Below are 56,863 nucleotides of genomic sequence, written 5' to 3' on the forward strand. Positions count from 1 at the left end.
TTGTTACTGTCAGGAGAAAGCTCGTACGACTCGGCTCTATCGGGGAAGGAAAGTCTTTGGTCGCGGGGTACAACCCGCTCGTACGACTCGATTCTATCGGGGATGGCGCTGTCAGGAGACAGCTTGTACGATTCTGATTTAAGGCAAAAGCAAAGCTATCGAGCTGCAATCAGGATGATTGCTTGAGCGAAATGGGGCCATGGATGGCCCGTTTGAGCGGCGAGATAGCTGCTTTTGCCTGAGAGATGCTGAGTTGCTTTAAGCCTTACTTGTCTCAGTCTCTTCTTCGTCGTCTTCAGGGTCTACCGGTACACTGCGACCAGCAAATAGACCTAATTCAAACAGCAACCACATTGGGATCGCCAATAGTGTCTGAGAGAAGATATCTGGTGGTGTGATCAACATACCCACCACGAAACAGCCTAGGAACACGTAAGGGCGTTTCTTAGACAGGCTGGAAACGGTGGTGACACCCGCTTTGATCAGTAGGTAAGTCGCTACCGGGATCTCAAATGTCACACCAAAGGCAAAGAACAGCTTAAGCACGAAATCCAAGTAGTTGTTAATGTCGGTCATGACTGCGACCTCACCAGGACCTACTGAGGTGAAGAAGCCAAAGATCAATGGCAGCACCACAAAGTAAGCAAAGGCGATACCGCAGTAAAACAGAATCACGCTGGAAATCAGCAATGGAATGGCAATGCGCTTTTCTTCTTTATACAGCGCTGGGGCGATAAACGACCAAGCTTGATAAAGGATGTAAGGCACGGCCACCAAGACTGCTAGAGCAAAGGTTAGCTTTAGCGGTGCCATAAAGGGCGAAGCAACTTCTGTGGCGATCAGTGAGCTACCAGGTGGTAGTAGGGCCCGTAGTGGCTCAGAAATGAATAGGTACAATTCATTGGCCAATGAATACAGGCCGCCGAACAGTACTAATACAATAAGAACAGATTTTAGCAGTCGGTTACGCAGCTCAACGAGGTGTGTCACCAACGGGGCTTGAGAGGATTCTTCTTGACTCATGTTGGGGATTCCCAATGCAGGTTAAGCTCGAGATTGCGTTTCTTCGCTTGCTTTGTTGACAGTTGGCTGAGCAACAGCTGGCTCAGCGGTTTGCTGAGTTGCAGGTTGTTCGCTAGCGCTCTCCGCTTGTGGCTTGGCTGGCGCAGCTTCGGCATTCTGCTCAAATTTCGCCGTCTCGCGCATGATGCGGTCGTTGGTTTCTTTGATGGAGCGCTGTAGCTCTTCTTGGTCAAGCTGAGCGTTGATCTCACGCTGAACAGACTGGATGCTGCGACGAATTTTACGAATCCATAAACCTGCTGTTTTCGCTGCCACAGGTAGGCGCTCAGGGCCTAGGATGAGTAGGCCAACAACGAAAACAACAAGTAGTTCTGAAAAGCCGATGTCGAACACGGTTTAAGCGCTCTTGTCGTCTTTCTTCTGATCGTCTTGGATCGCCTTAGTTTGAGTTTGGCCATCCTTTTTCTCTTCTTCGTCGTTGTTCACGGCTTCTTTAAAGCCCTTCACAGCGCCGCCTAGATCAGAACCCAGACTCTTTAGTTTTTTGGTACCAAAGATCAAGATTAGGATTGCTAGGACGATTAATAATTGCCAAATACTGATGCCACCCATGTGTGGTACTCCTACTTATTACGGTTGGCTTTTTCTTCTAAGCCAGACAAATTAAAACGGCGTGCTAACTCATCAAGGATGTCCTGTGGACCTAGATCTAGATGAGACAGCATCACAAGTGTATGGAACCAAAGATCTGCGGTTTCGTAGATAACGTCTTGTTTGTCGCCAGATACCACGGCGTCTTTTGCCGCAATAATGGTTTCGACGCTTTCTTCGCCCACTTTCTCTAGGATTTTGTTTAGGCCTTTCGCATGTAGGCTTGCTACATAAGAGGAGTCAGCGGAAGCAGCTTTGCGTTCTTCTAACGTAGTGGCAAGTTGTGCCAAAACATCAATATTCATTATAGTCTCTCAAATGTTACGGTTTTAATACTAGCAGGTAAATGCCGCCTAGAAACAGAGCTAAGCTCAACATATCCGCTTCGGCAAGATGCGCTAGGGCAATGTTATCGGTAGTAATCCAAGCTGCGCCCATGGCCAACAAACCAAGTAATTTGAATGGCATATTGCGGCGTGAGCGGCGCATCTCTTTGCGTAGGTTTTCCAGTGCCTCGGTTTGCTCTTTCATGCGCGTTTCCTGGTGTGACAGGTGCGTCATGGTAGAAAACACGAGATTAGGGATTTGTGGCAAGTGGGCGGCCCACTCAGGGGCTTGTTTCTTTACTTCATCCAATAGGCGACGCGGACCGACTTGTTCATTCATCCAGCGTTCTAGGAATGGCTTAGCCGTGACCCAAAGATCCAAATCAGGGTACAGCTGGCGACCAAGGCCTTCAATGTTTAGAAGCGTTTTCTCTAGTAACACCAGCTGTGGTTGAACTTCCATATTAAAGCGGCGCGCTGTTTGGAACAGTCCCAACAGTACTTGGCCAAAGGAAATTTCTTTTAATGGTTTGGCAAACATCGGCTCACAGACACTGCGGATCGCGGATTCAAAAGCATGTACGGGCGTGCCTTTGGGAACCCAGCCACTTTCCACGTGCAGCTCTGCCACCATACGGTAGTCACGCTTGAAGAAAGCCAATAGGTTGCGAGCGAGGTAGTTCTTATCGGCTTCATCTAGGCTGCCCATAATAGCGCAGTCGATAGCGATGTATTTCGGGCGCTCAGGGTTAGATGGGTCAACAAAAATATTGCCAGGGTGCATGTCCGCATGGAAGAAACTGTGGGAGAACACCTGGGTAAAAAAGATCTCTACGCCACGTTCTGCCAGCACCTTCATATTCACGTTTTTATCGCGCAACGCGGGGATGTCAGCCACTGGAATACCAGAAATGCGTTCCATCACCATCACATTACGACGACTGTAATCCCAGTAAATCTGCGGTACATACAAGAGATCGGAGTTAGTAAAATTGCGTTGCAAAAGACCGGTGTTAGCGGCTTCTTTAGCCAGATCAAGCTCGTCGAGAATGGTGTATTCGTAATCCTGTACCACTTCCACAGGACGTAGGCGGCGGCCATCTTTGCTGGTTTTCGCTACGAAGTGCGCCAGCATGTACAGCAGCTTGATGTCTTGGCGAATGGTCTTTTCAATATTGGGACGAATCACTTTCACCACCACACTTTCACCGCTTTTTAGGGTGGCTGTGTGGACCTGAGCGATCGATGCTGAGGCTAACGGCGTACGGTCAAACTCGGCAAAGATGTCGTCGACGCTGGCGCCTAGGTCTTTCTCGATGATTTTGCTGGCTAGATCACCAGAAAACGGCGGCACGCGGTCTTGCAGACGCGCCAATTCATCGGCGATATCATCCGGTAGTAGGTCGCGACGGGTCGAAAGAATTTGGCCAAATTTGACGAAAATAGGGCCTAGCGATTCCAGTGCTAAGCGTAAGCGTTCACCACGATTGCGCTCGGCGCCTTTTCTACCGATTGAAAGCAGCGCGCCTAGGGTGTATTTCAGGTACCAAGGTAGCAGGTGAATCGGAATAAAGGTGTCTAGACGGTATCGCAACACAGTGGTTGCGATACGCAAAAAACGAGTGGCGCTTTTAAACATGACTAAAACTTAAATCCCTTGTGTAGTGCGACAATGCCGCCTGTCATATTTTGGTAAGTGACACGTTCAAAGCCCACTTCTTCCATCATGCCTTTCAGTGTTTCTTGGTCTGGGTGCATGCGGATGGACTCGGCTAGGTAGCGGTAACTTTCCGCGTCGTTAGCAATGACTTTGCCCATAAAAGGTAATAGGCGGAAAGAGTAATGATCGTAGATCGTACTCAGGCACTCGGTCTCTGGTTTAGAGAATTCCAATACCAGCAAACGGCCGCCAGGTTTTAAAACACGCTGCATAGAGGCTAGCGCTTTGGATTTATCAGTAACGTTACGTAGACCAAAGGCAATGGTAATGCAGTCAAAAGTATTGTCTGGGAAGGGTAGTTCTTCGGCGTTGGCTTGAACGTATTGAACGTTGCCTACCACGCCAAGGTTAGCCAGCTTATCACGGCCTACTTTCAGCATAGAGTCGTTGATGTCAGCCAGAATCACTTGGCCAGACTGACCCACAAGGCGCGAGAATTTCGCCGTTAAGTCACCCGTACCACCCGCAATGTCTAACACCTTTTGTCCAGCACGCACGCCAGATTGACTAATGGTGTGACGTTTCCAAAGACGGTGAATACCGCCAGACATCAGGTCGTTCATGATGTCGTATTTCGCTGCCACAGAGTGGAATACTTGCGCTACCGCGTCCACTTTCTGATCGGTTGGAATTTGTTTAAAACCAAAATGGGTGGTGTTCTCTTTGTCTTGCATAAAATCTCGTTCCTAATACACCTTTAGGGAGGCGAATAATAAAAATCGGCAATGAGGCTATTGTAACCGTGTCTATGTATCGGTTGCACGATAAAGCATGTTAATTGTCGCGAATTACTTTATTCCGACCTTGTTGTTTGGCCTGATAGAGGTTTTTGTCTGCGCGGCTAAAGAGATCATCGTGGTCTTCTTTACCGTTAAAGAGGCTGACACCAATAGAAATGGTGACGGAAATAGGTTCGCCGTTCATATTGAAGGGGGCGTTCTCGACGGCGCGACGAATGTTCTGACAATGTTCATAAGCTTGCTCTAGAGAAGTCAGGGGGAAGACGACCACAAATTCTTCACCGCCATAGCGGAACATTAAATGCTCTTTCTTAAGCACGCTTTGGACCTGACGGGGTACCAAGCGCAGCACCTTGTCACCGGCAAGGTGTCCCCAGGTGTCGTTGATCTTTTTGAAATGGTCTACGTCACAGACCGCAATACAGAGCTGTTGCTTGTTCTGAGCCGCTGAGGTGAGCAACGGGAAAATCGTCTCTTGGTAAGCAGCGCGATTGGGCAGGCCAGTCAATGCATCCGACAGTGCTTGGGCGATCTTCTCTTGCATATTAGAACGCAAAGTTGTGGCGTCTTGCTCCATGCGACTGACTTTGTTTTTTAGCTGCGTGATGGATTGAGCCGCCTGTTTCTCTTGCTCCTGCATGCTGGTTTGAAACAAGGTCATGGCTTCGGTAATGGTGTGCATGCGATCGTTGATCAGCTTTTTCAATGAGTTCAGGTCAGTAGCGTTGTGCACATCGCTTTTGGTGTTATTGACGTGGTCTTGAAAGGTTTCACCCAATTGTTTGCGATGGTTGGTAATGGATTTTTGTGCTTTGTAGTTCGCCACCAACGAGGCATTAATGCTGGCTAATTGTTGGTTTAACTGATTCAGGTAGAGGGTCAGGTCTTCCTGGGTTTTACCCACCGCGATCATAATTAAGGTGATCACTTCATCCAGCAAAGCAGGCAGGTGGTTAATATCATTGCTGCCAGTTAGCGCATTCTTAATATCTAGCAGTTGATCACGATAGATATCGGGTAAGGTGATATTGGTTAGTAACGCGGCCAGTGTATGACTGACATGAGTCATGATCTCGGCGTTGTTTTCTGGTGCTGGACTATGATCCGTTTTACGACGGAAGAATCGGCCGAGCAACGAGCTATTTTTGTTACTCGGTTGCTGCTTTAGGGTGTCGCTGACCAGTTGAATGGTTTTGCTGAGTAATTCAGGCCACTTTGACGCTGTCTGCCAATGCTTGCGGATCTCGACTTCCAATGATTTTTTATCTTGTGGAAGCATCTGCGTAGTGGGTAAATCGTCCACCAAGTCGAGCAGTTCGAGCAGTTTACCACGGAAGGACTGTGCCCGAGCTAGACGCTCTTCATCGTATTTAAGTACAAGGGGTTCTAGCGTCTGTAGGCTGGCTTGCACAACCTCAGCGTTTTGCGAACGACTGAGGTTGCCGCGGATGGACTGTAGGGTGGCGTCCAGTTCTGGGTCATTGCCTTCGGCCAGCATGCTGATGCGTGAGATGGCCTTGAGTAAGCTTTCAATTACTTTGTCCTGAACCGGATCCATTCATACGTCCTATATCATAGTTATTTACTCGCTTGGCGTTCTTGTTCGATCAAGTAATCCACCACCGAGTAAATATTGTTGTTGCCGCCAGCGGTGGCAGCGGTAACAAGGTATTTACCATTCACAATCAAACCAGGTACACCGCGTGCACCGTAGGCTCTTATTTTAGCATCTGCTTGTGATAGTCGGCTATTTACCGCGAAAGAGTTGTATTGTTTTGTAAATTCGTCTTCAGACACGCCGTAGTGAGTGAAAAACTCCGCCAACTCGTCTTCGTCAGTCATGCGTTTACGTTCTTGGTGGATCGCATTAAACATGTCTGAGTGCAGTTTATCTTCCACACCTAAGATGTCTGCCACATGGAAGGCTTTCGCGTGCGCTAACCAATTGCGACCAAATACCGCTGGCATGTATTTAAAATCTACATCTTGCGCAAGGTTCTTCTTCCATGCTTGAGTGAATGGCTCTAATGCGTAACAGTGAGGGCAACCGTACCAAAAGATTTCAACCACTTCGATTTTGCTTGGGTCTGCTGTACGAACAGGGTTTTTAATAGTGGTGTAACCGTTACCGTCACTGTAATCCTGTGCCCAAGCACTGGTGATCGGTAGTAATAAGGCAACGAAGAATGCCGTCAACAGCTTTTTCATGTAATGCTCCTAGAATGGTGATTCAATGACATCCGGTGAGGATTATTCCTTTAGGATGTCTAAACTTACAAAAAGTTCGTGTCATCGAGCAAGTTTACATTGCCTATACAGCAAAAATCCTCCAAGAAGGAGGATTTTTGCTTCAAGATTAAGCAAGCCTAGGCTTAGTACAAACCTTGGATGTAGCTAGAAACGGCTTGAATCTCGCGTTCGTTCATTTTGAAAGCGATGTTTTGCATGATCTTAGCTGCATCATTATTACGTTCACCGGCTTGGAATAGCTTTAGCTGAGACGCAGTGTAGCTGGCGTGTTGACCGCTTAGTTGTGGGAAACCCGCTGAGTTCAAGCCTTTACCTGCTGGGCCGTGACAGGCCATACATGCTGGCACACCAGTGGCTGGGTTGCCATCGCGATAGAGGTTTTTACCCGCTTCAACCAAGTCGGCATCCGCTTGACCGACCACCACATTTTGGCTGGCGAAGTAAGCTGCCACGTCGGCAAGGTTCTGCTCAGATAAACCATCTAATAAACCGGTCATCTGTGCCACGGAACGTGCGCCCGACTTAATGTCAGTCATTTGCTTTAACAGGTAGGACTCGTTCTGACCAGCAAGCTTAGGGAAGGTTGGAGCTAGGCTGTTGCCGTCGGCACCGTGACAGGCGCTACATACTGCGGTGAACGGCTTGCCTGCGTCAGGGTTGCCTTCAGCGATCGCAACGGAGGTTGCTCCGACTGTTACTAACAAACCGATAAGAACTTTTTTCATTCGCTGCCTCTGATGTGCTTGAGCCGAAGATAATGAACATCTTAATTCTGGCATAAAGATGTTTCGTTTTCTGTTATGCTTACCAGTATGAATTAGGGCACAGCCACATTGAGCCAGTAAGCAGAATGGCTCGCATTATATACAACTGTGCAAAAACTTATAACGCGATACAATTTCTCATTGACTGATATCAATCTATGACGCCATTCGACCCGATCTTTCAATCAGCTTACTTTATCAAAAGTGCTGAAAAACTTTCCCAATGTCCGCTTGACCAAGGTCTTGAAGTGGCCTTTGCGGGACGTTCTAACGCAGGTAAATCTACCTCGTTAAACACCCTTGCCAACCAACGTAAGTTGGCACGTACCTCAAAAACACCTGGCCGTACCCAGTTAATCAACTGCTTTGGTCTAAATGTAGACGATCGTCGTCTAGTTGACTTGCCTGGTTACGGTTTTGCTAAAGTGCCCGTTGCTATGAAAGAGAACTGGCAAGCGCATATGCAAGACTACCTAATGAACCGTCGTTCTTTAGTGGGCGTGGTTTTGGTGATGGACATCCGCCACCCGCTAAAAGAGTTCGACGAAATGATGTTGGCATGGGCCGCAGCCAATAAGGTTAAAGTACATGCGTTGCTGACTAAGTCAGACAAGCTAAAACGCGGTCCGGCGCAAGCTACCATGTTGAAAGTGAAGAAAGAGATGAAAGCCCGTGGCGTGGAAGCGTCCGCGCAAACCTTCTCTGGTTTGAACGGCGATGGTGTGGACGAGCTGCGCATTAAGCTAGCAGGCTGGTTGGAGTTAGAAAATCCAAATGAGATTCCAGTGAATCTGTAAGGTTTAAGCTGTGATACGAAAAGGGCTTCTTGATAGAAGCCCTTTTTTATGCAAAAAACGCGTCGCTTATTGCGGCTGCATGTAATGCTTTAAGAAGGTATCAAAGTCCATTTCATCGCTGGCCTCAATGTCAGCTTGCTGAGCGATTGATTGCTCTGCCCAAGCTTGGTATTGCTGCTCAAGCTCTGGGGTGACTTCTTGTGCCAACCAAGCTTGTTGTTGTGCTTTACCAATCGCCAACATAGCTTCTTGGTAGCTGCCATATTGTTCACATTGCTTAATCACTTGTGCCGCCGGTAGCGTGTCTAGGTTTTCAAGCTTGCCTTTTTGCAGTGCCAAACTATCAGTGTAGGCGAAGTTGCCCGTATGATCCGTTAAGAACTGAGCGATTTCTTGCATATGGGTTAATAGTTCGTTGGCCTTGTCGCGCAGTGGCATTGGACCAAAACCAAAATCGAAGCTGTCGTCTAGTTCGCGACCATGGGTGGCGATTTCCTGCTGTGTTTTACGTAGCTGTTGGCATTCATCCGCACCTAGGCGGTCATCGCCGTGCAGCATACAGCACATCAAGAAGGTATCTAGGAAGTACAGGGTTTCTGGCTTCATACCAATTGGCGAAGTGGGATCTAGATCCATGATGCGCACTTCGATGTATTCTACGCCGCGTTTTTGTAGCGCAGCACTTGGGTGCTCACCCGATTGTGTCACGCGTTTTGGACGGATGTCGCTGTAGTATTCGTTCTCGATCTGCAGAATATTATGGCTTAACTGTTTGTAAGCACCCTCTACTTTGACACCAATCTTCTCGTAAGCTGGGTATGGCGTACGCAACGCGCCCTTGATGGTATTAATGTAGGTATCGACTTCGTTGTAGCACACGAACAAACCGTCTTGGGCTTTGTTCTGATAGCCGATGTCACTCATACGTAGTGAAGTCGCGCTTGGACCAAACCAAGTACGCTCGCCAAATTCTTCTAGCTTTTCTGGCTTGTTTGGCAAGAAACTGATATCGATTGCTGGTGACGCGCCGAAGAGCAAGGACAGTACCCAAGACTTACGACGGAAATTACGAATCAAAGCAAAGTATTGCTGTGATTTAAACTCTTGTAGTGCTTCAGGTGTGCTCACATCGACACCGCGGAACTCGGCTAAGAAGGTCCAGAAACTATCGCTAAAAGAGAAGTTGTAATGCATGCCCGCGATGCATTGCATGATACGACCGTAACGGTTTGATAAACCCTCGCGGTAAACGCGTTTCAGCTTGCCGGAATTCGATTCACCGTAGTACGCAATCGGCACTTCGGCATTGTCCTTAAGAGCGCAAGGCATGCTGCCTGGCCATAGGCATTCATCCATGCCATCTAACACGCGGTTAGTCATTAAGTGAATGTCGCGTAGCTCTTGGATAACACCTTCCACTGAATCATGTACGCCGGTGATAAATTCCATCAAGGCTTCGGAATAGTCAGTAGTAATTGATGGATGTGTCAGCGCTGAGCCCAAGGCTTTTGGGTGAGGTGCTTGTGAAATTTTTCCATCCGTCCGTGAAACACGTAGCGCTTCGCGTTCTACACCACGATGAAAGGTAACAGCGGACAGGTCACCGCTTTGATTCATGCACTGATCAAGCTTTGTCAGAGCGTCATGTATATTGCGCAACAAGGAGTCATCCTAAATCAGGAAAATAAAGATGCCTGAATTGTACAAGGCATGTTGGAAGCACGGCAAGAAAAGCGCAAAGCAGTTGCGCAAAGATTACAGATTTAGCCAACTGTGGCATCATAGCCGCTTATTTTTGTTGCCTAGGAATTGAACATGAAATTAAAACCAGTTGTATTGTTGGCCATGCTGGTGATTTTAGCCGTAGTAGGCACCTTGCTCGCCTTGCAAAAAACCGAAGGCTCTAACGCGACGCCAGGCAAAGTGGGCGGTGATTTCACCCTGTCTAGTGCCGAAGGGGCGGTGGCGTTAAGTGACTTTGAAGGTAAGGCCAAGCTGCTGTTCTTTGGCTACACCCACTGTCCAGATGTGTGCCCATTGACCTTAGCGAATGTCAAAGTAGGCTTAAAACAACTGCCGGACGAATTGCGCAATCAGGTGCAAACCATTTTTGTTAGTGTTGATCCTAAGCGCGATACCTTCGATCATCTAAGTGAATATGTTCGCTTCTTTGATCCAAGCTTTGTTGGTTTGACAGGTACGAAGGAAGAAATCGATCGTGTGGTCCGTCAATACGGTGCGTTTTACCGCATTGAAGAGGGTGACGGCAAAAACTACACCGTGAGTCATAGCGCGCGTCTTTATGTGATCGGTAAAGACAACGAGATCAAGCAGTACCTTTACCACGACTCGTCGTCTGAAGAGATTGCTGAGGCGATTAAAAAGCTACTGGCCGCCAACTAATTCTGGCTCATTAAAAAGGCCGCTGTTCAATGAACGGCGGCCTTTTTTGTGTTTGTGAGCGAGCAAATTGCGCTCATAGGCGCATTTCAATGCCTGCGGCTTGCATGGTTTCTTTTGCTTCTTGGATTGAGTATTCACCGAAGTGGAAGATACTCGCTGCCAAGACGGCGTCGGCTTTACCTTCGGTTACGCCGTCAACCAAGTGCTGTAGATTACCCACACCACCGGATGCAATCACAGGTACATGAACCGCTTCACTGATGGCGCGAGTCACGCCAAGATCGAAGCCATTCTTCATACCGTCACGGTCCATACTGGTTAGCAGGATTTCACCAGCGCCCAGATCCACCATCTTCACCGCCCATTCCACTGCGTCGATACCGGTTGGTTTACGGCCACCGTGAGTGAAAATTTCCCAACGATCAGGTTCACCTTCGCCACTGACTTTTTTCGCATCGATGGCTACCACGATACATTGAGAGCCAAAGCGCTCTGCCGCTTCGCGTACGAAATCAGGGTTAAAGATGGCAGCTGTGTTGATACTCACTTTATCAGCGCCTGCGTTTAGCATGCGACGAATGTCTTCACAGGTACGGATACCGCCACCCACGGTTAGTGGGATAAACACCTCAGCGGCGATGGCTTCTACCATGTGAACCGTGGTTTCGCGGTCATCAGAACTTGCAGTGATGTCCAAGAAAGTGATCTCGTCAGCACCTTGTTCGTTGTAGCGCTTAGCGACTTCAACCGGGTCACCGGCATCACGGATATCAACGAATTGAACACCTTTTACAACGCGGCCATTGTCCACGTCTAGGCACGGAATAATACGTTTAGCTAATCCCATTGTTATTTCCTATTCAGTGGACTAAGGCTTGCCATCCCAGTGGATGAAGTTCTTGTACAGTTGCAAACCGTCTTTGTGGCTCTTCTCTGGGTGGAATTGCACTGCAAATACGTTATCGCGTGCTAGGGCAACACAGAAGTCGTGGCCATAGTTACAAGTGCCGGCTACTTCGTCTTTGTTGGTCGCAACAATGTAGTAGCTATGCACAAAGTAGAAACGAGCGCCGTCTTCGATGCCTTCCCAAAGTGGGTGCTTCATAGTTTGTTTCACTTGGTTCCAACCCATGTGTGGCACTTTCAATTTAGTGCCGTCCACATCTTTGTGGTTGTTGCCAAAGAATAGGGCGTTGCCTTCAAAGTGGTTCAAGCAATCCACGCCGCCGTTTTCTTCACTGTGGGCCATCAACGACTGAATACCAACACAAATCGCCAAGAATGGCTTTTCCGCCATGGCTTTTTGAATCACAGGAATCAGACCTTGTGCTCTCATTTCCGCGATACAATCACGGATAGCGCCAACGCCAGGTAATAGCACACGATCCGCCGCGTCAATCACGGCCGGGTCGCTGGTCACAACAATTTCAGTATTCTCATCTGCTACGTGCTCAAGGGCTTTGGCAACAGAGTGAAGGTTACCCATGCCATAGTCGATCACGGCAACGGTAGACTTAGTTTGTGTACTCATGAGTGAGGTCGATCCTATTACAAGCAGCCTTTAGTCGATGGCATTTGTCCTGCCATACGCTCATCCAGTTCCAATGCCATACGCAACGCGCGGCCGAACGCTTTAAAGATGGTTTCTGCTTGGTGGTGAGTGTTTTTCCCGCGCAGGTTATCCAAGTGTAAAGTTACCTTTGCATGGTTAATGAAACCGTGGAAAAACTCTGAAAATAGATCAACGTCAAAACCGCCGACAGAGGCACGCGTGAACGGCACGTGCATCTCTAAACCAGGACGGCCTGAGAAGTCGATTACGACACGTGAAAGGGCTTCATCTAGAGGGACGTAAGCATGGCCGTAACGACGGATACCTTTCTTATCGCCAACCGCTTTATCAAATGCTTGACCTAGCGTGATACCCAAGTCTTCAACCGTATGGTGCGCGTCGATGTGAAGGTCGCCAACAGCATGAATATCAAGGTCTATAAGGCCATGACGGGCTACTTGATCCAACATGTGATCAAGAAAAGGAACGCCAGTTTCGCAGTTAAATTTACCTGTGCCATCTAGGTTCACAGTCACTTTAATTTGCGTTTCAAGCGTGTTGCGCTCGACGGTTGCAATCCGGTTGGACATGTAAGGGGCTCTCCGCTTTTAAATCAGGTTTTCAACCCAGTGAATAAGTTTTATGAACTCTATTATAAAACGTGCAGGGCTTTGCATCTATGCTTTTCATGCCTATTAGCGTGATCGAAAAAACTAATTAAGGTGCTATGATTTGATAAGTGATCAAATCCTCTTATTTCAAGGTAGGAAATTAATATGGTTTGGGTAAAGCGTTTAGGTTTGTTGCTTGCGGCACTCGTTGTACTGATCGTTGCCGCCATTATTTATGTGGTTGTGTTTGTCGACCCTAATCAATTCAAGGGTGAGCTACAGAAAATTGCCAAGGAAAAAGCCAATGTTACTTTGCGTATGGATGGCGACATTGCTTGGTCGATCTATCCGCAAATTGGTTTGAGCTTAGAAAACTTTGGTGTGGCGCTGGGCTCTGATCCAGAGCTAATGAGCTTTTCTAAGGCGGAATTTGGTGTGCAGCTGATGCCGCTGTTCCAACAGCGTATTGCCGTAGACACGGTACGCTTGGTGGATCTAACAGCCAACTTGAAAGTCGATAAAAACGGTAAGCCAAACTGGCAAGTACAAACCGCTGGTACAGCGCCTCAGACACCTACTACGGATATTCCAGCAGAAAATGGTGGTGATAATAGCTTTACCATTCCAGACATTGCCCTAGATGAATTGGCGCTGGTCAATGCGCATATTATTTACGAGGATGCCCGTACTGGCATGCGTTCCGATGTGGTGTCGAATGTGACCTTCAATGATGTTCGCCTAGACGAAGCCTGGCCGATGAAACTGGATGCCAAGATTACCCAGTCGAATCTAGATGGATCTAACCCACTGACCGCGAATGTGGATTTTGGCGCAGACTTTACTTTGTTTGCTGAGCGTCAAAGTGCGTCCTTAGCCAATTTGGCGCTTAATGCTTCGGTAAGTGGCGCGTCGCTACCAGCATCGCCTTTAAGTATGAAGATGAATGTGGCGCAGTTGGAATTCGACTTGCCACAAGAGAATGCCATGTTAGAGGGCTTAACCATCAATACCTTGGGCATGAATATCAAAGGCCAAGTGAATGCTTTTCAAGTATTGAGTGCGCCTGAGTTTACGGCGGTGTTAGATGTAGCGGAGTTTTCACCGAAAAAAGTGTTGTCACAGCTAAACATTGCTCTGCCTGAAATGGCGGATAAGTCAGCACTGGAAAAAGCCAGCTTAAGTATTGCGGCAGAAGGCTCCACCGACAGCATCAAGGCGCAGCCGATTTCGATTAATTTTGATGACACTACTATCGAAGCGAATGCGTTACTGAATCTATCGCCGTTGAACTGGGACATTGCCATTGCCGGCAAAAACCTAGATGTGGACCGCTACTTGCCGCCGGTTAAAGAGGGCGAACCAGCAGCGAGTACGACTGGCTCAGATTCTTCACAGCAACAGGCGAGTGAGGCTGCGCAAGATTTGATACCAGTAGACTTGGTTCGTTCCTTGAACGGTCACGTGGGCATTGCCTTTGATAATGTCAAAGTGAAGAACCTGAAACTGGACAAGTTAGAGCTAGATTCGATACAAACCAACGGTAAAGTTCGTATCGCGCCAGCTCAAGTGACTTTGTACGATGGTGTGGCTAAGCTGCAAGCACAGTTGGATGTGACCGGCAGTACTCCGCGCATTAATGTGGCGCCAAGCATCGATAGCGTTGAAATTCTACCGCTGATGAAAGACTTTATGGCGCTGGAGAAAATCCGTGGTGCCACTAACCTGACTGGTGAGTTAAGCACCCGTGGTAACCGAGTGGATGACCTGATCGCTAACCTAAATGGTGACTTATTGGTGAATATCACGGATGGTGCCTTGATCGGCACCAACTACACCAAGATGGTCTGTAAAGGTATCGCTTTGATGCGCACGGAATCGCTAAACGAAAGCGCGTTTAACGATGACACACCATTTGAAACCATGCGTATTCCAGCGAAAGTCGTCAATGGTCAGGTTTCAACCCCTGGGCTTCAAATGCAGTCTTTGACTTTAGGTGTCACCGGTGACGGTGTCATCTCTTTACCAACCAATAGCCTGAATTACAAAACCTTCGTTTCCCTAGTGGGCAGTGGTTTAGATACTAGCTGTGCGGTAAAAGAAAGCATTGCCAATGTGCAGTTCCCAATTGTCTGTGAAGGTAATTTCATGGATGATGCGGCCAGTTTATGTCGCCCTGATGTGAAAGGCTTTGTCAAAGCCTTTGCCGACAAAGAGCTAGATCAAGCCAAAGCCGCAGCGAAAGCTAAGTTGGAAGAAGAGAAAGCCGCTGTACAGGCGAAACTGGATGCAGAAAAGGCCGCCGCTCAAGCTAAGCTGGATGCTGAGAAAGCGCGCTTAGAAGAGAAAAAGGACGAAGCAAAACAGGAGCTACAGGATAAGCTCAAAGGCAAAATTAATAATTTACTTAACTAACGGTAGTAGATGACTCCGAAACAAAACTTTGCGCCCCGAGTGCTGGATTGGTTTGACCAGCACGGGCGCAAACACCTCCCGTGGCAACAAAACAAAACCCCGTACCGTGTTTGGATCTCTGAAATTATGCTGCAGCAGACCCAAGTCACCACTGTAATTCCTTACTACGAGCGCTTTATGCAGTCCTTTCCGGATGTGTATGCGCTGGCCCGTGCGCCACAAGATGAGGTGCTGTCCCATTGGAGTGGTTTGGGCTATTACGCCCGTGCCCGCAATATGCACAAGGCAGCACAGAAGCTGGTGGACGACTGGCAAGGGGAATTTCCTATCAGCCAAGAAGGCGTGTGTGAATTGCCTGGGATTGGGCGTTCCACCGCTGCGGCGATCCTGTCGATTTCCCGTAATGAATCGTTAGCGATTTTGGATGGCAACGTAAAACGCGTCTTGGCCCGTTACCATGCTGTTCCCGTTTGGCCGGGGGAGCGTAAAACCGAGGCGGCCATGTGGGAGCTCGCCGAGAGCTATACGCCCGCAGATCGCTGTGGTGATTACACTCAAGCCATGATGGATTTGGGGGCAACACTTTGTACCCGCTCTAAGCCCCGTTGTGGTGAGTGCCCATTGCAAGCTGACTGTGACGGTCTTGCCACAGGTACACCGACAGATTTCCCTAAGTCAAAGCCTAAGAAAGCTGCCAAACCAGTGCGTGCCACGCAAATGCTAGTGCTACGCGAAGGTTCTCAAGTCTTGTTGGAAAAACGCCCTGCGACAGGTATTTGGGGGGGCTTATGGAGCTTGCCGGAAGTAGCACAAGAAGAGGATGTGGTGCAAGCTGCCGAGCAGCGACTGGGCGTCAATGTTAACCATGTCATGAGTCTGTCACCGTTTCGTCATACCTTTAGCCACTATCATTTGGACATATTGCCGTCTGAATTAGCGGTTGTAAGTACCCCTAGGGTAGCGGAGCAAACTAAGTATCAGTGGTTTGAATTGGACAAAGCTTTGGCGCTTGGTCTGCCTGCACCAGTGCGTACCTTGCTGGAAACCCATGAAGAAAGACGGCAGTTGATCTAAGCCCTTGAACGGATGATCGAAGAGTAAAGGATAGACGTATGTTTCTGACGATTTTCTGGAAGTTTCTACTGTTAGGCTGCACCAGTTTTGGCGGCCCAGCGGCACATATTGGCTATTTCCGTAAAGAGTTCGTAGAGCGTTTGGGCTGGGCTACGGAAACGGAATACGCGCAATGGGTGGCCTTGAGTCAAATTATGCCTGGGCCTGGATCGAGCCAAGTGGGCTTTGCTCTTGGCTACCATCGTGGTGGTATCGCTGGAGCCATCGCCGCCTTTGTTGGTTTTACCCTTCCTTCTGTCATCTTAATGTGTGTGTTTGCCGTCATTGGCAGTCAGTTCTCCGAACATGATGTCTTTTTAGGCATTTTGGGTGCATTAAAACTGATGGCGGTAGTGGTCATTATGGATGCCATCTGGGGCATGGGGAATTCGTTTTGCCAAGGCTACCGTACTCGCCTAATTGCCATTCTGAGCATGCTGTTTATTTTGCTTTGGCCATTGGGACTCGGCAGCTTGCTATTAGTACTGTTAGCAGGGCTTGTCGGCGCAGTATGGCTAGGGGATACGACTAGCAAAGCGTTTCATGGCCGAATGTCGGCGACTGTAGCTTATTTAGCCTTGGGTCTGTTTGTGGCACTCTTTATTGTTACGGCGCTGATTCACGGTAACGGCTGGCTGGCCTTGGTATCAGAACTATTCCAAGCGGGAAGTTTGGTGTTTGGTGGCGGTCATGTGGTATTGCCGTTGATGTCCGAGCAGTTGGTAGACTTGGTTTCGACGTCTAATTTGCTAACCGGTTATGCTGCTGCACAAGCGGTGCCTGGCCCTATGTTTACCCTAGCAACCTACATTGGGGCTGTGTCGGCACCCGAGGGGCAACTGGTTATCTGGGCATTGTTGGCCACCCTAGCGATTTTCTTGCCTGGGTTATTGCTGATGTTAGTAGGGCAGCATTTTTGGCAAGGTTTAGCGCATTATCCGCGCGTGCAAGGTGCTTTAGTGGCGATCAATGCTGCCGTGGTGGGCTTATTGGTGGCGACCTTGTTGTTTCCGATTTTACCCAGCAGTGTGACGGGCATTTGGCAGGCGTTGGTGGTGATTCTAGCTTTTACTTGGCTGCGTTGGAAAAAGCCCGCCATTTGGCAATTAGTCAGTGTGTTTGTGCTAGGCGGTGTGGTGACAGCGTTGTTCTAAGCGCTTGAAACCTGTAACGTGAGCGCCCATATAGTTAGCAAATGAACGAATAATTGAGAGATCAGCATGGCGAACACTGTATTCTGTAAAAAATACCAGAAAGAGATGGAAGGCTTAGAGCGTGCACCGCTGCCAGGTGCGAAAGGCCAAGAAGTGCTAGAAAATGTTTCTAAGCAAGCATGGCAAGAGTGGCAAACTCTGCAAACCATGATTATTAATGAAAAGCATCTAAACTTGATGCAACCAGATACGCGTAAGTACCTGTTGGAGCAGATGGATAAATTCTTCAACAACGAAGAAACCGATCGCCTACAAGGCTATGTGGATCCGAACGATATTCAAGAGCTTTAATCACAAGCTCTTATCAGCACAAAAAACGCCGCTAGCAGGCTCTCTGCTAGCGGCGTTTTTCATCTTATCCTCGGAGGAATCTTGTGGGAGGAGCGTCCCGCCCCGAAATTCCAAGCTTCCCCGAACGGAGTCGGGTCGTACGAGCGGGTTGTATCCCGCGATTGAAGGTCTGCGTCCCCGAACTGAGTCGGATCGTACGAGCGGGTTGTATCCCGCGATTGAAGGTCTGCTTCCCCGAACGGCGTCGGGTCGTACGATTAGATTATTGCGTTACAAAGCTGGCAAACAGCACATCCATCACTGGCTCAGCGCCAGTTTCTTCTTTTAGTACGGCATTGATCGCTGCTTTAGCGTCTTCGCGGGTCTGCTCACGGGCAATCGCCCCCGTGACTTGTTCTTGAGTACGAGCGCTTAGAAACATTACGATCGCATCACGCACTAACGGCATATTCGCCAAAATAACCCCTTCTCGAGTGCTGTCGGTACGCAAGCTAATCTTGGTTTTGATGTAATGCAAACGCGGACCCGAAGCATTGTAGTTCACGATAAAATCAGGGTTCAGCTCAATGTAACTTGGTACCACAGGAGCTGCTTCATCCTCAGCAAACGCAGGTGTCGTCAGTAGAGCCAGTAAACAGGTTAGGGCGATCAGTAAGCGCGTTTTGCCTAGCTGCGTGATGTGCTTCATAGTTCCTCTCTCGAATTCACGTCATTACTCGTTATACTACTCCTCAACAAGTATAGATGGCAGTAGTTCATTGCACTTTCTGGTTATTCTACTGTCTAGATTTTCACTGGTCACTGTTAAGTATCGATAAAAGGATCTTTCCACTATGGTCGCGTTGTTGTCCGCACGTCGTTTTCACGCTGTTATTGCCTTGGTTGCCTTCGCTTTGTTGGGCGTGGCCTTCTACATGGAATATCAAATGGGGCTCGAACCTTGCCCATTGTGTATGTTGCAGCGCATTGCGTTTTTCTGTATCGGGGTGGTGTCGCTGATTTCAGCATTGGGTGCTAAGGCCTCCTGGCATCGTAAACTGGCGTGGCCGATTGTCGTGCTGTCGCTGTTGGGGGCGGGGCTTGCGATTCGTCATCTGTATCTGCAAAGCCTACCGGTTGATGAGCTACCTGCGTGTTTGCCAGGGTTGAGCTACATGTTTGAAGTATTCCCATGGCAGGAAATTATGCAGGCCATGATTATGGGTACCGGCGAGTGCGGCGATGTGTTGTGGACTTTCCTTGGACTTAGTATCCCTGGTTGGACCTTGGTGGCATTTGTGGCCATGGCCCTAATTAACTTAGCCATTGCTGTAAAAACTAAATGATCTCAGCGTTGATATCAGTTACACAAAGTCAGTACTTTGTTAACAAAAGCTTCTTGCCCCTGTCTTGCAGGGGCAGTGAGAACGGAATATGCTAAAAATGTGAAACACGGGTAAAAAACAAGTACACAGGGATAGTATGGGTGCGCGGCATTGACGCACTAGCCACCATCAAAAGAAGAACGTAGTTAGGAGACATGTCATGTTAGAACGTTGTAAAACTGCGCAAGAGCGATGGGGGGGAGTCCATGAAATCATTGACCGCTGGTTACAGCATCGTAAGGCGTTGGTAGAAGCCTTTGTAACCCTGCGTGAGATCGGCGAATACACGCCCACGGACACTCCAAAAGTACAGGTGTTTTGTGAAATGCTAGTGGATTATGTGTCCACTGGGCATTTTGAAGTGTATGAACAGTTAGCGTTAGAAGCGAAAGAGTTTCATGATGATAGCGCCTTGGCCTGCTTGCACAAGTTGATGCCAGAGTTATCAACCAACACAAGTATCGTGTTGGAATTTAATGATAAATACGACACCAAAGAGCATTGTAATAAGCAGCTCAGCGATCTCCCCTTTGCATTGCAAACTCTTGGCGTTTTGATGGAAGAACGATTTGCCTATGAAGATCAGCTCATTGAGGAACTGCATGAGGCCCACAGCGAGCAAAGTGCTTAAGCGCTTGCTATTAGCAGGGGCATCCATTGCCCTGCTAAGCGCCTGTTCCGCAGAAGATCCAGTTGTGACCAGCTCAATGGCGGTGCAAGGGCTGTATTCTGCGGCACTCAGTGATAACGGATCGGGCTCCCTGATCGGTTCGATTCAGCATGGCGGTAGTTTTTGGAAAAATACGCCGTCTCAGCGCCTCTATAATTGGAACCACGCGGCAGGTGAAGCAACCCCTTTGATTGCCGTGGATATTGATCCAAGTGGTGATTTTGCTGCGACCGGTGGTGCGCGCACCATGGTGCTGTGGAGCACGGTTACGGGGCAGTCGTTAGGCTTTTGGAATACGCCTGGGGATGTAAAATCTCTAAAATTAACCCGTAATGGTGATTTCGCTCTGGTGGGCATGGATGACCAAACCGCGCGTTATTTCGATATTAAAAATGGAGGCATTCGCCAAACCTTACGTACCGGTGCGGTGGTTCGTTCTGTAGATGTCACTCCAGATGGTCGCTATGGCCTGACTGGTGACGATCTCTATCAAGTGATCCTATGGGATTTAAGTACTGGCGAAATCAAACAGCGCTGGCAACTCGATAACAATATTTCTACGGTTAAGCTCTCTAATGACGGTGCCTATGTGTTCGCTGCGGCGCAATTAGGGGACGCCAAAGTTTGGTCGACCTTAACCGGTGCGCAGGTGAGCCAAATTGATACTGGCGCCTTGCAGTCGCGTAATGTCACCATTAGCCAAGCGGTCTTTTCAAATTCCAATCGCCTGTTATTGCTCGGGCAACAAAATCGTCGCGTTAATCTCGTGGAAGTCATGACTGGTGAGGTCACCCGTTCTTGGGATATGTATCTTAAAGATACCCTTCGACCCACAGGCTCTGCGGTGTTGGCGTTGGCGTTTGGTGCGGGCAACAGCTATTACGCCATTGGCAGTAATGGTTATCTCAATGTCTTTCAATAAAGTCTGATTTCACGATGCAACTTTCTTCTTTACAACAGCGCTGGGGAGCGATCGCCGCCCTGCAAGCGTTTATCTCTGTGGCGGCGGGAGCATTTGGCGCCCACGGCTTAAAAAACATGGTGGCCGCACAAAACCTAGACTGGTGGCAAACCGCTTGCCAGTATCTGATGTATCACAGCCTTGGCTGTGTGTTGGCTGTTCTATTAGCTTCCGTTAGCGTCAAGTTTCTGTGGCCAGCGCGTTTGTTTACTCTAGGCAATCTATTGTTCGCGGGTTCCTTGGCAGTCATGACCCTGACCGATATCCGTATATTGGGGGCAGTGACGCCAATCGGTGGTGTGCTCTATCTAGCGGGTTGGCTGATGATGTTGAAATGCTTTGTACAAAATTCTAGCCATTCTAAGCCTTAAGAAAGTGGTGAATTAACAGACATTTTTATTCGATTTTAGTACCATACGCGCCTAATTTTGAATTTGAGACTGGCAACTCCATGCAAGACGAACAAAACCCAACAAATCCAGACATTAAACATCGCCGCATCCGCAGCTTCGTTGTACGAGGTGGTCGTATGACGGAAGGTCAACAGAAAGCCTACGACGCCAACTGGGACGTGTACGGCTTAGAAGTTGCTGACGGTCGTATCTCGTACGAGGAAGTGTTTGGACGCACTTCTGAAGTGGTACTAGAAGTGGGCTTTGGCATGGGCGCGTCATTGGTTGAAATGGCTAAAAATGCGCCAGAGAAAGACTTCATCGGTATCGAAGTGCACCCACCCGGTGTGGCCAAGCTAATGATGCTGGCTGAAGAGGCTGGTATTAACAATATCCGTGTGTACTGCCACGATGCGATCGAAGTGATGGCGGATTGTCTACCGCAGGGCCAAGCGTCTACGTTCCAGCTATTCTTCCCAGATCCATGGCATAAGAAAAAGCACAACAAGCGTCGTATCGTACAGCCGTTGTTTGCTCAGCAAGTTGCTAACGTGCTGAAAACCGGTGGTATTTTTCACATGGCCACTGACTGGGAACCGTACGCAGAGCACATGATGGAAGTGATGGAAGTGCAAGCGAACTATGAAAATGCGGCAGGTAAAGGCAATTACCACCCACGTCCAGAATGGCGTCCGCTAACGAAATTTGAACAGCGTGGTGAGCGTTTAGGTCACGGTGTATGGGATTTGATTTACACCAAGATCAGTGAATCCACTCTGTAATTGAGTAACGCATAAACAAAAAAACCGACGCACAGCGTCGGTTTTTTTATGATTCAGACAAAAATTAATCGTTAATTTCTGCTGATTCGCGAGAGTTGCCAGCATCAAAGTACTCTTGAAACGCTTTTGGTGTACGGCCACGGCCACTCCACTCAATCGTTTCACCATTCCATTCGATACGGTATTTAGGTTTAACAGTTTTACCCTTAGTTGGGTTAGAGCGAGCACCGCTTAGTGCAGCAATCTCTTCTAGAGTTAAACCACTTGCTTCGATCATCTTAGCAATATCTGATGCTTGACGAGCTTTCTCTTCAATTTCCGCTTGGCGAGCTTGTTCGTCTTCTTGCATTTTAACCAAAGCATTGTTTAAACCTTCGATTAGGTTTTCTAGTTGTGCAATGGTAAGGTCTTTTGCCGCAGCACGTGCTTTGGCTTTGTTTCCAGCTAGCTCTGCTAGTAAGCTCATGATTTCCCCTAATTATCTGAAACGCATTTATTAACGCGAACACAGAACAGAAATCCATCCAAAACTGTGTTTCTCTTTGTTTATCTAAACAGGTAAGCTAAATTCCAAAACTTACTTGAAGTCTGAAGGACTAAGAATAGCATCCATTGAGTTATTTTAAATCAATGCCGAACAAAAAAATTAATAAAAACGCTGTTAATAAGCGAATTATCTTAAGTTTTTAGTAAATATTATGACGACTTTTTTAAATACCATGTTAGTGGCTTTGGCCAAAGAATACTCAACCTCTGAAACGACTGTAAAAAATATCATCAATCTGTTTGAAGACGGCGCCACCGTACCTTTTATCGCTCGCTATCGCAAGGAAGTAACCGGTGCCATGTCAGATGAGCTGCTGCGTAGCTTTCACGGGCGCTGGCAATATTTGGTGGAGCTGGAAAAACGTCGCGCTGCCATCATTGAGTTATTAAAAGAGCTACCTGATATTCCGAAAGCGGTTTTTAATTCTATTAATCAGGCAAAAAGTAAGACGGAATTAGAAGATATTTATGCGCCTTTTAAGAAGACGCGAAAGAGTAAAGCGGACCTAGCTATTGATTTAGGGTTGTTGCCTTTCGCGATTGTGTTATGGCAAGAAGGCCAAGCTCAAAGCCAGAAACACTTTGACTCGCTAAAAGGTGCATTTAATGAGCCTGTTAGTTATGACGCCGCATTACTAGGTGCCGCGGATATAATTATTGAGCGTTTAGCGCAAAATATTATTACTCTACAACAAGCTAAGTTGTGCCTACAGCAGGATGGCGTGCTAACGAGTCGGGTATTGCGTGGTAAAAAAGAAGCAGGTGAAAAGTTTCGCGATTACTTTGATTACCAAGAGCCCCTTAAAAAGTGCCCGCCCCATCGATTATTAGCCTTGTTCCGCGGAAAAAAAGAAGGCTTTTTAAAGCTCTCTATTGAATTAGAGGGTGGTCTACCATACGCCTTAACTAATGCTTTATATATCACGCCTTTCGGCTTTCCTGAAATTAAAGACAGTACACCGAGCAAGGAAAAGCTGGCATGGTTGGACAAAGCGTGGCAAGAAAAAATCCAGCCCAAATTAGAAACCGATCTATTAGGGGAATTAAAAGACACTGCCGAAGCTTCTGCCATTGAAGTATTTCAAGCCAACCTAAAAGATCTATTAATGGCCGCACCTGCTGGCGCTAAAAGAACCTTGGCCTTAGACCCAGGTTTTAGAAACGGTGTCAAATGGGCGGCAGTGGATGAATACGGACAATTATTGGATAACGGTGTGATTTATCCACACCCACCACAAAATAAATCGGTAGAGGCGGAAGCGTTACTGGCGAAAGTGATTCAAAAACAGAACATTGATTGGCTGGTGATTGGTAATGGCACTGCGTCGCGCGAAACTGAAACTTTTGCTAAGCAGATGATTAAGCAATATCAGCTAGGCTGTCGTTGCGTCATCGTATCGGAAGCGGGGGCTTCGGTTTACTCGGCATCGCCAGTGGCCATTGAAGAGTTTCCTGATCTTGATGTTACCATCCGCGGCGCGATTTCCATTGCCCGTCGTTTCCAAGACCCGTTAGCGGAGTTGGTTAAAATTGACCCACAAGCCATAGGCGTTGGCCAATATCAACACGACGTCAAAGCCAATCGCTTGAGCGAGGCGCTTGGTGCTGTGGTGGAGGACTGTGTAAACGCGGTCGGCGTGGATCTTAATCTGGCCTCGGTTTCCTTACTTACTTATGTCTCGGGCTTAACCCAACGCTTAGCGCAAAACATTGTCGAACTGCGTGAGCAGCTTGGCGGCTTTAGCAATCGCAATCAGCTGAAAAAGGTCAAAGGTATTGGTGATAAAGCCTTTGAGCAGTGTGCGGGCTTTTTACGTATCCGTGGTGGCAGCGAACCGTTAGATGCCTCAGCCGTGCACCCTGAATCCTATGAGCTGGTCAAACAGATGGCGCGCTCGGTCAAACAAGAGTTGTCCAATATGATTGGCAACCCATCGACCTTAGCTGTGTTGAAATCCGCAGTGCTTGCCAACTCAGAGCAGCGCTTTACCATTCAAGATATTCTGCAAGAACTGGCTAAACCTGGCCGCGATCCACGTCCAGAGTTCCAATATGCGAGCTTTGATGATTCGGTCAGTAGCATTGAAGATCTACAAGAGGGCATGACGCTTGAGGGCGTAGTCACCAACGTGGCGGCGTTTGGCGCCTTTGTTGACTTAGGCGTGCATCAGGATGGCTTGATCCATATTTCACAGCTGGCGGATCGCTTTGTTAAGGATCCTCGTGATGAAGTGCGCGTCGGAGAAGTGGTCAAAGTGCAAGTGTTAGAAGTGGATGCCAAACGCAAACGTATTGGCTTAAAGCGGATTAAATAATCCTATTCGAGCAAGGTAGTACTGTTAAGTGCTACCTTGCTGTATTCGGCCTTACTTGCGAATGGCATTACACTGGGCGCAGGATTGCTGTAGTAATTCCACAAATAAACGTGTCGCGGGCCCTGTTCGCTCACCTTTACCGAAGATCGCATACATATGGAAACTGCGTTCACCGCCAGATTCCAGCGTCAGTCTTTTTAAACGTCCGTTGTCTAAAGAGTCGCGCAGGTCGGCGATAGGAAGCCAAGCAAAGCCTATACCTGAAGCCACGACTTCTAAAGCTGATTGTACGCTGGACACGGTCCAACGGCGATCAGCCCCCAACCAGCCTTCATCGACTGAACTTTCTCGGCCAGAGTCGCGAATCACCACTTGTAGCTCTTGTTTCAGGCGTTCGTTACTGATTTTGCCTTGTTCTTGAAATAATGGATGATCCGGTGCTGCCACGGCGATCATTTCTACTTCGACAATCGGGTCGGCAAGGTAGCCCTTTGGCACAATGCCACTGAGTACAAGGTCCGGAGAACCGCTGGATAAGTTGTCGAGGGCACCACTGAGTACCACTTCTTTCAGTTGCACTTGAGTGCCTTGGCTTTGTGGTTCAAACGCGCGCAATGCGCGAAGTAATGCTGGCGTTGGGAAAGCCTCATCGACAACTAGTTCAATTTCGGGCTCCCAGCCTTGGCCTAGGGTATGGGCCAGTTCTTCTAAATCGACCGCTTCTTTTAATAGATGACGTGAGCGTCTAAGTAATACTTCGCCCCGTTCTGTGAGCTTGGCTTTACGGCCATCAATGGTCAGCAATGGGTAGCCTAATTGCTCTTGTAGCTTGGCTACCGTATAGCTAATAGAGGATTGGCTCTTGTGTAGGGCTTCCGCCGCTTGCGCGAAGCCGCCTTTATCGACTACGGCCTGAAGCACGCGCCACTGTTCCAAGGTTACTCTAGGTGCTTTCATGGAGAATCTTCCGTCGTATTATAGTGTTTCTTCTCTTATATCGTATTTTTCGATTGGAATCGTCAAAAAGTTACGCTTTTTTATCAAAAAAACTGGTTTTAATATGGCTCTATCGAATGACGTTGAAGCAACGCTTCCCAAAGAATATTAGGAGATTAATCATGGCAACTCTATTACGTATCGACTCAAGCGCATCAGGTGACAACTCTAAATCTCGTCAACTAGCAGATGCTTTCGTAGCACAATGGTTAGCAAAGAACCCAGACGGCCAAGTGGTGGTACGCGACGTAAACGCTAAGCCACTACCACACTTCACTAGCGAAACATTGGGCGCTTTGTTCACACCAGAACAGGATCGCACTGCTGAACAGCAAGCGATCGTAGCGATCGGTGACGAACTGATCGCAGAGCTAGAAGCTGCAGATGTGGTAGCGATCAGTGCGCCAACTTACAACTTCAGCATTCCATCGACTTTGAAGTCTTACTTTGATTACGTCGCTCGTGCTGGCCGTACCTTCAAATACACAGAAGAAGGCCCAGTGGGCTTGGTGAACAAAGACGCGTACGTGTTCTTGGCAAGCGGCAGCTTCCTAGAAAACACACCATACGATCACCAACTACCGTACGTTAAAACCTTCTTAAACTTTATCGGTTTGAACGTCAAAGACGCTTTCGTAGCGGGCGGTCAAGCATTGGGTGAAGACGGTGAAAAAGCTTTCACTAGCGCCAAAGGCCGTATTGCTGAAGCGGTGTAATCCACCCTCAGTAAGCTTGCAGCGGGGCAGCACCAAAAGTGCTGCCCCGTTTGCGTTTTAGAGCACTATATTGATTTGCGGAAGCTGGCTCTGAAAGGCGTCTTTTAATGCTTGCTTGGCCTCTGTCTCCCCATGCACTAAATGAATCGTCTTTGGTGGCTGGCGCATACGTTTAGCAAAGTTCACCAAGTCCTGTTGTCCCGCGTGAGCCGAATAACCGCCGATTTGCCAAATATGGGCTTTAATCTCTATTTGTTGTCCGTCTAGCACCACATAGCCATTTTCTTTCTGGTGATAAGCCAGAATGTCTCGTCCCGGTGTGCCTTGGGCTTGGTAACCGACAAAAATGACATCGTTGCGTTCATCGCCGAGCAGGGCTTTTAGATAATTCACAATACGCCCGCCAGCGCACATACCGGAAGCGGCAATCACAATGGCAGGGCGTTTTTGTCGCGCTAAATAGGCCACGGTTTGCTCATGCAGCTCGTGACTATCAATGGTGGTAAGTTGCTCAAAGCTTAGTGGATGACGGCCTAGCTTGACGCGTCGTATGGCTTCTTTATCCCAATAGGGTTTTAACGCGCGATACACCTCAGTGAACTGACTGGCTAACGGCGAATCGACAATAATGTCTAAGTCTTGCCACGTTAGCGTTTGACCCGTGGCCGTATGACTAATGGCTTGTTTTGGGGAGTCATGGATAATACTTTCGATCTCATACAGCAGTTCCTGAGTTCGACCAATCGAAAAGGCCGGAATCAATACCACGCCACCATCGGCAAGGGCTTTTTCCATGGAGGCTTGTAGCCGTTGGCGTCGATGGTGGCGATCTTCATGATTGCGATCGCCATAGGTACTTTCTAATACCAGCTGATCTGCTCGATAGGGTGACTTCGGTGCCGCTAACAGTGGTGCGTAGGGCGCTCCTAAATCCCCAGAAAAAATTACATCCCAAGGTTTGGCTTTAGCCGTTTCTTTTAAGCGCACCGTGACATAGGCCGAGCCGAGAATATGACCGGCGGTGCTTAGCTTAATACGGCAGCTTTTCTCACTATCAGGCAACGGTAGGTCATACCATTGTTGATAATCCAGAGCCACCAGCTGATCTTGTAAACGTGCTAAACAGGCCTCGATAATACTTTGATTTCGGGTCACGCCGACTTTTAGGGCATCTTCAATCACCAGCGGTAGTAATTGTGCGCTGGGTTTGGAGCATAAAATTGGTCCCTCAAATCCAGCCGCCAATAAATAGGGAATGCGTCCCACATGATCGATATGGACATGGGTAACGACAAGTGCTTGAACGGAGCTGATGTCAAACTCAATGGCCAGCAGCTCATTGTTGGCACCGTTTTGCGAGGTTTCAGCACCCTGAAATAAACCGCAATCGACCAGCAAACTATGGCTCTGATCGATCAAAAGTTCATGACAAGATCCCGTTACGCCATCCTTGGCTCCATGGTGTGTAATCTCGTACATTACAAATCCTTATGCTATTGAATTATGGATAAAAATTAAGGTTAGCATAAAGCGCTGATTGTGCTACATGACCCATCGCACGGCACTTAACAGGAATAGGGTAGTTACTTGTCAAAATATTTATGACAAAAGAAATTGCGGCAAAGCTGCACAAGAGGTCTAATACCGCTTAATTAAAGATGACAGTAAAATATTTGGGACATTGCTCTATGACACAGGATATTGTGATCCTTGCCGCTGGTAAGGGAAGTCGTATGAAATCAGCCTCTTCAAAGGTGCTTCATAAACTTGCCGGAGAGGCGATGGTACGTCGTGTATTAGCGACTGCCAGTGGCTTAAGCAATGCCCAGTTACATCTGGTTGTCGGTCATCAGGGCGAGCAAGTCGAGCAGGCTTGTCAGGATTTCTCTGCTAATATCGTTTGGCAAAATGACCCTCAAGGCACCGGAGATGCGCTACGTCGTGCGGCTCCTTCTCTAAGTGAGAACGGCAGTACTTTAACCCTATACGGCGATGTGCCATTGATTCAGCGTTCGACGTTAGAGCGTATGCTGTCTCTATCTAATGACAATACCTTGGTATTGCTAACCATCAAACTAGATAACCCATTTGGTTATGGCCGTATCGTGCGTGATGTGCAAGGCGCTGTAACGGCCATCGTTGAACAAAAAGACGCCAACCCTGAGCAATTACTGATTAATGAAGTAAACACCGGCATTTTGCTGGCACCAAACGCCAAGCTACAAAATTGGTTAGCTGCATTGACTAACAACAATGCCCAAGGGGAATACTACCTTACCGACGTTATCGCCATGGCGGCTGAGCAAGGTGTGGAAATTGTTACCGTGCATCCTGAGCAAGAGTGGGAAGTCAGCGGCGTGAATGATCGTGTGCAGTTGGCAGCGCTTGAGCGCGTTTGGCAACAGCAACAGGCAGAATCACTGATGCGTAACGGTGCCACTCTAATGGACCCAAGCCGCATTGATATCCGTGGTGAGCTGGTCACTGGCCAAGATTGCGTGATCGATGTGAACTGTGTGTTTGAAGGTAAGGTAACTCTGGGCGAAAACGTTGAAATCGGTCCAAATTGTGTATTGAGAAACTGTACCGTGGCCGATAACACGGTAATTAAAGCCAATACTATGATTGAAGATAGTACTGTGGGCACAAGTTGTGACTTGGGGCCATTTGCTCGTCTGCGTCCAGGAACTGTACTTGCAAACAAAGCCAAGATCGGTAACTTCGTTGAGACCAAAAAAGCGCATATTGGTGAAGGCAGTAAGGTTAACCATTTAAGCTATGTTGGCGACACGCAAATGGGCGCTGGGGTTAACGTTGGCGCAGGTACTATTACCTGTAACTACGATGGCGTGAATAAATTCCAAACCATTATTGGTGACGGCGTATTTGTTGGTTCTAACTCAGCTCTGGTAGCACCGGTAGAAATTCAAGCGGGAGCAACCATCGCAGCGGGTTCTACCATTACCAAGACGGTGGCTGAAAATCAGCTAGCCTTTGGCCGTGCAAAACAAATGAATAAAGACGGTTGGGCGCGTCCGACCAAGCAGGAGAAATAATATGTGTGGTATCGTCGGCGCAATTGCTCAACGTAACGTAGCAAAAATTCTATTAGAAGGCTTATCTCGTCTTGAATATCGTGGTTATGACTCGTCTGGTGTGGCGATCAATAATGAAACCGGCGTACGTGCACACCGTGCCGTGGGCAAGGTACAAGCACTGAAAGACAAGTTCGAGGCAATGCCGCTAGATGGCAAGCTTGGCATCGCTCACACTCGTTGGGCGACTCACGGTAAGCCAACCGAAGCCAATGCCCACCCACATTTCTCCGGTGACGATCTGGCCTTGGTGCATAATGGCATTATTGAAAACCACGAAGCATTACGCCGCGAGTTGATTGAGTTGGGCTATGAGTTCCGTTCAGAAACCGATACCGAAGTGATCGTGCACTTGATTCACCACGCTTTGAAAACCGAGCCAGATTTTCTAAAAGCTGTGAAAAATGCCCTAAAGCGTCTGCACGGTGCTTTCGCCATTGCCGTGACCTTGAACGATGAAAACGAGCGTTTGATTGCCGCGCGTAAAGGTAGCCCATTAGTCGTGGGTGTTGGTATTGAAGAGAACTTTGTGGCTTCTGATCAGCTAGCATTGCTGCATGTAACTGACCAATTTATCTTCCTTGAAGAAGGCGATGTGGTGGAGTTAACCCGTGATGCGGTGACGATTTACGATGCGAATGATAAGGTGCAAGAACGTCCGATCAGCGTCTTTAATCACAATGTCGATGCTACCGATAAAGGTGAATTCCGCCATTACATGCTCAAAGAAATCTACGAGCAGCCAAAGGTGATTGCGGCCTGTTTAGAAGGACGTATCAATGACGATCGCATTCTAACCAGCTGCTTTGGCGCGGATTCAGCCTTCTTAAAAGAGATTGAAAATATTCATATCGTTGCCTGTGGTACCAGTTATCATGCGGGTATGGTGGCGAAATACTGGATCGAAGATCTGGCTAATATTCCTTGTACCGTGGAAGTGGCCAGCGAGTACCGCTACCGTAAGGTAGCAGTGCCAAAAAATACCTTGTTCCTAACGCTGTCTCAGTCAGGTGAAACGGCCGATACGCTAGCGGCGCTGCGTATGGCGAAAGAGCTGAACTACCTAACCACTTTGGCGATTTGTAACGTACCCTCTTCGACACTGGTGCGAGAGTCAGGTCTAACCTTGCTAACCAATGCGGGCGCTGAAATCGGTGTGGCATCGACCAAAGCCTTTACCACTCAGTTAACGGCGCTATTGATTACCTCGATTGCCATTGCTTCTGAAAAAGGCGAGCTAAGCGCTGCTAAGCAAGCGGAACTGGTGCGTGCATTACGCTCGCTACCTGCGTATGTGGATGCTGCCATCAAGCAGGACGAAGCGATTAAACTGGTATCAGAGCAGTTTGCCAATAAACACAATGCCTTGTTCCTAGGCCGTGGGCCAATGTTCCCGATTGCTTTAGAAGGCGCATTAAAGCTAAAAGAGATCAGCTATATTCACGCCGAAGCCTACCCAGCAGGGGAGCTAAAGCACGGTCCACTGGCGCTAGTGGATGAAACTATGCCTATCATTACTGTCGCACCAAACAACCAGATGTTGGATAAATTGAAATCTAACCTGCAAGAAGTGCGTGCCCGTGGCGGTGAGTTGTATGTGTTTGGTGCCAAAGAAACCGGCTTTGAAGAAGCAGAAGGTATCTACTACAACGAAATTCCATGGGTAGAAGAAGTATTAGAGCCAATCGTACACACGATCCCACTGCAGCTACTGTCGTACCATGTGGCGGTAGTGAAGGGCACCGACGTGGATCAGCCGCGAAATCTCGCTAAGTCTGTTACAGTTGAGTAACTTATTGATTTTAAAATATAAAATAATTTTTTATTTTAAAGCTAGGCTAGCTTAAATGTTCTGTAAAAAGCCGTTGGATATGAAAAATGTCCAACGGCTTTTTTATTGATCAGTTCAAATGATCAGTCGTAAATAAAAAGTGATTAGAAATAAGTCTCTGCCTGTCATAAAAACTCTAAAACCGTGGTGGCGATAACAACAATTCTGCCATCACACGGAATCAATTCTTCGATTTTAGGAGTGGACTGTGACTCAGCCTTCATCTTTAACCAAGCCAAGACCTTGGCGTCAGCGCATGGTAGTCAACTCCCCCAATCCAAATCCAAATCTTCAGTGGTTGGAGCAGGTGCAAGAAACGGCACTTGAGCCTGAACTAGAGATCGTCGATGCCCATCATCATTTATGGGATCGAGAAGGCTTTCGTTATTTATTGGACGAATACAGCGATGATATTGGCGACAGTGGCTTTAATGTCATCGCCTCAGTGTTTGTTCAATGTCGCACCATGTATCGCGCCGATGGTCCTGAGCATGAGCAGCCAATTGGCGAGGTAGAATTCGTCCGTGGAATCGCTGCCCAAGCTCGTAGCGGCGGCTATGGTAAAACAAAGGTGGCAGCAGGCATTGTCGGTGGCGCTAATTTATTGCTCGGCAAAGCGGTTGCTCCCGTTCTGGATGCGATGCAAGAAGCTGGTGGTGCTTTGTTTAAGGGCGTTAGAACGCCTGTAGCGGCCCATAAAGATCCGGCCGTGCGCTCTAATCCTGTGCCAGTTGCAGAAGGCTTAATGCTAAGCGATGCCTTTATCGCCGGTGCAAAGGCGCTTAGTCAGCGTGGTTTATCCCTTGATTTATGGGTCTATCAAACACAATTGTCAGAAGTGGCTGAGCTGGCCAAGCAGCTGCCAGAGCTTAGCATTATCGTCAATCATGCCGGTGGTCCTCTAGGTGTTGGTTCCTATGCTAATGACAAAGAGACACACTTTAACGCTTGGCGTTCAGCTTTGGCGCAACTCTCAGAGTATTCCAATATCACCTTAAAACTTGGCGGCTTTGGCATGCCGATTATGGGCTTTGCTTGGCACCAACAAGCCCTCCCGCCGACATCTGAGCAATTAGCACAAGTAGTAGCCCCTTATATAACCGCTGCAGTGACCTTATTTGGTACAGAGCGCTGCATGTTTGAAAGCAACTTCCCAGTCGATAAAGGCAGCTTTTCTTACGCTGTGTATTGGAATGCGATGTGTCGCGCCACAGCAAACTATTCAAACAAAGAGCGTGCCGAACTGTTTAGCAAAACTGCCAAACGGGTCTATCGACTTTAACGAGATTCATATTTTGAGTGACCTGAGAATCATGCGTCACTCGAATAAAGGCAATGGAGTTAACTGCCGTTGCAGCACTTATCACACACAATAAATCTAAAAGGTGAAGCATGAAAAACTTAGGACGCATTTCTCTTATCTCGGCTCTGGTGGCCACCAGCGTATGGACAACACAGGTGATGGCCGCTGATTATCCAGAGAAACCGATTGAAATGGTGGTTGGATTTTCTGCCGGTGGCGGGACTGATGTGATGGCGCGCACCATAGCGTCTCATCTAGAGCCTATTCTTGGCGAAGACGCTTCTTTGGTAGTGAAAAACTTGCCAGGTGCGGGTGGTCAGATTGGTTTTACCAAAGTGGCGACCGCCGATGCAGATGGCTACACACTGGGTACGATGAACTTACCTGCGGCGTTGGCTTCTACCTATGATCGCAAGGCTGACTACGATGCGAGCAGTTTTACTTGGCTGGCGAATTTCGTATCGGATCCCAATACTTTAGTGGTGAAAAAGAGTTCTGGAATTAGCTCTGTGGCTGAGCTAATCGCCGCGGCAAAAGAGAAGAGTGGCACCATGACAGTGGGTCTAGCGGCGCTAGGCGGTAATGACCATTTCTCAGCCATTCAGTTTGAACAGGCAGCAGGTATTAAGTTAATTCATGTGCCATTTAAAGGCGCAGCGATGGCGCGTACTTCCATTATGGGCGGCCATGTCAACATGGGTACTATGGCCTTTAGTCAAACCGTTGGGTTTGAAGATGAGCTAACCGTACTGGCGGTATTATCTGATCAGCGCTTATCTCAAGCACCAGATGTGCCTACCGCGAAAGAGCTTGGTTACGACGTGGTAATGGGGTCTTACCGAGGCGTTGTCGCACCCGCTAACCTACCACAGGCCAAATTGGAAAAGCTGCAAGTGGCTATGGATAAGCTGGCGCACGATCCAGAATTTATTCAAGATATGGCGACCCGGGGTACCCCAGTGCAGTTCTTAAGCGGTGCTGATTACGAAAAGCTTGCCGCCGCGCAAAATGAAATCGCCGCCAAGATCTGGCAAGAAACCCCTTGGAAATGATTGATTAACGATGAAAAACGGGAAGCTAAGGCTTCCCGTTTTTAAATGCGCAGTCATCCCAACATGCATTCTCATAACCGAGTTCCAACTGGATAGCAGCTTTGCTGTCTGATCAGCCACTTACGCAAACTCAGAAATGCTAGTTATTTGCTGTAGCTAACTTATTCTTTTTTATAGCAAAACATTAGATCTATACAGGTTTCTCTATAAAATTTTGAATAACATTCAATTACATAGCATCGTTGTCTGTTAACTTGTGTTTACACATACCTATCTTATTTTCTCCTAAATTCAATTTCACTAATTGAACATTCCGAAACTACTGCTACGCTTAAATTGAATCTGCTAAAGATTAATATGGAGCGAAAGGTTGTAGACAATGATGGATTGACCGCTTGTTAAACGATTATTAACTGAGCGGCATTGCCTTTACAGAGTCAAACTTATTGAGATATAGGCCAATGGGGCTTTCGATTTTAAAATAAGGTTTTCTTTGGGAGATATAATTATGTTTACTAAACTTTATATTCAAGCCAGTAATTTTTTAACAGATCGTAAAGGTGTTACTGCAATTGAGTATGCTGTATTGGCAGTGGCTGTTGCACTAACCGTTTATTTTGTATTCGGTGGAGAAGAGAGTGCATTAACTACTACACTAGAAGGTGCATTGTCTAAAGTCACATCAACTGTAAATGGTCTTGGCGGTTAATGAAATGAAAAGGTGATAAATAATGGTGGTAATGCTATTACTTTGCATTATGGCTTGTCTACTTTTTATTTTATGCATGGATGTAAAGGTAAGGCAGATAAAAAATAGGTACTTGATTTGCCTTACTTTTATGATCCTTTTAACTTGGGTCTATCAACCCAACTGGCACATATTGCCATATACCTTAATGATACTGATGACGGGCTTTATTCTTCATGCTTTTAATATTTTAGGAGCGGGAGATACAAAGCTTCTTTGTATCATTAGTTTAGGTGTAAATCCTGATTTTTTAGTGCTACTGATTTATATAACGATATTTTTAGGCGGTCTCTTCGCTTTGTCTTACTTGATATATGGTTACTTTACAGATCTTGAATTGGCTAGGCAAAGAGGCGTTCCTTATGCTGTTCCTATTTCTATAAGTGGGGGCGCATTAATCTTTCTTTCACATATCAGTTAATCCAAATATAAGGGGACGGATATGAAATCAAGATTACTAATGTATTTGTCTCTTGTTATTCTAGCGATTGGCCTAGTGGGGATTTATATAACGCAGTTCTCTCAGCCACTCTCAACTGTCTCATCTTCGGTTGATTCACTCACGCAGACAGAAGCACAAGCTCCCCCTGAGAAAACCATCAAAATTTGGCGTACCAAGGACGCTGTCATTAAGGGGCAACAGGTGTCTCGCAGTGATTTTAGAGTCGATGAAATCATTGAGTCAGAGGCTTTTGAGTTGGGGATAAAGGATGATGTCGAGCTAAAATTTCCTGATGTGTTGGTCATGAAAATGGCACTAGACAAAGACTCCCCTGTGCTGCCTGAATACTTCATTACTCCCGAAGAAGATGGTTATTTTCGTTATGTTCTAGAAGAAGGTTATTTGCCTGTGCCCATCTCTGTCAGGGCGAATGCGATTGTCGGTGATGTTATTCAAGCCGGATCGATAGTCGATATTCTAGCGCTTACCTCAACCACTCAAAATCTAACCAGTGCTCAGATTCGAGACCTTGCAAATGTTTCATTAACGACCATTCTTAGTGGAGTGAAAGTGCTTCAGGTTTTTAAGAGTTCGAATGTTGAAGAGAATATTGAAAATACAGAAGGTCGATTAGGGGTTGATTCTAATAATAAAGTTCCGTTGATATTGCAGCTGACTAAAGACCAAGCGGCTAAAGTCAGTATGGCTCAAGGTATTGCTCAACTCGAGATTATGCTGTCTTCAGATGAAGATCGTGGAAAATATATCGATATTGATTTGGGTGACATTATTACTGACTTCAAACCTGTCCGTGAATTACGGGTGAAATGACAACAAAAGACGCGATAAGGGATAATTATGAGAATGATCAAACAGTGGCTTTTGGGTGCCTTGCTCATGACGGTATCGCTGTCGTTGTGGTCTAGCGCAACCCTTAATATGGCGGAGGGAGAAGCAAGAGCGCTTTCCTCTAAACAAAAAATTGGATCTGTTTTTATATCAGCTCCGGAAATAGCAGATTATCAAGTGGTAGATAATCATAAAGTGGTGGTGTATGGGAAAAGTACAGGCAAAGCCACTGTTATATTATTTTCGGAAGAAGGTGCTACCTTGCTGACACGAGATATATTGGTAAGTAAAAGTATGGCGAATTTAAAAGCTCATATAAAAGCCATGTATCCTAATGCAGATATAATTGTCAATAATTTAGATGATAAGGTTGTTCTAAGCGGTACGGTCAGCACTGAGAAAGAGAAAGACGGTATTAATCAGTTAGTCGGTGAATTATTGGGACGTTCAGTCGAGAATTATGACCTTGAATGGGAGGCTGATAATGGTCAGACACTGAGAATGGATTTTATGCGTCGTCGTAACTATTCCGGTGTTGTGAACAATATTGAAGTGGTAACGACTAAGCAAGTGAATGTAAAACTTTCAATTGTCGAAGTGTCCCATACCTTAATGCAGAATTTTGGCTTGGACTTTTACTCAGCCGGTCAGAATTCAGGCATATTTGTAAACCCGCTTCGTTCCATTTCAAGTCAAAATATCATTGCCGCTATAAGTGCGATCAATGATGATGAGGTTGGACAAATTTTAGCCGAGCCTAATTTATCGGTTATCTCTGGCGAAACAGCCAGCTTCCATGTGGGGGGCGAGATGCCGATTGCCACTGTGTTGAATGACAGGGTAGACATCGAATACAAAGCCTTCGGTGTACGCTTGGAAATGATGGCTAAGGTACTAACTGATAACAATATTCGTCTATCCTTGAGACCTGAAGTCAGCTCTGTGGATACTCAGTATGCCGATAGTGTTTACAACGTACCTGCATTTAAAACTCGTCAAGCTCATACAACAGTGGAGCTGGCTGACGGTCAGAGCTTTGTATTAGGTGGACTGCTTAACAACGAGGAGCGAGAGTTACTACGTAAAATTCCGTTCATTGGTGACATTCCAATTCTTGGTTCATTGTTCCGCTATACCGAAACAGAACGAAATAAAACAGAGCTACTCATTGTGGCTACCGTTAATCTTGTAAAACCTGTCGAGCCTGGCACGGTACGTATGCCAACCTTTCAACGTACCACGAATGCAGAGCGATTCTTTGTTTTGCCTAAACTTCAAAACAGTCAGCAATCGGGCTCAAACAGAGCTTTGAGCGAGCAAATTCTTTCAGAAGGGGGCTTTAAGAAATGAGTCAAACTATCAAGATCTCAGCCTTAATTGCCTTGTTGGGTTTAAGTGGTTGCTCTGTTATGGAGCCTATACCGATGGAAGATATATCATCTGTGCAGTTAGTCCCTTATGTGCAAACGGTTTCTGTTGCAGGGGGAAAAGAACATTTAGCACAGTCTAAAAATGAGCTGGCTAACTTTATCCAAGCGCTCGAACCACGCACGCTTAAGCAAGCAATCACGATGACCCTGTACTCTGGAGAAGGCGTTTTGTTACAAGGTTATGCTCGTCAGCAGCTGTTAGCCGCTGGTGTGCTAGGTTCTCACATGTTGTTTCAAGATTTGTCTATGCAGTATGACCCATCTAGGAAAGTTGATTTTTCCTTGAAAGTGGTGAAGTACAAAATGGTGACGAAGGAATGTGAGGCAAGTCGAATAGGGAATTTCTATACATCCGGTAACGGGTGTTTTGTCGAAGCCGCTCGTAATCATAGTCTTGTTGATCCAAAAGCTGTGATTCCATCCAATCAAAACACAATGAATAACTAACTGGGGGTAATTATGTTTGATTTAGTCGGCTCCCTAAAAAACGCTCCAGATCAAGGTTCAATCGTTGATCAAGAAAAAATCGGTACGGTTCTTTTTTATCAAACCAAAGAATGTAATGAGCTTGTGTTAGAGGCTTTTAGGTTCGAAGGGATTGTATCGCCTACTGTTGTTCAAAATAGTGACGATGAGATAACCGAGCACGTGCGTAACTCCGATATTGAAATTGTGATTGTTGAGTTGAATCACAGTGACAATGTAAGCGCCGATGCAGAGCGTATAAGCCACTTATTACCGAACCATGCTTCCGTTATCGTGATTGGCAGTGAAGATGCGATATCGACGATCCGTAATTTAAAAAATATCGGTTTTTATTACCTGTTTTGGCCTATTACCAAACAAGAGCTGATCGACTTTGTACGTAGCGTGAACGATAACCGTCGCAAAAGTAGCCGCGGCCCAGGCCAAAATCGTCGTGCGAAGTGCATTAGCATTATTGGTTCCAAAGGTGGTGTTGGCGCGACCTTTGTCTGTGCTGAAATGGCTTACCAGTTGAGTACGCTTGAAAAATCCTCCTGTCTAGTGGTCGATCAAAACCATAGTACTGGTGATTTGGACATTATGATGGGAATTCGAGATTACGAACGTCGTACGGTCCAGAAAAGCGATATTTCGATTATAGATGACAAGTTTTCCCAATCCCTAGTGTATCGCCAAAACAGCTTGTTGTCGGTCCTTTCTTTGACCTCGGAGAGCGTGGATGATCTGACTTTATTAGATTACACCAACTCAGTTATCGACTATCTGGCGGGGGATTTTAACTTCATATTGGAAGATCGCTCAGCATCGGTGGCTTTTTCAGTCGAGTCGGATCGGTTTATCTCTGATTCTGATGTAATCGTATTGGTTATGTCGGCCTCCGTATCATCAATACGCGATGCGGCGAGACTGCGAGACAAAGTGAAACGTCTGAATAAAAACGAATCGCTGCGTTTGATTTTAGTGATGAATCATATTGTTCCGTCTAAGTCTGAGACCTTGACTAAAGAAGATGCAGAGGCGTTCTTAAAGCAAACCATTGATGTTGAAATACCATTTTGTGATCAGCTTAATGCGCATATTTTAGAGCATAAGCGTGTTGCTCGATCTTCATTAAAAGCTGCTAAGCCACTGCGTCAGCTGACCGCTACTATTTTGGGTGAAAGGGCTAATAGCAGTAAAAAGCGTTCCCTATTTTCATTTAGCTAGTAAAGGGGATAAACATTATGCTGGGTGCAAAATCAATCTATGTTGGTCTTCGTAAACAGATATTTGATGCGCTGGACCCTGAAGCTATTGCTGATATCGATAAAGCGCAGTTACAGCGTCAGTTAGCCAATGCTGTTGATCTGTTGATTCAGCGTGAAAATTTATCTGTGGCGCGTACGATCCGCGAGGAGTTTGTTAATAGCCTCACCAATGAGTTGATTGGGCTAGGTCCTCTACAAGACTTGATGGAAGACGAAAGCATCACCGATATTATGATCAATGGTTCGGAGAATGTATTTATTGAGCGTAATGGATTGGTCGAAAGAGCCAATATTGATTTCATTGATGAGCGCCAGTTGATCGAGATCGCCAAGCGTATAGCTTCTCGTGTTGGTCGTCGTGTAGATGACTCTTCACCTACCTGTGACGCCCGTTTGCAGGATGGTAGCCGTGTTAATATTGTTATCCCTCCTATTGCCATTGATGGCACAGCAATCTCCATCCGTAAATTTAAAAAGCAGAGCATCGACTTTAGAAAGCTTTGTGAGTACGGCTCCATGAGTGTTGAGATGGCACAGGTGCTGATGGTTGCATCGCGCTGTCGTTTGAACATATTGATTTCAGGTGGTACCGGTTCTGGTAAGACCACTTTGTTAAATGCTTTATCACAACATATCAGTGAAAATGAACGTATTGTGACGATAGAGGATGCGGCCGAGCTGCGCTTATTACAGCCACACGTGGTGCGTTTGGAAACGCGTATGGCCGGTATTGAAAATACTGGGGCCGTTACCCAACGTGACTTAGTCATCAACTCTTTGCGTATGCGTCCGGATCGAATTATCGTCGGGGAGTGTCGTGGTCCTGAGGCGTTTGAGATGTTACAGGCCATGAACACAGGCCATGATGGATCCATGTCAACTTTGCACGCCAACACGCCTCGTGATGCCTTATCCCGTGTCGAATCCATGGTGATGATGGCGACCAGCAACCTACCTTTAGAAGCTATTCGTAGAACCGTGGTTAGCGCCATTGATTTGATTGTACAAATAAGCCGCTTACACGACGGGTCACGTAAAATTATGAGCATTACTGAAATTGTCGGCATGGAAGGCAGTAGTGTTATCTTGGAGGAGATTTTCCGTTTTCAGCCTTCCTATCATCAAAGTGCTGAAGGAAAGTTACAAGGTGATTACGTGACAACAGGCCTTATGAAGCGCTCCATTCTATTTGAGAAAGCACGCTTTTTTGGTCTAGAGGATCGCTTAAACGAAGCCTTTAAGGGTATCGAGAAAGGTACTAACTTATGATCTTGTTTTTCGTGTTTCAGGTGATATTCGGGGCAGCCTTACTCTTCTACGTATTACGTAAGCGTCGCCGCATTGACTTGAATGAATACTTGCATGAGTACGCTCGAATTAACCGACCTAAAGCCACGCGCCCCATGCAACAGGTTATTGATGTGCGCTCTTTGATTGGCTTAACCCTATCCGGCCGCATTTATTATGCTTGGCTCAATTTATTAGATCAGCTTGGACGCTTTGCCAGACTGAAGCTCATTGCCTTTGTTTTGCTGTTGATCTTTTTATCCCATTTCATTAACCAAAACTTTCTCCTTGCTAATAGTTATATTGTGGCGGCGATTTTCGTACTGGGTGGTTTAATTTTTGGTTTGAAATACCTCGAAATACGCCGTGAAAAGGAATTTGATGAAACCTTTCCGGTGGCACTAAATATGCTTACCAGTGCCGTTTCTTCTGGTGAGAGTATTACCCAGGCGATCTCCTATGTGGGAACCACCTTGGATGGTCGAGTGGCTCACGAATTTCGCAATATGGCGAAGCGTTTGCAGTTAGGGGAGCCGCCAGAGGAGGTATTTCGCAAGGCCTGTGCTCGTATGCCTTACCATATGTTTTTCTTCTTTATCATTACGCTACGGGCCAATATGGAGCGTGGTGGTCAGTTGCGAGATATTATTCAGCGCCTAAACAAACTGATGTTTAGTATTCGGTCGGTCGACAAAAAGAAAAATGCCTTGACCGCCGAGGCTCGCATGTCAGTCAAAATTGTTGCGGCGATCCCTTTTATATTTCTTTTTGCGACACGCTTTGTAAGCCCAGAGAACTATGAATTCGTCATGAACGATCCCGAAGGTCGATTACTGCTTTACTATATGTTAGCCAGTGAAGCCATTGGGATTGGGATAGTATGGAGGTTAATGCGCAATGCTAGATAAATTGATATCGCAACCTTTGTTTCTATTATTGCTGGCAGCCTTTTTTATGCAGCTGCTGATTATTATCATAACCTCTCGAAAAGGGGTAAAACGAGGGCTGGAATGGCTTTATGTTAAAGAAAAGGACGAGAAGAAAGAACGTCGCGAATGGCTCAAGCCGATTCTAACAACCTTTCGCTCTGCATTTTCAGCCGGCGAATCGGAAATGAAGCGTAAGTTTATAGCTTCGGGTTTCTACAACACCCGCTTTGCTATCTACTATATGCCAATGAAATACTTGCTGCTCTTGGTGGGGGTGTCCGTGCTGGTTTGGCTATCAAGAGTGCATAACTGGCAGTTACCTGACACTGTATTGTTTTGTACCTTGTGGGTGGCAGCAGCGTTGATTCTTCCTGACCTATATTTGAAATCGCGAAGCCGAAGTTTGGTGATTCGAGTGTCCAATAAACTGCCTTATATGATTGATTTGCTTGCCGTCTGTGTACAGACTGGCATGACCATTGAAGCTTCGATGGAATATCTGAGTCAAGAAATGAGGGACTTTGATCCAGATTTAGGCTACCAGCTTAATAAAACAAAAGATCGCACCAAGGTAATTGGTTTGGATGCGGCTCTAGATGAAATGTTTGAACGTGTACCGAGCAGCGAGATGCGAAGTTTTGTGATTACTTTGAAACAAAGCATTCAATATGGCTCCTCGATTTATGATGTTTTAACGAACTTATCATCTGAGATACGTGAAGTTCAAATGCTAACCATCGAAGAAAAGATTGGTAAGTTAGCCGCGAAAATGTCGGTACCTTTGATTCTGTTTATCATGTTTCCGATCGTTATTTTAGTGGCTGCGCCAGGTATTATGAGGGTGATGAACTGATGAAAAAATTACTGACGATATTTATTGCAACAACGCTCCTCGCAGGCTGTGCTTCGTCAGGAGGTCAGCATTCGATGGCATCGAATAATAATGAGCGATTTTTAGAGTTGTCGGAGAACAGTGCCCGCTTGATTGAGCTTTATAAAGATCGCCTGCGTAATGCAGAAGACGTGGCGACGCGTTTGAAGCTTGCAAACGCCTATCTTGAGGTGGGGGACAATGAGTCGAGTTTGTTTACCTTGGCCCCCTTGGTGAGAGAGGGCAAGGGGGGCAGTGAAGCCTTTTATTTGCAGGGGCTCGCGCAATATAACGTGGGAAGCTTGCGTCAAGCCGAAACCTCTTTGCAAATCGCCATCAATCAAGACCCCAAGAGTGCTAAAGCCATCAATATGTTGGGAGTGGTGTATGCTGAACTTGGCAATTTAGCTGGCGCCAGACAGCAATTTAACCAAGCGCGTGAAATGATGTACGACGACTTGGTGATCAAAAATAATTTGGCGCTAGTGGAGATGCTAGAAGGTAAGTATCAAGACGCGGTAGTACTTTTGATGCCGATTTATCTTAACAACCCTGATCAAGCTGATCCGCAACTTAAAGCTAATTTGGCCATTCTGTTGTCAAAACTGGGTAGCTTTGAGACCTTACGACAGGTTTATGGTGAGCGCTACAGCGATGCTCAACTGTTTGATATTTTTAATGACTTAAAAGGCAGTGTACCGGTTTCTCGTGATTATCAGCCCATTGCGATCAAGCCACAACAGCCAAAATTAGAGGTTTTACCAATCACCGAAACTAGCCGATTATCCATCTAAAGTGTCGTGTTAGATGAGATCTTGTCATGCTAAAAGGTGTCTGAAAACGTAGCACTTCCATCATCTTTTGCTAAAGTTAAATGAGTAACCACTGGCACACTTAACGTGTGCTGATGCGGCCAAGCGAGGAAGCGAGGGTGGTTCTAGTTGGTTTTACTCTGCCAAGGAAGAAAAAGAGAGCAGCTTATTCCCCCCTAGTTCATATGCCTATGAACAAAAATTCTATCTGCCAAATGACATTAGAGCAGCGTTTTCTCGATAAAGTGCCAGATTAGCAGTGGTCTAGTTTGGTTTGTACAGCTATCAGAGAGCCTCATATGAAAACAAAGCGTTTAGCGAATTCATCAAAAAAGCAAGGCGGTCTTGTATCCATAGAGCTTGCTCTGGGTTTTGTTAGTTTCTGGTTTATTTGTATGCTCTGGATAGAAATGAGCTACGTGTCTTATGTTTCTGCCATGGGCGACATGATGATCAGCCATGCAAGTAGTCAGGCAAAGCGCGGTGAAGACGTTGATTTTCAAGTGGCTTTTAACGATTCATTGAATCAATCGGACAGCTTGTGGGAAAGCTTCATTGGAGATGGTAGTGGCTTTGAATCCTGTGTTTACTATGTGACGTCCTATTCAGCCTTGAAAGCATTAGATAAGGACACGGACATTTGTGACCAAGGCGACGGGGCGGATGATACCGCTCCAATCGCTATCTACCAAGTGCACTATGGCTATAAGCCAATGTTTACCGCATTTTCTGACAGTGCACCGGATATATTTTCTCGTGAAATGATTGTCATACAAGAATCTCAACTAGAGTGATCAGAACATGAAGAATTCGTTTATAAGAGGTCGTAAGCAGTCTGGAACGTTTGCCGTAGAATTCGCGGTTTTGGCCTTTGGCTTGGTATTTCTGATCGCATTTTGTGGTGATGTCGTCATGCGTTTAGCCACTCATGGCAAGTTGGATCGGATCGCATATTCGAGTGTGTCGATGATACGAGAAAGAACGGCGCTGTTTTCAGGTGTTGATATGAAAGCTTCTGATACAACGCAGTTCAATGATTTGTGGAGCATTGCTCAAAGCTCTTTGCAGCGTGTCATGGGAGGATACGAGGCTGAAAAATTTGGCATGGTGTTAGAGGTCCTGACGTTTAATGATGCCGGCGTGGCGCAGCCATTGATTACCTTTACAGATTCAGACGACAGTAATTGTCAGGTGAGTAGCGCTTTAGGGTCAATCATATCGGGGTCAGCGACGTCCTTGTATCGTGTGACACTCTGTTATCAAACCGATGACTGGTTTGGCAGCCTAATTGGGAAGGATTATGGATTAGTAAGAAGCAACGCTTTATCAGTGGGGCGATAGTTATGAAATTTAACACATCAAAAAATCAGTCAGGTGTCGCAGCCATCATGTTTTTGCTGATGTTCCCAGCCTTATTTGCTGTATTTGTATGGGGAATTGAGGGGGCTCGTGTCGTGCAGGACAGTGCACGATTAGTGGATGCAGTTGAAGTGGCCGCTTTGACGGTAGCAGCGCAGGACGTTGATGACGAGGCAGATTGTCGAGCCATTGCCAAGACAGTGGTGCAGGCCTACTTTCCTGATTCAATCGAAGTTAGTGTGCCAGCAAAAACAGTGACGACACCTTGTATCAGTAGCATAGCCAATAGGTTTGATATCACAGCTTCTGTGGAAGAGGCGACCTGGTTCCCTAAAGCTCTGGTCAACTTTGGTGACTCCTATACTGTGAGCAATAGTATGTCCGTTGAACGTGACCGTTTAGGGGCGATGGATGTGGTGGTTGCTATCGATTATTCATATTCCATGGCCACCTATTATGGAAACGATGTTGCTGCTTATGAAGCCGATGTCGTAGCGACCGTGACGCAAATTGCTAACTATATCGATAATTTGAATGACAATAAGCTTCCCGGTATGCCAGACAGCCGTTTAGCGATTGTTGGCTTTGACCAGTTTGTGAAATATACGGATAGTGAGGGTGAAACCTACTACACTCCGCACCTTGTCTGTACCAGCGTGGTGGGTAACTCCAGTAACGAATACACCTGTAACAAAGAGAATAACTCCCTTCTTGAAAATAATGCCAAAGATGGGGTCTACGACCACTGGAACATTGGTACCTATAATGCGGATGTCAAAGGTAAAATCTCTGTCGAATATACCCTCGACCATATCTTTGATCCATTGGATTATAAAGATGACAACAGTGGTGACAAGGAAACACCGGGGCAAGGTAATGGGGGGGATACTGGTAACACGGTTAACTTTTATAGTGAGGCCGTTTATGACACGCTTGGCTTTGATGACCCTAGCAATATCAGCTTAGATGGCTTTAGTATGCCACCAGGTGAGAACCCTGACTTTGGGCCAGATTCTGCTAGCTATACAGGGTTAATTCAAGCCGCGCTGTTAATGAACGATTTTGGTGAAAACCGAGTACGTAAAATCATCATTTTAACCAATGGTGATAAAGTGAATCCGTTTGCAGAAGTTGCGGCTCAGCTTATTAACGCTGGTGGTACGCCAGGGCTTTGTGAGACTGTTGTCGACAGTATCTCGGCTTTAAAAGGGCCTAACAATCTCGATGTGAAATTTGAGCTATTTGTCGTTAATTATGATGGCACTGCGACCGATGACACACAAATTGAGTTGTGTGCTGAAGAGTCATTGCAGCCGAACATCGCAGACAACCTATATGAAAATGTGCCACCAGCGGTTGTGGACTACACCGCCGCTGGAGCAACGGATGACATTAACGACATTATGAAAAGCATGAAAAAGTATATGGGACGCCTGCTTGAGCAGTAGTTCCTAAAGCCTGACGCTTAAAATCGATATGTAAAACCAAGATCGAGACTCTCGGTCTTGGTTTCAAATAGCTCAATGTTGCTCTGCTGATCTCGGTAATAGTAGCTAGCGTGCAAAATCCAATCGTTATTCACAGGGTAGAAGTATTGAACTGAGGTGGTTAACGATTTCGTGTCACGCTCGTTTTCACCAAACAGTGGACTGTATTCTTCCTGATCGTTAGTGCGTAAGTAACTAACGCGTGATGTGAGTCGGCCACGTAAGAGTGCAACATCATAATAAACAGAAGCCTCTTGTTGGTTTCTGTCGCCGCCAGGGCGTTCATAAATTTGCTTGTTTAAGCCAAATCCTATTTCGACACCAAAGCGCATATTGTCGTAGTTAAACATAATGCCAGGGCGGACCATAAATGACGTTTCGTCCAATACGCTTTGACCTGTGAAATCAACGTAACGTCCCTCGAACTCAACATAGGAGCTTGGTTCTGATCTCGGGTAGATGGTGAACTTACCATCTAATGCTGAATATAAGGCGCTATCGCCTAATCGAAGATGTTCAATGCCAACCGCCCAGTGGTTTCTTTGATGCAGATATTCGGCTTCTTCTTCGTATGTCAGCTTAAATTCATCTGTGTCCGCATGGTCTAAATGGCTATCTCGAGAGTTAAACGCAAAGCTTAATCGCTCAGTGCCTTCTTCGGTCAAGCTGTAGTAGCGGGACAACACGCTTGCGTAATGAAAAGCACCAGACTGAGCTCGATAATCCGGCGCAATAGTCGCTGGAATAAGCTGATCGGCACTGATTAGATTCAATTGTTCGATATGGGTAGCGTTGTTGAGGTTGCTACTGTGGCCATAAAGATAAGTGAATTGGTTGTCCCAATGGTGAAGCTCTTGGTTCCAAGAATCTTTGCGTTCTTGTAGAAAGTGTTTTAAATGCTCAGGTAGATTGGGCTCGTCTAGCAGTGCCTGATTTACCTGCAGGGCGGCGATCAGTTGGTTACTCTGGAACAGGGCTTGCGCATAATCTAAACGGGCAGAGCCATTATTTGGATCAATGAGCAGTGATCGTTCGAGCATTTCGATTGCGCGCGCTACATCACCGGTATAAAGCAGAGATGCGCCATACAGCGCAAAATACTCACTGCTGTGAAGGCATTGCTCAAGCTGGTTTGCAAGGATGGGGCGAAGTGCTTGCCAAGTCTCAAAGGATGGCTGAGCGGCAATACCCGCTGGAATAACACAAGCTAACTTTGCGTCTTCAGCAAAGCTAACTTGAGAAATGGTTAAACTGGCAAAAACGGCCATTATCGAGCTGTAACGAGTTATCATTAAAAGCCGTTCCTAATCCTTGGCTATCTACACATATCTAAGTCAAGCGCGAATCTTTAACGACTATGTATTAACCTAACTACGCGAGTTAGATCTTGCTCAGCTAGAGGGTCTATGCGATGTGATTTAGGAGCGAATAATACATGAGGAGTTGTTAACCCATCAAGCAAGAAAGAGCCTTGAGATTCAAGCTGTTCCACATGTAACGCTCGTGCAGCACTCTCACCCACGAGAATCGGCTGAGCCAAGTCTTGCGTCATTTCTTGGATACGCAGCACGATTGTTACGGTATCCCCAAGCAGTGTGTGGTGACGACGGTGATGTGGGCCGATCGAGCCAACCAAGGTCGAGCCTCTTTCAATACCAATACCTAAGGCCATAGGTTCTAGACCTTTTGGCGGTCTGTCTGGAAGTATTTCTGCAACCTTCTCTTGTAACGCATTGGCGGCTTTAATGGCTAGATCGCAGGCATCGCTATGCTGCTCAACATGCCAACTCGCCAGAATAGAGTCGCCTTTATATTCTTCTACCTGACCATTAAAAGATTCAATAATAGTAGAAGCTTCGGTAAAGAAATAATGCAATAAAGCAGCGGCTTCTTCTGGTGGGCGGCTTTCTTCGTAAGCGGAGAAGTTACGTAAGTCCGCGCACATTAATACAAGATCGTGTCGTTTCGCCTCAATCGCACTGCTTGGTTCACTATTAGCCAGACTTTGCGCAACCGACTTCGGTAAGTAGCTGCTCAAATGGCTGAAAACACGTAGATGCTGAGCTCTTAATAGTTGGTGGTCTGCAAGTACTAATAGCGCTCCAGCAATAAGGCTAAAGCACGCCACATTGAACCAGCCCAGCCAAATATTAAAACTCAATAAATAGCTGTGCAGTGCCCATGCACTGAAGGGGAGCGCCAATGCCGCGAATGGCAACAGATAAGAAGATGCGCGCGTTTGAGCTCGGCATAGCAGCAACAGCACTGACGCAAATAATAGCCCCTCTAACCAAAGCAATAAACTTGCATAAGCAGGCGTATAAGGCGTCTTGCCATCTAATAAATTACTTAATAGGCGTGCTTGAAGCTCTACACCTGGTGTCATACCACTGTGTGGCGTGGGGACCACATCGCCCAAACCAAACGCTGTCGCACCGATAAGAATCCAGCTGTTCTCAAGCAACGCTTTTGGTGCAGTGCCATTTAATATATTTGCCGCCGATACATATTGGAAGCTGTCAGGGCTTTGACGGTAAGACAAGCGCATATTGCCTTGGTCATTGACTGGGATGGTCAGGCCAAAGTAAGAGTCGATCGCTAATTGCCATTCAGAGCCGAAAAGACTTTCTGAGCGTTTAACCGACACGCTAGGATGTTTGCTAAGGCTGCTTAATAGTCCTTGCAGAGCAAGGGATGGGTAAACACGGCCATCAATGCAGACCAACGGCGGTTGTTGTCTAATCATGCCATCTTGATCGACAATCGGAGTAATGTGGCCCACCGCATTACGAGTAATTGAAGCGCTGTTTGCTAAAAAGTTACTAGCACTTGGAATAGGAAACTGACAGCGAGCCGACTCTAAACCACCACGTAACTCACCACTACGAAGCGCTGACTGCTTATCAAAGATAGGTACTTGAGCCAGAATGCCGTGATTATTTTCCAGTGCCATGGAAAACTCATGGTCACCCTCTTTGGCTTCTGGGAAAACGATATCAAATAGCTGCAGAGAACTACCGTACTCAGCCAATCGATTAGATAGCTCGGCCATCGTTGCTCTCGGCCAAGGCCATGGGCCTACCTCGGCAAGGCTTTGCTCATCAATGGCGACGATAGTGATACGTTCTTCCCGTTCTTGTTCAGGAAATAACGACCAAACCAAACTGCCCATTCTCTCTTCTGATTCATATTTGAAAGAGGAGAACAGTAGTCCAATTAACGCCATGATAGTGAATGCAATAGCGACCAATCCCAGCAGAAATGACCACTTAGTTTGGTTGGTTGCGTCAGATTTAAATGATTTAAACAGCAATCTCATTGCAGCCACTTATTTAGCAGACCAATGGGTGACACCTTCAACAGAAGTGCCTGCGCCAACATCCTTGTAAAACATAAAACTGCTCGCATCACCGTCCAATGTGGATGCGCCGACAATAGTATCGCCAGAGGTAGAATATAAGAAACCGCGATCTTTGATTACGCCAGAGCCACTTACTGTGATGGGCGATATTAGTGGCGAGCTGACCGATACTTTTGTGTCGAATCGACCATTTGTGAAATTAATATTTAAATGACTGTTTGTAGTGGACACCGAGGCTGCTGACAAGATACCCCCTGTATTCACCGTAGCTTGTGAGGCCAATAGATTAAAGGAAACACTGCCTAGACTCGTATCTATGCTTTGTCTGTCCTCAGAAGGAGAGCGAAACAGTACCAGGTCAGACTGAAATGGACTTGGTCTAACTTGATCTACACGGTTACTAGACGCTTCACTGTAAGTGAAAACAATGTTGTCTTTGTCCGTTGCCTTTGGTGGTCCGGAGTAACGTCCCCACATTAGGCGTTGAACGCGCTCTGTATTAGGCTGGCTTTTGATAAAGATATCAGCGCTATTTTCATTGACGAGGCGATTGTCTAAATCGGAGCGCTCCAACGAGCCTGAGCTTTGGTTTGCTTTACTGGTTGAGGTGTTACTTGCCCCTTCATCGGTCGTATTGGTTTCGTGCGGCTGTGATTGAATCTTTGTTTCATCAATCGATATCGTTGGAATACCTGCTGAAAGAGGTAGCAATCTAGGGGATTCGTACAAAGAGCTAAACTCTAACAATTGCTGAGCATCGCTTGCCAGTTCAACGGTATTGCTAGATTGACAAGGACCTACCGACGCCGCCTGACAATCCACTGAATAAGGGGCAACGATAATGGCGCCTTCATTGACCACTGCTTGCAGCAAGTCGTTTGAAGACTTCACCACAAAGTCTGTACCACGCACGCCAATGGCAGCGATTGGAGTATTCAAACGGAACTTATCACGGGCTGCCTTAGCACCTTGGCCTGAGATAGAACGCATCACACCCTGTTCCAAATTGAACTTAATCACCGACTCGCTCGGCTGACTTGCATTGTATTGGTATTGCTCGATAAGTAAGCGGCTTTCTGGACGAACACTTACCAACCCATTGTCAATAAAGCGCACATGAACATGACCATTGCCAAGGGTCTGAATCACATCACCAGTACCCACTTTGGTGCCAATTTTGACAGGGGTATCACCATTGATAAATGCTTTGCCTAGCAAGAATGTAACTTCACCCGCATCGTGCTCTGGTGCAGCTTGCGCGGCAGTGGCTAAACATAGTAGCCCTCCAATACAAGCATTGGCATAGAACTTGATAGATTGTCGTACATTTGGCAATTGCATCGTCAATATCCGCCTTGAGACACACAAGGTCAGCTGTTCGTCTCAGAATAAACAAAATTAAAGTTAGCCTAGATAATACGCGGCTTAGGTTAAATAGAAGTGATTACAATCACACAAAAAAAAGAAGTCATGTATGGCTAGGTAACTATCAAGTCTAGGTGTAAAGTTATCCCCATGTGGTAATAATTGTTATGCCTGTGGGCAAAAAGTTTCCGCACCTGTGGATTGTGGATAACGTTTCGGGTTAAATGATCGCCCATTTTAGAATTGTCATGTGAATACTGGCTTGCAGTATTGTCGAAGAAGAAATTTGTATTTGTGAAAAGCCTTTGTCTGAAAAGCATCGTTATGGAAAGTGAGCATGGCAGTTACCATTGAGCTGTTGAAGTGCTTTCCTATGCTGTCCTCATTGCCAGAGAGCACCCTAGAGCAACTAGCGACCCAATCAACGCTGAAAAATGTGAGTCGAAGAGCGGTCGTGGTGAATGGTGGCGTGGCATCAGAATACCTGTGCTTTTTATTTGAAGGGCGTCTGCAAGGCGTAGATTTCACTTTAGACGGGCGTGAGGTTGGGCTCTACTTTGTTGAACCTGGCGACTTCTGTGGCGAATTAGGTTTATTCGATCAACAGGGACAACCGGAAAGTGTGATCGCCTTATCCAAATCACAAATCATCTACATGCCTGCCAGTGCCGTTCGAGCAGCACTGCAGGGCAGTCACGAATTGGTCGAACGTCTGTTCACGCGCATGGCGACCCGTGTGCGAAAGCTTTCTGCGCAGCGCGCCTTACTTGGCTTATCCAGTACCGTTGCCCGTGTTTGTGGTCAGCTGTGGATGATGTTGGAAGAACAAGATGCCAATAACCGGAAAGAAGGCGTCATAGCCAACCCACCAACTCATCAAGAACTGGGCATCATGCTCAATCTGAGTCGTGAAACCGTGACTCGGGTGTTTCAAACGCTGCAGTCAGAAGAAATCGTCAAGCGGGACGGCACAACTCGTTTGTTGATTCTAAATGAGCAAGGCTTAAAAGGTTTGTTTGAAGCCGGAGATAGCTAGTCTCCTTTGTAGGAGCTCGGTTCCCGAGCGAAAACATCCCGCGCACGGCGCGGTCCTACATATATCCCCGATGGAATCGGGTCGTACGAGCTTAAATTAGCGCAATAACTTATCTCGAACTCGTCTTTGCAAAGACAATGGCACTCGCTTCGCCACAGATCTCAGCAACGGCGCTTGTCGCACTTTAAACAAACCATACAAAGCTTTACGGCGTAGCTTCTGCTTAAACGACAGATCAACCTTGGTTAATGGTTGTGTTAGCTCTAACCAACTCTCAAGATCCGCATCGTTTAAAGTCTGTATCTGTACTGTCGTAGGGTTCAACAACGATAAATAGCTATCACGGTAGTTGGTGTACTGTTTTGCGGGCAGTTGGTCATTGGCAAAAGCCGTTAACTCGCCACCTTGTTGTGCCAGTTTGTTGAACAACGCCGCCATCTCATCAGCGTTACTGTCCCAAGGCACAATCCAGCTATTCTCACGGCCATGCAAGCGCTCGGCAAACGCACCAATATTTGGAGCAACGACCGGTAAGCCTGCTTCGATAGCGGCGCTTAAAGTATAGCTGTAAGTCTCTGGCCAAAGGGCTGTAAACCAAACCAGATCCGCCTGACCTGAATCTCGACGTTGTTGCAGCATTTCTAGCAGCTCATGCTCTTTATAACGACCGCTGATGGTAAGCGCTGTTTTTGGTTTGCAGTGTAATTCACGGTAACTATAGCCAATCAGCTCAAACTCGACATTAAAGCCTTGTTTGGCACACAAGCGCGCCGTATTTTCGAGTAAATCCGCCCCTTTGATTTTACTCAGAGCGCCGATCACAACTACTTTTAAAGGTGTTTGCTGTTTTGGCATGAGTGTTCGTACCGTGAAAGCAGCATGATCTAAATGTCGTGCCTGCTCATGGTATTGAGTGACAATATTTGCTTCTGGGAAGGCTTCTAGATAAAGCGCTTGGCAAGCAAGACTTGGTGCCAAGCACGCCTTAGCATCATTTAATAAAGGTCTAAATGTATCGAGCCAAGTTTGACTAAGCTGGCTTATTGCCGGCGTAAAGAAATGACCTTGATCGTCCGTTAACGAAATACTTTCATGTAAGTAGTAGTAGTCATGCAGCGTCACAAGCCATGGCTTATCAAGTGTCCTAGGCAGTGACATAACCCATTCAGGTAGGCCAATCATATGATGGAAATGAAAGCCTGCTAACGGTAGCTGTGATAAAACTTCTGACAGTAACTCTTGTTGTGAATGGCTCTCGAAATACAGGGTGTATTCTGATTCCTCACACGCTAGACCATCGACACCGGATTTGACACGGGTCAGCGATAGATAGCCTGGCTTTTTCAAACTTGGCATCAGCATTAGCGAATAACATTGGTTACTTGTTTCGCGGCTTAATTCTTCAATAAAGCGAACCGTACCACCGCCACGGTTATGGCTCACATGAATGGTAATTGGCTGGGAGCCGAAACGCAGTGCTGCTAACCAAGTGCGAATACGTGCAGGCTTCGCTGGGTCTTCAGCGATATGGCGTTGCACGTCTACGTCGTAACGTGGGTGGCGTTTTAGCAACTTGCCAAGTGCCGTGTGTTTCAGCTCATTATGCTCATCACCAAAACTCACGTTACCGGTATGTTGCACAAAGGTGTCTAAGGCAAAGCGGTTTTTCCAACCGGCTTTAATAGCGCGCTGGCAAAAGTCGTTTTCTTCGCCATAGCCTTTGCCGAAGGTTTCCACATCAAAGTAGCCAAGATCGTCCAAGCAGGCGCGGCGGATATACATACAAAAACCTACGCCACTTGGCACATTCACTGCTTTGCCAAGATTGGCTTTGGCAAACAGAGTGTCTAGCAATTCAAGAGGTGTATTGCTTGCCAGCGCATTGTCTTGGCAAAAGTCAGGGTAACTACAAATCGTGGCATTGTTTGAAAATGGCGTCACGGTACCGATTTTGTCATCGGCGTAAGCGGCCTGGGTAATTTTGTCCAACCAATCATTGGCCACCAAGGTATCACTGTTAAGTAGCAATACATCACGCTCTGGGTGAAGCTGCATACCGCGGTTCACCGTTGCCACAAAGCCAAGGTTTTCTTCATTTACTAATAACGTGTACTCGCCTAAATCTGCGCGCTCACGCAGCAAGGCGCTGACTTCCGGCTCAGGAGAGCAATCATCAATTAAAATAAGCTCGTATGCTTGCTGATTGTATGATGCCTTAATGCTATCAAGGCAATCGATTACATCTTGTAGACCGCGGTAAACCGGTACAATCACGTCAATCGGGTGATTCATGTATTCCTCATTTTTTACGAGCAAATAATTTGCGACAGATATGGCCAATGCAGTGGCGGGCAAATGTTCAAGGTTTTGATCTTAATAGCTTATTAACCATAAAGATGAAAGCATTACGAATACGCTCTGCATATTTATAGCGACGCTGCAGGCGGCTAAGCAGTTGGCTTAAATGTTCAATGTCTTTATCTTTGGTTGCGATGGTTTGCAAAGCATGAGTATGTAGCGCCCCGATGCGATCTAACTCAACTTGATTCAATGCTTGCAATGAAGCGATAGAGGACTCACGCCATTGATGCGTATCGGCTAGCAAAGAGAGCTGTTCGGAGTTTGAGAGCTTCGGTAGCCATTTTTCGTAAACTTGCTTAAACGCTTGATGTTGGCGGTCATTATCTCGTACCCCAGAGCCCGCATCATGAATACGATAAGCACAGCTGGCCTGCTCAACAAAATGAAACTGACAATGCTCAGAAACCTGCAGCCAAAAATCCCAGTCTTCAAACAAATCAAATGCGCTATCAAAAGCGACACCGAATTCTCGCACAGCAGTGGGTAATAAAACCGTCAGGATCGGCAAGCTATTTTGATAAAATAGCTGGTTTTTTGCTAGGGTATGACCGGTAACGGACAGCAGATGTTCCTCACCGTTTTCATCCACATGCACAGCTCTAGCTTGGCAATGCAGCGCAATCAACTCACCTTTGTCTGCGACACGATTGTGAGCTGCGACCAGAGACGCAATATGCTCTGGATCGAAATAATCATCGTCATCCAGAAATACACAAAACGGACTGTTAGCGGCATTTAGCCCAACATTGGCGGCATTAGCTCTACCAACACTGTGCTCGTGTTGAATTAAATTGAGCGATACATCGATAGCATGCTGAAGCCAGCTTTGTAGTAGTGGCGCAATGTCCGCACCGCCATCGTTTACGATGACTAGCTCAAGAGGACGGTAAGACTGCGTGAGGACTGAAGCAACGGCCTGCTGTAACAGCTCAGGGCGATTTTTTGTTCTAACTACAACACTGACCGCAGTGTTCACATCACTCATATTTATTGATCCTGCCTAACAGCATTCCATGCTTCGATAAAATCCTAAAATCAAGCGCGAAATGGTAGCTTTTTCCAGCAAAACATACCAGACCAATAAACCATAATCAGAGTAGGGCCAAGATCTTTGTAGGCGCTCGGTTCCCGAGCGGAAAAATCCCACGCACAGCGCAGTCCTACAGATTGCGGCAATGGTCTTGATTTGAAGGAAGTTACCCCTCCTACAAAATAGCTGCTTATGCTATCTTACTCGCCATTTTCAGAGCTTTAGGAACGAGCTTAACCATGCTACCAGTCAAGTGGTTCTGGCAATATGCCCTGCCAATACAACATTTAAACCTGATCATTCAGTTAACCAAACGCTCCATCCAGCAACGGTTTAAAGGCTCTATCCTAGGCGTGGCTTGGGTATTTATCACGCCGATTCTGATGCTGAGTGTCTACACCTTTGTCTTTAAATCCGTGCTAAAAGCCAAATGGCCCGGCAACGAAGACGCCAACAACATTGAGTTTGCTCTGCAGATTTTCTCTGGTTTGCTGATCTTTAACCTGTTTGCCGAGGTATTAAGCCGAGCTGCCAGTCTGATTACAGAGCAACCCAATATGGTGAAAAAGGTGATATTCCCGCTGCCGATCTTTGCTTGGGTCAATGTGTTGTCGGCCTTGTTCTTTGCCCTTGTTAGCCTTGCGGTATTAGTAGTGGGCGCTTTCTTTATGCGCTCCGAGCTGACCGTGCATTTATTGGCTTTGCCTTTGCTGCTAGTGTTGGTAACACCACTGTTACTAGGTCTTAGCTGGGGGCTATCAGCACTGGGTGTGTACCTGCGTGATTTAACCCAAGTCGTGACGCTGGTGCTAACGCCATTGATGTTTCTATCGCCGATCTTTTACCCAACCAGCGCGTTACCAGAGTTAATTCAGCAACTGATCGTAGTGAATCCTCTGGTGCTGCCGATCGAACTATTGCGCGATCTAGTAATGACGGGGCAATGGCCAAACGGGTTGCCTTTGTTAGTCTATCTATTGGTGTCTGGCGTGGTGATGATTGTGGGCGCCGCAGGCTTTCACAAATTGAAAAAGGGGTTTGCCGATGTCCTCTGAGTTGGCGTTACACATCGACCATGTGTCCAAAATCTATAATCTGTATGACTCACCGAAAGACCGCCTAAAGCAAATGCTAATGCGCGGTAAGCGTCAATATTTCCGCGAATATCAGGCCTTGCGCCAAGTATCGTTTGAACTTCCCAAAGGCGAAGTGCTGGGCGTCGTCGGTCGCAATGGTGCGGGCAAATCGACCTTACTGCAGCTGATCTGCGGTACGCTAACGCCAAGCTCTGGCAAGGTGCAGGTCAATGGTCGCATTGCCGCCTTATTAGAATTGGGTGCAGGCTTTAACCCGCAGTTTACGGGGCGTGAGAATATCTTCTTATCCGCCTCCATAATGGGCATTAGCAAACAGGAAGTCGAAGCCAAAATCGAAGACATCATCGACTTTGCTGGGGTGCGCAACTTTATCGATCAGCCGGTCTCGACCTATTCCAGCGGCATGTATGTGCGCCTAGCGTTTTCCGTAGCCACCAGTGTCGAGCCAGATATTTTGATTATCGACGAAGCGCTTTCAGTAGGTGATGGTGATTTTGCTCGCCGCTCTTTTGAACGCATTATGGCTATGAAAGAGCGTGGTGCGACCATCCTGTTCTGTTCTCATTCCCTGTATCAGATTGAAGTGCTGTGCTCCAAAGCCATCTGGTTGGAAAAAGGTCAACTGATCAAAACCGGTGAGCCGGGCAAAATTGTCTCAGAGTACCAAGCGTTTCTTGACTACCTAAGCCAACATCCTGAAGCCACTCCTGCAGATATGATGGCGCGTCAAAATACCACCGCCAAGCAAACGGCGTTGCCAATTGGCGAATACGCTC

55 protein-coding genes (1 of these 55 cut by a window edge) are annotated in these 56,863 nt (G+C 46.8%); 33 read left to right on the top strand and 22 right to left on the bottom strand.

The features are described 5' to 3' along the window. Positions 1-258 precede the first annotated feature (258 nt). From tatC to ACOSVP_RS16515, 9 genes are all read right to left on the bottom strand, one after another. Positions 259-1,023: a twin-arginine translocase subunit TatC gene (tatC, locus tag ACOSVP_RS16475; protein WP_487348570.1), complete on the bottom strand. Its 765-nt coding sequence runs from the start codon at positions 1,021-1,023 to the stop codon at positions 259-261. A 21-nt stretch (positions 1,024-1,044) separates the two neighbouring features. Next, complete coding sequence (tatB, locus tag ACOSVP_RS16480; RefSeq protein ID WP_487348571.1) at positions 1,045-1,416, bottom strand: Sec-independent protein translocase protein TatB; 372 nt, start codon at positions 1,414-1,416, stop codon at positions 1,045-1,047. 3 nt (positions 1,417-1,419) lie between these two features. Then, the gene (gene tatA / locus ACOSVP_RS16485) at positions 1,420-1,635 is read right to left on the bottom strand and encodes a Sec-independent protein translocase subunit TatA (RefSeq protein ID WP_487348572.1); all 216 of its coding nucleotides are present in this window, start codon (positions 1,633-1,635) and stop codon (positions 1,420-1,422) included. Positions 1,636-1,646: 11 nt separating this feature from the next. Beyond that, entirely contained in the window at positions 1,647-1,979 is a 333-nt protein-coding gene (locus tag ACOSVP_RS16490) for a phosphoribosyl-ATP diphosphatase (RefSeq protein WP_487348573.1), read from the bottom strand. Positions 1,980-1,995: 16 nt separating this feature from the next. Next, positions 1,996-3,639, bottom strand: a complete 1,644-nt coding sequence (gene ubiB / locus ACOSVP_RS16495) for a ubiquinone biosynthesis regulatory protein kinase UbiB (RefSeq protein ID WP_487348574.1) — start codon at positions 3,637-3,639, stop codon at positions 1,996-1,998. 2 nt (positions 3,640-3,641) lie between these two features. Beyond that, positions 3,642-4,394, bottom strand: a complete 753-nt coding sequence (gene ubiE, locus ACOSVP_RS16500; protein WP_055461680.1) for a bifunctional demethylmenaquinone methyltransferase/2-methoxy-6-polyprenyl-1,4-benzoquinol methylase UbiE — start codon at positions 4,392-4,394, stop codon at positions 3,642-3,644. Between the two features lie 100 nt (positions 4,395-4,494). Beyond that, on the bottom strand, positions 4,495-6,018 hold the full coding sequence (locus tag ACOSVP_RS16505; RefSeq protein WP_487348575.1) for a GGDEF domain-containing protein: 1,524 nt from the start codon (positions 6,016-6,018) through the stop codon (positions 4,495-4,497). A 20-nt stretch (positions 6,019-6,038) separates the two neighbouring features. Beyond that, entirely contained in the window at positions 6,039-6,668 is a 630-nt protein-coding gene (locus ACOSVP_RS16510; protein WP_487348576.1) for a thiol:disulfide interchange protein DsbA/DsbL, read from the bottom strand. Positions 6,669-6,832: 164 nt separating this feature from the next. Beyond that, complete coding sequence (locus ACOSVP_RS16515) at positions 6,833-7,435, bottom strand: c-type cytochrome (protein WP_487348577.1); 603 nt, start codon at positions 7,433-7,435, stop codon at positions 6,833-6,835. Between the two features lie 197 nt (positions 7,436-7,632). Between ACOSVP_RS16515 and yihA the strand changes: the two genes are divergently transcribed. Further along, positions 7,633-8,271: a ribosome biogenesis GTP-binding protein YihA/YsxC gene (gene yihA / locus ACOSVP_RS16520; RefSeq protein WP_487348578.1), complete on the top strand. Its 639-nt coding sequence runs from the start codon at positions 7,633-7,635 to the stop codon at positions 8,269-8,271. Positions 8,272-8,337: 66 nt separating this feature from the next. Here yihA and gshA read toward each other — a convergent pair whose 3' ends face one another. Beyond that, positions 8,338-9,888: a glutamate--cysteine ligase gene (gene gshA / locus ACOSVP_RS16525; RefSeq protein ID WP_487348579.1), complete on the bottom strand. Its 1,551-nt coding sequence runs from the start codon at positions 9,886-9,888 to the stop codon at positions 8,338-8,340. A 198-nt stretch (positions 9,889-10,086) separates the two neighbouring features. Between gshA and ACOSVP_RS16530 the strand changes: the two genes are divergently transcribed. Further along, complete coding sequence (locus ACOSVP_RS16530) at positions 10,087-10,674, top strand: SCO family protein (protein ID WP_487348580.1); 588 nt, start codon at positions 10,087-10,089, stop codon at positions 10,672-10,674. Positions 10,675-10,747: 73 nt separating this feature from the next. On the opposite strand, the gene hisF is transcribed toward ACOSVP_RS16530, so the two are convergent. The 3 genes from hisF to hisB are packed head-to-tail and all read right to left on the bottom strand — an operon-like array spanning position 10,748 to position 12,816. Continuing rightward, positions 10,748-11,521, bottom strand: coding sequence for an imidazole glycerol phosphate synthase subunit HisF (hisF, locus tag ACOSVP_RS16535; protein ID WP_055461687.1), 774 nt, complete (start codon positions 11,519-11,521; stop codon positions 10,748-10,750). 21 nt (positions 11,522-11,542) lie between these two features. Next, positions 11,543-12,205, bottom strand: coding sequence for an imidazole glycerol phosphate synthase subunit HisH (gene hisH, locus ACOSVP_RS16540; protein WP_487348581.1), 663 nt, complete (start codon positions 12,203-12,205; stop codon positions 11,543-11,545). A 17-nt stretch (positions 12,206-12,222) separates the two neighbouring features. Then, positions 12,223-12,816, bottom strand: coding sequence for an imidazoleglycerol-phosphate dehydratase HisB (gene hisB / locus ACOSVP_RS16545; RefSeq protein ID WP_199463029.1), 594 nt, complete (start codon positions 12,814-12,816; stop codon positions 12,223-12,225). A 186-nt stretch (positions 12,817-13,002) separates the two neighbouring features. Here hisB and ACOSVP_RS16550 point away from each other — a divergent pair, with 186 nt between their 5' ends. The 4 genes from ACOSVP_RS16550 to ACOSVP_RS16565 all read left to right on the top strand — a co-directional run bounded on the left by ACOSVP_RS16550 (position 13,003) and on the right by ACOSVP_RS16565 (position 17,867). Further along, positions 13,003-15,249, top strand: a complete 2,247-nt coding sequence (locus ACOSVP_RS16550) for an AsmA family protein (protein ID WP_487348582.1) — start codon at positions 13,003-13,005, stop codon at positions 15,247-15,249. A 9-nt stretch (positions 15,250-15,258) separates the two neighbouring features. Beyond that, positions 15,259-16,323 carry an A/G-specific adenine glycosylase gene (mutY, locus tag ACOSVP_RS16555; protein WP_487348583.1) on the top strand — a complete coding sequence of 355 codons (1,065 nt, stop codon included), beginning with the start codon at positions 15,259-15,261 and terminating at the stop codon, positions 16,321-16,323. 38 nt (positions 16,324-16,361) lie between these two features. Then, positions 16,362-17,516: a chromate efflux transporter gene (gene chrA / locus ACOSVP_RS16560; protein WP_487348584.1), complete on the top strand. Its 1,155-nt coding sequence runs from the start codon at positions 16,362-16,364 to the stop codon at positions 17,514-17,516. Between the two features lie 66 nt (positions 17,517-17,582). Further along, positions 17,583-17,867: an oxidative damage protection protein gene (locus ACOSVP_RS16565; protein WP_487348585.1), complete on the top strand. Its 285-nt coding sequence runs from the start codon at positions 17,583-17,585 to the stop codon at positions 17,865-17,867. A 262-nt stretch (positions 17,868-18,129) separates the two neighbouring features. Here the strand turns inward: ACOSVP_RS16565 and ACOSVP_RS16570 are convergent, their stop codons facing one another. Then, positions 18,130-18,555: a flagellar basal body-associated FliL family protein gene (locus ACOSVP_RS16570; RefSeq protein ID WP_487348586.1), complete on the bottom strand. Its 426-nt coding sequence runs from the start codon at positions 18,553-18,555 to the stop codon at positions 18,130-18,132. Between the two features lie 145 nt (positions 18,556-18,700). Here ACOSVP_RS16570 and ACOSVP_RS16575 point away from each other — a divergent pair, with 145 nt between their 5' ends. The 5 genes from ACOSVP_RS16575 to trmB all read left to right on the top strand — a co-directional run bounded on the left by ACOSVP_RS16575 (position 18,701) and on the right by trmB (position 22,036). Beyond that, positions 18,701-19,192, top strand: a complete 492-nt coding sequence (locus ACOSVP_RS16575) for a disulfide bond formation protein B (RefSeq protein ID WP_487348587.1) — start codon at positions 18,701-18,703, stop codon at positions 19,190-19,192. 199 nt (positions 19,193-19,391) lie between these two features. Beyond that, positions 19,392-19,862 (top strand): sigma D regulator, encoded by a 471-nt coding sequence (gene rsd / locus ACOSVP_RS16580; protein ID WP_487348588.1) that lies wholly within the window; start codon positions 19,392-19,394, stop codon positions 19,860-19,862. Then, on the top strand, positions 19,834-20,823 hold the full coding sequence (locus ACOSVP_RS16585; RefSeq protein WP_487348589.1) for a WD40 repeat domain-containing protein: 990 nt from the start codon (positions 19,834-19,836) through the stop codon (positions 20,821-20,823). Before rsd ends, ACOSVP_RS16585 begins: the two co-directional genes overlap by 29 nt. A 14-nt stretch (positions 20,824-20,837) precedes the next feature. Beyond that, complete coding sequence (locus tag ACOSVP_RS16590; RefSeq protein WP_487348590.1) at positions 20,838-21,233, top strand: DUF423 domain-containing protein; 396 nt, start codon at positions 20,838-20,840, stop codon at positions 21,231-21,233. An 80-nt stretch (positions 21,234-21,313) separates the two neighbouring features. Further along, entirely contained in the window at positions 21,314-22,036 is a 723-nt protein-coding gene (gene trmB / locus ACOSVP_RS16595) for a tRNA (guanosine(46)-N7)-methyltransferase TrmB (RefSeq protein WP_487348591.1), read from the top strand. Positions 22,037-22,100: 64 nt separating this feature from the next. Here trmB and ACOSVP_RS16600 read toward each other — a convergent pair whose 3' ends face one another. After that, a complete protein-coding gene (locus tag ACOSVP_RS16600; RefSeq protein ID WP_487348592.1) occupies positions 22,101-22,502 on the bottom strand; it encodes an H-NS histone family protein in 402 nt (133 codons plus the stop codon). Positions 22,503-22,734: 232 nt separating this feature from the next. Between ACOSVP_RS16600 and ACOSVP_RS16605 the strand changes: the two genes are divergently transcribed. Next, complete coding sequence (locus ACOSVP_RS16605; RefSeq protein WP_487348593.1) at positions 22,735-24,897, top strand: Tex family protein; 2,163 nt, start codon at positions 22,735-22,737, stop codon at positions 24,895-24,897. A gap of 51 nt (positions 24,898-24,948) precedes the next feature. Here the strand turns inward: ACOSVP_RS16605 and ACOSVP_RS16610 are convergent, their stop codons facing one another. Continuing rightward, a complete protein-coding gene (locus tag ACOSVP_RS16610) occupies positions 24,949-25,854 on the bottom strand; it encodes a LysR family transcriptional regulator (protein ID WP_487348594.1) in 906 nt (301 codons plus the stop codon). A 161-nt stretch (positions 25,855-26,015) separates the two neighbouring features. Here ACOSVP_RS16610 and ACOSVP_RS16615 point away from each other — a divergent pair, with 161 nt between their 5' ends. Then, positions 26,016-26,609, top strand: a complete 594-nt coding sequence (locus ACOSVP_RS16615) for an FMN-dependent NADH-azoreductase (RefSeq protein ID WP_487348595.1) — start codon at positions 26,016-26,018, stop codon at positions 26,607-26,609. Between the two features lie 57 nt (positions 26,610-26,666). Here ACOSVP_RS16615 and ACOSVP_RS16620 read toward each other — a convergent pair whose 3' ends face one another. Next, positions 26,667-28,088: an MBL fold metallo-hydrolase RNA specificity domain-containing protein gene (locus tag ACOSVP_RS16620; RefSeq protein ID WP_487348596.1), complete on the bottom strand. Its 1,422-nt coding sequence runs from the start codon at positions 28,086-28,088 to the stop codon at positions 26,667-26,669. A 209-nt stretch (positions 28,089-28,297) separates the two neighbouring features. On the opposite strand from ACOSVP_RS16620, the gene glmU reads away from it, so the two are divergent. The 17 genes from glmU to ACOSVP_RS16705 all read left to right on the top strand — a co-directional run bounded on the left by glmU (position 28,298) and on the right by ACOSVP_RS16705 (position 45,798). Then, positions 28,298-29,665 carry a bifunctional UDP-N-acetylglucosamine diphosphorylase/glucosamine-1-phosphate N-acetyltransferase GlmU gene (gene glmU, locus ACOSVP_RS16625; RefSeq protein WP_487348597.1) on the top strand — a complete coding sequence of 456 codons (1,368 nt, stop codon included), beginning with the start codon at positions 28,298-28,300 and terminating at the stop codon, positions 29,663-29,665. A gap of 1 nt (position 29,666) precedes the next feature. Next, the gene (glmS, locus tag ACOSVP_RS16630) at positions 29,667-31,496 is read left to right on the top strand and encodes a glutamine--fructose-6-phosphate transaminase (isomerizing) (protein WP_487348598.1); all 1,830 of its coding nucleotides are present in this window, start codon (positions 29,667-29,669) and stop codon (positions 31,494-31,496) included. Positions 31,497-31,743: 247 nt separating this feature from the next. Next, positions 31,744-32,817: an amidohydrolase family protein gene (locus tag ACOSVP_RS16635; RefSeq protein WP_487348599.1), complete on the top strand. Its 1,074-nt coding sequence runs from the start codon at positions 31,744-31,746 to the stop codon at positions 32,815-32,817. A gap of 110 nt (positions 32,818-32,927) precedes the next feature. Next, a complete protein-coding gene (locus ACOSVP_RS16640) occupies positions 32,928-33,890 on the top strand; it encodes a Bug family tripartite tricarboxylate transporter substrate binding protein (RefSeq protein WP_487348600.1) in 963 nt (320 codons plus the stop codon). A gap of 508 nt (positions 33,891-34,398) precedes the next feature. After that, positions 34,399-34,599, top strand: coding sequence for a Flp family type IVb pilin (locus tag ACOSVP_RS16645; RefSeq protein WP_487348601.1), 201 nt, complete (start codon positions 34,399-34,401; stop codon positions 34,597-34,599). 22 nt (positions 34,600-34,621) lie between these two features. Continuing rightward, a complete protein-coding gene (locus ACOSVP_RS16650; protein WP_487348602.1) occupies positions 34,622-35,059 on the top strand; it encodes an A24 family peptidase in 438 nt (145 codons plus the stop codon). A 21-nt stretch (positions 35,060-35,080) separates the two neighbouring features. Next, positions 35,081-35,911, top strand: a complete 831-nt coding sequence (gene cpaB / locus ACOSVP_RS16655; protein WP_487348603.1) for a Flp pilus assembly protein CpaB — start codon at positions 35,081-35,083, stop codon at positions 35,909-35,911. 27 nt (positions 35,912-35,938) lie between these two features. Beyond that, complete coding sequence (locus ACOSVP_RS16660) at positions 35,939-37,279, top strand: type II and III secretion system protein family protein (protein ID WP_487348604.1); 1,341 nt, start codon at positions 35,939-35,941, stop codon at positions 37,277-37,279. Next, the gene (locus ACOSVP_RS16665) at positions 37,276-37,806 is read left to right on the top strand and encodes a hypothetical protein (protein ID WP_487348605.1); all 531 of its coding nucleotides are present in this window, start codon (positions 37,276-37,278) and stop codon (positions 37,804-37,806) included. The genes ACOSVP_RS16660 and ACOSVP_RS16665 overlap by 4 nt, the downstream gene beginning before the upstream one ends. 12 nt (positions 37,807-37,818) lie before the next feature. Next, positions 37,819-39,051, top strand: a complete 1,233-nt coding sequence (locus tag ACOSVP_RS16670; protein ID WP_487348606.1) for a CpaE/TadZ family protein — start codon at positions 37,819-37,821, stop codon at positions 39,049-39,051. Between the two features lie 17 nt (positions 39,052-39,068). After that, the gene (locus tag ACOSVP_RS16675) at positions 39,069-40,361 is read left to right on the top strand and encodes a TadA family conjugal transfer-associated ATPase (protein WP_487348607.1); all 1,293 of its coding nucleotides are present in this window, start codon (positions 39,069-39,071) and stop codon (positions 40,359-40,361) included. Further along, positions 40,358-41,287: a type II secretion system F family protein gene (locus ACOSVP_RS16680; RefSeq protein ID WP_487348608.1), complete on the top strand. Its 930-nt coding sequence runs from the start codon at positions 40,358-40,360 to the stop codon at positions 41,285-41,287. The genes ACOSVP_RS16675 and ACOSVP_RS16680 overlap by 4 nt, the downstream gene beginning before the upstream one ends. Continuing rightward, positions 41,277-42,161 carry a type II secretion system F family protein gene (locus tag ACOSVP_RS16685; protein WP_487348609.1) on the top strand — a complete coding sequence of 295 codons (885 nt, stop codon included), beginning with the start codon at positions 41,277-41,279 and terminating at the stop codon, positions 42,159-42,161. Before ACOSVP_RS16680 ends, ACOSVP_RS16685 begins: the two co-directional genes overlap by 11 nt. Before the next feature lie 74 nt (positions 42,162-42,235). Next, positions 42,236-42,973 carry a tetratricopeptide repeat protein gene (locus ACOSVP_RS16690; RefSeq protein WP_487348610.1) on the top strand — a complete coding sequence of 246 codons (738 nt, stop codon included), beginning with the start codon at positions 42,236-42,238 and terminating at the stop codon, positions 42,971-42,973. A gap of 317 nt (positions 42,974-43,290) precedes the next feature. Beyond that, entirely contained in the window at positions 43,291-43,785 is a 495-nt protein-coding gene (locus ACOSVP_RS16695) for a hypothetical protein (protein WP_487348611.1), read from the top strand. Positions 43,786-43,792: 7 nt separating this feature from the next. Further along, the gene (gene tadF / locus ACOSVP_RS16700) at positions 43,793-44,332 is read left to right on the top strand and encodes a tight adherence pilus pseudopilin TadF (RefSeq protein ID WP_487348612.1); all 540 of its coding nucleotides are present in this window, start codon (positions 43,793-43,795) and stop codon (positions 44,330-44,332) included. Between the two features lie 2 nt (positions 44,333-44,334). Then, on the top strand, positions 44,335-45,798 hold the full coding sequence (locus ACOSVP_RS16705) for a TadE/TadG family type IV pilus assembly protein (protein ID WP_487348613.1): 1,464 nt from the start codon (positions 44,335-44,337) through the stop codon (positions 45,796-45,798). Positions 45,799-45,815: 17 nt separating this feature from the next. On the opposite strand, the gene ACOSVP_RS16710 is transcribed toward ACOSVP_RS16705, so the two are convergent. From ACOSVP_RS16710 to ACOSVP_RS16720, 3 genes are read right to left on the bottom strand one after another with little or no spacing between them, the layout of a single operon-like run. Next, positions 45,816-47,129, bottom strand: a complete 1,314-nt coding sequence (locus tag ACOSVP_RS16710; RefSeq protein ID WP_487348614.1) for a tetratricopeptide repeat protein — start codon at positions 47,127-47,129, stop codon at positions 45,816-45,818. Between the two features lie 56 nt (positions 47,130-47,185). Further along, on the bottom strand, positions 47,186-49,156 hold the full coding sequence (locus ACOSVP_RS16715; protein WP_487348615.1) for a CHASE2 domain-containing protein: 1,971 nt from the start codon (positions 49,154-49,156) through the stop codon (positions 47,186-47,188). Between the two features lie 9 nt (positions 49,157-49,165). Continuing rightward, complete coding sequence (locus tag ACOSVP_RS16720) at positions 49,166-50,539, bottom strand: FecR family protein (protein ID WP_487348616.1); 1,374 nt, start codon at positions 50,537-50,539, stop codon at positions 49,166-49,168. Between the two features lie 361 nt (positions 50,540-50,900). On the opposite strand from ACOSVP_RS16720, the gene ACOSVP_RS16725 reads away from it, so the two are divergent. Further along, positions 50,901-51,599 carry a Crp/Fnr family transcriptional regulator gene (locus tag ACOSVP_RS16725; protein WP_487348617.1) on the top strand — a complete coding sequence of 233 codons (699 nt, stop codon included), beginning with the start codon at positions 50,901-50,903 and terminating at the stop codon, positions 51,597-51,599. 96 nt (positions 51,600-51,695) lie between these two features. Here ACOSVP_RS16725 and ACOSVP_RS16730 read toward each other — a convergent pair whose 3' ends face one another. Together ACOSVP_RS16730 and ACOSVP_RS16735 are read right to left on the bottom strand one after the other, a co-directional pair. After that, positions 51,696-53,891, bottom strand: coding sequence for a glycosyltransferase (locus ACOSVP_RS16730; RefSeq protein WP_487348618.1), 2,196 nt, complete (start codon positions 53,889-53,891; stop codon positions 51,696-51,698). A gap of 67 nt (positions 53,892-53,958) precedes the next feature. Then, on the bottom strand, positions 53,959-54,945 hold the full coding sequence (locus ACOSVP_RS16735; RefSeq protein WP_487348619.1) for a glycosyltransferase family 2 protein: 987 nt from the start codon (positions 54,943-54,945) through the stop codon (positions 53,959-53,961). A gap of 284 nt (positions 54,946-55,229) precedes the next feature. Here ACOSVP_RS16735 and ACOSVP_RS16740 point away from each other — a divergent pair, with 284 nt between their 5' ends. Further along, on the top strand, positions 55,230-56,045 hold the full coding sequence (locus tag ACOSVP_RS16740; RefSeq protein WP_487348620.1) for an ABC transporter permease: 816 nt from the start codon (positions 55,230-55,232) through the stop codon (positions 56,043-56,045). Beyond that, positions 56,035-56,863: the start of a GNAT family N-acetyltransferase gene (locus ACOSVP_RS16745; RefSeq protein ID WP_487348621.1), read on the top strand. The gene runs 1,409 nt beyond the window's last position; only the first 829 of its 2,238 coding nucleotides appear in the window; the start codon lies at positions 56,035-56,037; its stop codon lies off the right edge, out of view. The genes ACOSVP_RS16740 and ACOSVP_RS16745 overlap by 11 nt, the downstream gene beginning before the upstream one ends.

The sequence above is a fragment of the Marinomonas sp. HM11-D genome, assembly GCF_057626615.1.

What these genes read in the sequence shown, in the direction of transcription:
- tatC (WP_487348570.1), bottom strand. Translation starts at nt 1,023, where the DNA reads ATGAGTCAAGAAGAATCCTCTCAAGCCCCGTTGGTGACACACCTCGTT.
- tatA (WP_487348572.1), bottom strand. Translation starts at nt 1,635, where the DNA reads ATGGGTGGCATCAGTATTTGGCAATTATTAATCGTCCTAGCAATCCTA.
- ACOSVP_RS16490 (WP_487348573.1), bottom strand. Translation starts at nt 1,979, where the DNA reads ATGAATATTGATGTTTTGGCACAACTTGCCACTACGTTAGAAGAACGC.
- ubiB (WP_487348574.1), bottom strand. Translation starts at nt 3,639, where the DNA reads ATGTTTAAAAGCGCCACTCGTTTTTTGCGTATCGCAACCACTGTGTTG.
- ubiE (WP_055461680.1), bottom strand. Translation starts at nt 4,394, where the DNA reads ATGCAAGACAAAGAGAACACCACCCATTTTGGTTTTAAACAAATTCCA.
- ACOSVP_RS16505 (WP_487348575.1), bottom strand. Translation starts at nt 6,018, where the DNA reads ATGGATCCGGTTCAGGACAAAGTAATTGAAAGCTTACTCAAGGCCATC.
- ACOSVP_RS16510 (WP_487348576.1), bottom strand. Translation starts at nt 6,668, where the DNA reads ATGAAAAAGCTGTTGACGGCATTCTTCGTTGCCTTATTACTACCGATC.
- ACOSVP_RS16515 (WP_487348577.1), bottom strand. Translation starts at nt 7,435, where the DNA reads ATGAAAAAAGTTCTTATCGGTTTGTTAGTAACAGTCGGAGCAACCTCC.
- yihA (WP_487348578.1), top strand. Translation starts at nt 7,633, where the DNA reads ATGACGCCATTCGACCCGATCTTTCAATCAGCTTACTTTATCAAAAGT.
- gshA (WP_487348579.1), bottom strand. Translation starts at nt 9,888, where the DNA reads ATGAATCAAAGCGGTGACCTGTCCGCTGTTACCTTTCATCGTGGTGTA.
- ACOSVP_RS16530 (WP_487348580.1), top strand. Translation starts at nt 10,087, where the DNA reads ATGAAATTAAAACCAGTTGTATTGTTGGCCATGCTGGTGATTTTAGCC.
- hisF (WP_055461687.1), bottom strand. Translation starts at nt 11,521, where the DNA reads ATGGGATTAGCTAAACGTATTATTCCGTGCCTAGACGTGGACAATGGC.
- hisH (WP_487348581.1), bottom strand. Translation starts at nt 12,205, where the DNA reads ATGAGTACACAAACTAAGTCTACCGTTGCCGTGATCGACTATGGCATG.
- hisB (WP_199463029.1), bottom strand. Translation starts at nt 12,816, where the DNA reads ATGTCCAACCGGATTGCAACCGTCGAGCGCAACACGCTTGAAACGCAA.
- ACOSVP_RS16550 (WP_487348582.1), top strand. Translation starts at nt 13,003, where the DNA reads ATGGTTTGGGTAAAGCGTTTAGGTTTGTTGCTTGCGGCACTCGTTGTA.
- mutY (WP_487348583.1), top strand. Translation starts at nt 15,259, where the DNA reads ATGACTCCGAAACAAAACTTTGCGCCCCGAGTGCTGGATTGGTTTGAC.
- chrA (WP_487348584.1), top strand. Translation starts at nt 16,362, where the DNA reads ATGTTTCTGACGATTTTCTGGAAGTTTCTACTGTTAGGCTGCACCAGT.
- ACOSVP_RS16565 (WP_487348585.1), top strand. Translation starts at nt 17,583, where the DNA reads ATGGCGAACACTGTATTCTGTAAAAAATACCAGAAAGAGATGGAAGGC.
- ACOSVP_RS16570 (WP_487348586.1), bottom strand. Translation starts at nt 18,555, where the DNA reads ATGAAGCACATCACGCAGCTAGGCAAAACGCGCTTACTGATCGCCCTA.
- ACOSVP_RS16575 (WP_487348587.1), top strand. Translation starts at nt 18,701, where the DNA reads ATGGTCGCGTTGTTGTCCGCACGTCGTTTTCACGCTGTTATTGCCTTG.
- rsd (WP_487348588.1), top strand. Translation starts at nt 19,392, where the DNA reads ATGTTAGAACGTTGTAAAACTGCGCAAGAGCGATGGGGGGGAGTCCAT.
- ACOSVP_RS16585 (WP_487348589.1), top strand. Translation starts at nt 19,834, where the DNA reads ATGAGGCCCACAGCGAGCAAAGTGCTTAAGCGCTTGCTATTAGCAGGG.
- ACOSVP_RS16590 (WP_487348590.1), top strand. Translation starts at nt 20,838, where the DNA reads ATGCAACTTTCTTCTTTACAACAGCGCTGGGGAGCGATCGCCGCCCTG.
- trmB (WP_487348591.1), top strand. Translation starts at nt 21,314, where the DNA reads ATGCAAGACGAACAAAACCCAACAAATCCAGACATTAAACATCGCCGC.
- ACOSVP_RS16600 (WP_487348592.1), bottom strand. Translation starts at nt 22,502, where the DNA reads ATGAGCTTACTAGCAGAGCTAGCTGGAAACAAAGCCAAAGCACGTGCT.
- ACOSVP_RS16605 (WP_487348593.1), top strand. Translation starts at nt 22,735, where the DNA reads ATGACGACTTTTTTAAATACCATGTTAGTGGCTTTGGCCAAAGAATAC.
- ACOSVP_RS16610 (WP_487348594.1), bottom strand. Translation starts at nt 25,854, where the DNA reads ATGAAAGCACCTAGAGTAACCTTGGAACAGTGGCGCGTGCTTCAGGCC.
- ACOSVP_RS16615 (WP_487348595.1), top strand. Translation starts at nt 26,016, where the DNA reads ATGGCAACTCTATTACGTATCGACTCAAGCGCATCAGGTGACAACTCT.
- ACOSVP_RS16620 (WP_487348596.1), bottom strand. Translation starts at nt 28,088, where the DNA reads ATGTACGAGATTACACACCATGGAGCCAAGGATGGCGTAACGGGATCT.
- glmU (WP_487348597.1), top strand. Translation starts at nt 28,298, where the DNA reads ATGACACAGGATATTGTGATCCTTGCCGCTGGTAAGGGAAGTCGTATG.
- glmS (WP_487348598.1), top strand. Translation starts at nt 29,667, where the DNA reads ATGTGTGGTATCGTCGGCGCAATTGCTCAACGTAACGTAGCAAAAATT.
- ACOSVP_RS16640 (WP_487348600.1), top strand. Translation starts at nt 32,928, where the DNA reads ATGAAAAACTTAGGACGCATTTCTCTTATCTCGGCTCTGGTGGCCACC.
- ACOSVP_RS16645 (WP_487348601.1), top strand. Translation starts at nt 34,399, where the DNA reads ATGTTTACTAAACTTTATATTCAAGCCAGTAATTTTTTAACAGATCGT.
- ACOSVP_RS16650 (WP_487348602.1), top strand. Translation starts at nt 34,622, where the DNA reads ATGGTGGTAATGCTATTACTTTGCATTATGGCTTGTCTACTTTTTATT.
- cpaB (WP_487348603.1), top strand. Translation starts at nt 35,081, where the DNA reads ATGAAATCAAGATTACTAATGTATTTGTCTCTTGTTATTCTAGCGATT.
- ACOSVP_RS16660 (WP_487348604.1), top strand. Translation starts at nt 35,939, where the DNA reads ATGAGAATGATCAAACAGTGGCTTTTGGGTGCCTTGCTCATGACGGTA.
- ACOSVP_RS16665 (WP_487348605.1), top strand. Translation starts at nt 37,276, where the DNA reads ATGAGTCAAACTATCAAGATCTCAGCCTTAATTGCCTTGTTGGGTTTA.
- ACOSVP_RS16670 (WP_487348606.1), top strand. Translation starts at nt 37,819, where the DNA reads ATGTTTGATTTAGTCGGCTCCCTAAAAAACGCTCCAGATCAAGGTTCA.
- ACOSVP_RS16675 (WP_487348607.1), top strand. Translation starts at nt 39,069, where the DNA reads ATGCTGGGTGCAAAATCAATCTATGTTGGTCTTCGTAAACAGATATTT.
- ACOSVP_RS16680 (WP_487348608.1), top strand. Translation starts at nt 40,358, where the DNA reads ATGATCTTGTTTTTCGTGTTTCAGGTGATATTCGGGGCAGCCTTACTC.
- ACOSVP_RS16685 (WP_487348609.1), top strand. Translation starts at nt 41,277, where the DNA reads ATGCTAGATAAATTGATATCGCAACCTTTGTTTCTATTATTGCTGGCA.
- ACOSVP_RS16690 (WP_487348610.1), top strand. Translation starts at nt 42,236, where the DNA reads ATGGCATCGAATAATAATGAGCGATTTTTAGAGTTGTCGGAGAACAGT.
- ACOSVP_RS16695 (WP_487348611.1), top strand. Translation starts at nt 43,291, where the DNA reads ATGAAAACAAAGCGTTTAGCGAATTCATCAAAAAAGCAAGGCGGTCTT.
- tadF (WP_487348612.1), top strand. Translation starts at nt 43,793, where the DNA reads ATGAAGAATTCGTTTATAAGAGGTCGTAAGCAGTCTGGAACGTTTGCC.
- ACOSVP_RS16705 (WP_487348613.1), top strand. Translation starts at nt 44,335, where the DNA reads ATGAAATTTAACACATCAAAAAATCAGTCAGGTGTCGCAGCCATCATG.
- ACOSVP_RS16710 (WP_487348614.1), bottom strand. Translation starts at nt 47,129, where the DNA reads ATGATAACTCGTTACAGCTCGATAATGGCCGTTTTTGCCAGTTTAACC.
- ACOSVP_RS16715 (WP_487348615.1), bottom strand. Translation starts at nt 49,156, where the DNA reads ATGAGATTGCTGTTTAAATCATTTAAATCTGACGCAACCAACCAAACT.
- ACOSVP_RS16720 (WP_487348616.1), bottom strand. Translation starts at nt 50,539, where the DNA reads ATGCAATTGCCAAATGTACGACAATCTATCAAGTTCTATGCCAATGCT.
- ACOSVP_RS16725 (WP_487348617.1), top strand. Translation starts at nt 50,901, where the DNA reads ATGGCAGTTACCATTGAGCTGTTGAAGTGCTTTCCTATGCTGTCCTCA.
- ACOSVP_RS16730 (WP_487348618.1), bottom strand. Translation starts at nt 53,891, where the DNA reads ATGAATCACCCGATTGACGTGATTGTACCGGTTTACCGCGGTCTACAA.
- ACOSVP_RS16735 (WP_487348619.1), bottom strand. Translation starts at nt 54,945, where the DNA reads ATGAGTGATGTGAACACTGCGGTCAGTGTTGTAGTTAGAACAAAAAAT.
- ACOSVP_RS16740 (WP_487348620.1), top strand. Translation starts at nt 55,230, where the DNA reads ATGCTACCAGTCAAGTGGTTCTGGCAATATGCCCTGCCAATACAACAT.